Below are 57,671 nucleotides of genomic sequence, written 5' to 3'. Positions count from 1 at the left end.
CGGAGTGGTGCAAAGATAGGGAGTTTACTAACAAACTTCCAAGACTTTTGTTCTTATTTATTTCATTTTGCCCTTAACTGCCTGTAACGGTGCGAGATTCTTTTTGTAGAAAGGCTCGCCGGGGATTTCAGCACCGACTGCAGAGGCAAACATAAGCAACCAGGAATGGGTGCCACGCCAAGCAGATGAACGGTGACAGGCGGTTATCGATAAGGCCGGAATACCTTCTTCTGTAGCTATACTTTTGTACCGTTTTACTTAGGTTTAGTTTAGGTTTTAGTTAGGTTTTGTTTAGGTATAGTATAGGTTATAGCTAAATAAAACCTAACTTATTGCTAAGCTAAATATAAACAAAAGCTAACCTAAGGAATAAGAAGCCTTCAACTTTTCTTTATTTACTGGGGAAGCACGGCTCATTTAGGGCAAACTTGAGTTCCGCCCCGTGGACAGGGCTCCGGCTGCTACGCAGGGCTTGCGGGAACCTTCGGCTCCCCTCCCCACCTGCTTCGTACCATGCTCGGGGTAGGTTTGCCCTGCAACCGTGTCCTGTCCGTGTTGAGTCCGTGTTGAGTCCGACTCTGGCACGGATTCAGGTTACTTTTAAGGTAGCCGCACCCTGCCCGCAGGGCGAAACTAAGCCCTAGCTAAACCCTCGCTAGGCTCATTCAGGATGGATTCTGGACTGGTTCAAGATCGAAAACGAAACGAACCGCAGCGCGACATCTTACCTAGAAATACCGAAAAATAGCCAAAAAAACACCAAACACTCGGACTCGCATAGGTTACATGGGCCGAAAAGCCCTTGGTTAGCTTCGTGTATGTTGAACTTCTTTTTTATTTTGAAGAGGGATTGGAAAAAGGAAATCCTGCCAATCAAATCCATTGGCGAAGTCCCAGCCGACCATAGATAATGGCTAATTATGAAGATAAAAACGCATTTATACATTTTTTTATGTAGATTTATCTTCTTAAAATAACCACCAGAGCGATGAGCAGAACTACCCTGAAAGATATAGCGTTGGCACTCAATATTTCTGTTTCGACGGTTTCCAAAGCATTATCAGACAGCTACGAAATAAGTGAAGCGACTAAAAAGATGGTTCAGGAATATGCCAAAAAGCATAATTTCCACCCAAATAAGTTGGCACGGAGCTTAAAAATAGGAAAATCCAATACAATAGGGGTTATTGTATCCAACATTAGCAATACATTCGTTTCACAAATCCTCGATGGAATTCAAATAGCCTCTCAACAGACGGTCTATGACGTTATTTTCATGCAAAGCCGGGAAGACGAACGGATCGAAAAAAATTGTATTGACGTCTTACGCATGCGCGGTATTGATGGCTTAATGATATCTCCAGTCTCTTCTGATTCAAATATTGAAGAACTAAAAGCACTGATAAAATCGCAGATACCTGTGGTTATTTTTGATCGCATCAATCACCAGCTTGATACATTCAAGGTCGGGGTCAATAATTTCCAAGGTGCATATAACGCCACAAAACACCTCATCGAACAGGGCAAAAAAAATATTTTGCATATCACGGGAAAGAACTTAGGGGTGGCAGCCGAACGATTAAATGGCTTTAAATCTGCTTTATCAGATGCGGGTATTCCTTTTGATACTAGACATTATATCGAATGTAGTTTTAATAATACCACCGATATAGACGAAACAATTCGGGAGATTTTGCGCAAAGAATATCTTGAACATAAAAGTATAGATGCAATTTTCGGTGCTACGGATGTTATTACAACTCGAACACTAGGTATTTTGGCTGAGCTTCAGATTCAAGTCCCTTCCGAGGTCGCGGTTATTGGTTTTTCAAACACACAGATAGCAGCTTCGTTAAATCCAGCGCTATCCACCGTTGTACAGCCTGCAACAGAAATTGGAGAATTAGCAACAAATAAATTAATGGCGACCATTAACCAAACAAGACCAGTGCATGAATTTGAAACGATTGAGCTTCCGACACAGCTCATCATTCGTAAATCTTCTTTATAATTTCAGTCGCTATAAGCTTCGAAGAGGCATTTAAAAGTAAAACAGCCGAGAAACAGGAAGAACATCGCTTCTAATTTCCCGGCTATTTTTTTTATTAACGGTCCAGACCAAAAGTTATTGATCACAAATTAAATTTGCCCCTTGGTATTATTCACCGATAATACCATATTCCAAGCCCCGTAATTCTGCAAGCCCTCTCAATCTTCCAATAGCAGAATACCCTGGATTTGTTACTTTATTCAGATCATCCAGCATCTGATGGCCGTGATCTGGTCTGAATGGGATCGCTGTAGATCTCAATTGATTTTCAGCAACCAGGATTTTCATGATTTTATACATATTGACATCCCCATCCAAATGGTCTGCCTCATAAAAGCTTCCGATCGCATCTTTCCTCACATTCCGTAAGTGAACAAAGTTTACCCGCCCTTTAATATTTTCTAAGATAGCCGGCAGATCGTTTTTCTGACTGGCCCCCAAGGATCCTGTACAAAAGCAGACACCATTAAATCGTTGTGGAACCGCATTTAAAAAATAATCGAAATCCGCACCATTACTGGCGATGCGGGGCAAACCTAAAATAGGATACGGTGGATCATCGGGATGAATAGTCATACATATACCGTTATCCTCACAAGTTGCCGCAATTCCCTGAAGGAAATAAACCAAATTACCGCGTAAACCATCTTTCCCAATATGTTTATAGGTATCAATGCTCGCTTTTAACGCTTCCAATTCCACATTCTTCTCTCCGGGGATCCCCATTAAGACAACATTTGCCAATTCTTCTTTTTGCTGTTCGGAAATTTCATCAAATCGTAAAGTCGCCCGTTTAACAACATCCTCTGGATACGCTGTCTGTGCTTCATCACGTTTCAATATAAAAATGTCAAAAAGTGCCAGATCAATCCAGTCAAAATACAATGCTTTTGAACCATCCGCCATCGTTAAATCCAATTGTGTACGTGTCCAGTCCAGCACCGGCATAAAATTATAACAAATTGTTTTGATGCCGCATTGTGCGAGATTGGTTAAAGTCTCATTATATTTCTGGAGGTATTCATCGACCCTAGCACCTTTTGTCTTAATCTCCTCGTGTACTGTCACACTTTCCACAACAGACCAGGTAAGACCAGCATCTTCTATAATGCGTTTTCTTTCTTGAATATCGGCAAGTGGCCATACCTCACCGTGTGGAATATGATGTAATGCCGTAACAATACCAGTCGCTCCAGCCTGTTTGATATCTTGTAAAGATACCGGGTCATTGGGACCATACCAACGCCAGGTTTGTTCTAATTTTCTCATCTTAAAGTTTAATTAAACGCCACACCATGCATTAAAACCACCATCGACAAAAACCGTCTCCCCTGTCACAAAGGCCGATGCATCACTCAATAGATAGATTAAAGTTCCTTTTAACTCACGAGGGTCGCCCAAACGGTTATAGGGAGTTCCGTTAAGAATACGTTTGGTACGGTCGCTATACGTACCATCTGGATTGATCAATAAGTTTTTGTTCTGCTTGGTTAAGAATACGCCGGGAGCGATTGCATTGACACGAACTTGATCGCCATAACGCTGAGCGAGCTCGGTGGCCATCCATTTTGTATACCCATCGATACCGTGTTTTGCAACAGTATAGCCCAAAACACGTGTAAAAGGACGACTGGCTGTAAGAGAAGATATATTGATGATGACGCCTTTTCCGCTTTCAGCAATCACGCGACCAATAATATGCGTAGGAATCATTGTACCATACAAATTAAGCTCTATCGCTTTAATGGTATCCTGAATATTGCTCGCAAATAAATCTTGATCGGTACCAATTGTTGCACCTGGAATGTTGCCTCCAACGGCGTTTACTAAAGCGTCTATCCTACCCCACTTTTGCAAAACTTCATCTTTCGCCCGAGTGACATCCTGTTCGTTCATGATGTCAACTTCAACAAATATAGCTTCGCCACCAACAGACTCTACCTGCTGAACAAGCTCCGCTCCGATTTGTCCATTACGTCCAAGTACTGCGACTTTGGCTTCTGCCTCGGCCAAAGCCTCAACAAATGCTTCGCCTAAAATCCCTGTACCTCCCGTAATTACAACTACCTTATCTTTTAATGAAAATGGATTATTATGCATGTATTTTTATTTCAAATTGGTATTTACCCCCAATTTTATTGATAATAACCTTAATTACAAAAAAAAGTAATTGATTTAATTACGATAACGTTTTAGTTACGTCACCTTCTTTATCTTCCTCTTCTGTCGTTTCATCATCAAACAGAATCCGTATAGAAGGTGTATAGGTATCATTATGCTGACCGGTTTTATTTGCCCAGAAAAAAGCACATAGAAAAACCAAAGCCAACAAAACACTACAACCGATCAAAATATACATTATTTCCATAACAACTAGAGTTTACGACGTTTGGCATACCACCTCGTCATGAGACTTGTAAAAGAGATGATCGTTACCGTACTTATTGGCATTAGAATCGCGGCAAATAACGGCGACATAATACCTTGCACGGCAAAGCTCAATCCAATTACATTATATAAAAGAGAGATACCAAAGCTCATGTGTATTACTTTCACCGCATCTTTGCTAAAAGCAAAGAAATCCGGCATTTTTGAAAATGACTCCCCATCCAGTATCGCATCGCAGCCGGGAGAGAAGTTATTGATATCATCACTCACGGCGATGCCCAGATCTGCTTTACGCAATGCCCCCGCATCATTAAGACCATCACCAATCATGCAGACATGCTTTCCTGCTACCTGAAAATTTTGAATGGTTTCCAGTTTTTCCATTGGTGATTGATTAAAAAGCAAACTTGCATTCGAGGGAAAAATTAACTGGAGTGCATCCAGACGTCTATCGTTATCCCCTGAGATTAAATGAAGGTCGTATTCGACTTTAAAATCTTCAATCAAAGCCGAAAGGCCATCCCGCCAGGATTGCTCCATGGTAAAATATCCTTTTAACTCCTCACCTATACGAATAAAAACCACAGAACCATCTGTTTTAATATTACCGATATTCAAAAAGTTAGCACTACCGATTTTAATTTCCTTGCCACTTACATTAGCCTGCATCCCCTTTCCCGGAAATTCCTTAAAATCCTGTATCGAAATAGCAGAAGAGACATTCAGCCACTTGACGATTTCACGGCTCAACGGATGGCTAGAGTTTCTACATACCGCATTCAGTAGTTTCTTGTCAACTGCCGAAAGGCTACCTTCAAAATAAATTGAGGTTGCTTTAGGCGACGATATTGTGCCAGTTTTATCGAACACCAGGGTATCAATCCTCGCCATCTGCTCAATAGCAGCCGTATTTTTCACATAGAACTTATTTCGATCAAAAATACTTAGCGCTGCAGAAAGGGTAAATGGAGAGCTTAACGCCAACGCACATGGACATGCAATAATTAATACCGCCGTAAAAGCTCCCCAAGCCCGGCTTGCACTTCCATCAACGGCCCAAAATAAGGCAGCCAATAGTGCAATAGCCAATAAAACAACAGTAAAATATTTACTTATAAAGTTGACAAAAGTCTGAAAATGTTTGTCATAATCTTTATAATTCTCATTATTCCATAATTTGGTCAAATAGGACTGTGAAATCGGTTTGACCACTTCAAGTTCTATCGCTTCCCCCGTCTGGCGTCCGCCGGCATAGATAATTTCGCCTAAGGTCTTACTGACCGGACTTGATTCACCCGTTACAAAGCTAAAATCTATCGCAGCATCACCTTTTAAAAGCATAGCATCGGCCGGTATAATTTCATTGTTCCGAACCAAGATACGGTCGCCTATATGAACGTCAGCTAATTGTACAGGTTTATCCCCCGATTCGGTCAATACTGTTACAGCCACCGGAAAATAACTCCGGTAATCCCGTTCAAATGAGATATGATAATAGGTACGTTGTTGTACCCATTTTCCGATCAATATAAAAAATACAAGACTACAGAGTGTATCCGTAAAACCAGCTCCTGTCTGTGTGATCACCTCAAACGCGGAACGCAAAAATAACACGAGGATTCCCAGGGCTAATGGAACATCCAGATTCAACCGCTTTTGTTTCAGACTCCGATAGGCCGATTTAAAATAATCCGACGCACAATACAATAAAACAGGGAGACCAAAGGCAAGGTTTATATAACCAAAGAAATTGGCATATTCCTTTTCAAAACTCCCCATTCCAAAATAATCAGGAAAACTGAATAACATAGAATTTCCAAAACAGAAACCGGCAACAGCAATTTTTGCAACCAAAGGATTCAGATTATTTCTATTCCCTTCCTTTACAACATCCTGCAAAGTGATTTTAGGGTCATAACCGATATTGACCAAAAGATAAACCAGGTCTTTCAATGGCAGCTCATTGTGATTGAATGTAATGCTCGCCTGTTTCTTCATAAAGTCCACGCGCGACTGCAGTACATTGGGATTGAGTTTATATAAATTTTCCAGCAACCAGATACAAGAGCTACAGTGAATAGCCGGAATATAAAAGGTGATGATGGTCATCTTATCATCTTTATAATCCACTAATTTACCGGCAATCTGTGGTTCATCCAGATAAGAAAAATCTTCTTGCTTGGATTTATTCGATTTACCCGGGTGCTGATTATAGCGATAATATTGCTGCATACCACTATCGTTCAGTACTTGGAAAACGGTCTGACAGCCCAGACAGCAAAAATCGTGATGATCGAGCTGATAACCCGTTTCCTCAATTTTATCGCCGCAATGGAAACATTTTTCTGCGAGTTGTATTTCATCCCTTAGCTCTGCCATACCTTCGTTCTAAATTGCCTGACTAAATAATTGATTTTGTGCTTTTGAACGCAATAATCGCTGATCAAAGGCCATACAGATATTTCTTAAAAAAGAGCGTCCAATAGCAGTACATTGAATTAGATCGCCGGATATGGAGACTAAACCATCTGCAACAAGTTCAGACAATTCGTCGATAATCTGCTCATTCAACGGCGCACCTGTCGGCAACTGCACTTTGCCTTTACACATCATATCGAGGATATAACGCCTTACAAGAAGATCCTCCTCGTTGAGTATATGTCCTTTTACAACGGGCAATACCCCTGCATCAATAAGTTTATGGTATTCTTCTACGGTCTTCACATTTTGAGCAAAAGCCCCCCAGGCATCACTGATCGAAGAGACTCCGATACCGATTAACAAGGGACTAAATCGATCGGCATACCCCATAAAATTGCGATGTAATCTTTCTTGTTGAAAAGCCACAAATAACTCGTCCTCTCTTTTCGCAAAATGATCCATACCGACATCTTCATAGCCGTGGGCCAAAATCATTTTTTTCCCAAGGTTATATAAGGCGAGTTTGGCTGCGCCATGAGGTAGATCTGCTTCAGTATAATGCCGTTGACCGGGTTTTATCCAAGGCACGTGGGCATAGCTATAGAAAGAGATCCGGTCTGGACCGAGCAGCATCGCTTTTTGGATCGTATCTTCCACCGTAGCCAATGTTTGCTTAGGCAATCCATAGATCAAATCGAAGTTGATCGACTCAAATCCAATTTTCCGCGCATTCAGCATAACCTCCTCCACTTCCTCCAAAGTTTGATGCCTATTGATCACGAACTGCACAAGTGGATCAAAATCCTGTATTCCCAGGCTCAAGCGCCGAAATCCCAAGTCAAATAAGGTTTCTAAATGTGTGACGGTTGTATTAGCAGGATGAGCTTCGAAAGAGAATGAACGATCAGGAGCCAGGTCTGCGTGTTTAAGGATCCCCTCAATCAGTACCTTCAAATTATCCGGATGGAAAAAGGTCGGAGTACCACCACCCAAATGTATTTCTGCCAATAACGGTCTTTCTCCCTTAAATAAAGCGACATACATTTCCCATTCTTTCAAAAGAGAGGCAATATAAGGTTCTTCAACGCGATGGTTTTTTGTAATGCGCGTATTGCATCCACAATACGTACATAGGCTTTCACAAAAAGGAAGGTGAATATATAAGCTGATACCTTTTTCTTTCGACTGCTGGAAAGTTTGGTAGACTTGATTAGTCCAAGCTGCCCGGGAAAATGCTTCATTATCCCAAAAGGGAACAGTAGGATAGCTTGTATAGCGCGGTGCGGCAACATTATATTTTTGCACCAATTCTTCCATTGTAACCTGCGATGTAATCATTTTATTTTATTTTTTTAGCACAGTCGTTTAGACAACAACAGGCTTTACCAACACATTTTTCTAATCCCCATAAGTTGAGATTCCGGACGGTCTGCTCTGCCAGTCCTTTTGGACTCTGATCTTCAAATGGTGCATTGGCAATCTGAATATTCAGATCTCCAGCCTTTACCAGATCGATATGAGCAGTATCCTTACTGCGGGTCATAATCTTATTGATCCCTAACCCTTTTAAATTAAGTAGCATGCTCTCGTCCAACATATCGCTCACGGAAATAACTACCGCATCTTTTCCACGCGCGTAATTCTGTGTCTCCGCATTTAATCCATTTGAAATCAAAGTCAAATCATGTTGTTTGGCATTTGCCAATGCCCAAAACTCTTTTTCAAATGACCTTACATTATATACTACTACTTTCATTCTGATTCTACAATCACCAATTAAGGTTTATCCTAAGAACAAAAGTAAATCATGCATATGGGCAAAAAGATGATATAGCACCACACCTTAAAATGATATTTATCACAATTCACAAAAACTTGCATGATTTCGCTAACATCAACAGCTGTAAAAGTCAACCGAAAGCTATTATATGGCCAATAATCGCGTACTATACGTTCATTGAAACCAATGAAACCAAACTAGTTCAATAAAACGGCATAGCGAACTCGCATTGATACTTTAATGAAAAGACACAAATCAGTAAACATAGGCTATCAGAAAAAAAGCGTGTTCAGAAAAACTGAACACGCCTTTTTTAGTAAATTGATTTTTAAATCTTAGCTGCTGATCGCTACTGCTTCACATCCCGCAGGTTCTTGATGGAATTGATGTATATCTTCCCTTTTTCTTTCGAAATCAGTTTTTCTTCTTTAAAGTCGGAGAGCATACGGGAAACAGTTTCATTGGCTGTCCCTGCAATTGAAGCTAGGCCGTCTCGTGTCACATCAATTGAGCATGCATCAGCCTCATTGATATTAACTCCACTTTTTTCAGCAACGCTAATCAAGGCATTGGCGACACGCTTACGGACAGAATGATAGGCAAAACCCAGCAATTGCTCTTCTTTTTCACGTAAGTCGACAGAAAGGAGCTTAATAAATTTACTGGCTATTGCAGGTTTTTTCCATAACAGCTCCAAAAAACTGTCCTTTGGAATCAACACAATTTCACTTTGTTCAACAGCTTCGGCGTAGTCTTCATAATTATCATTCAACAAAATCGAAGCATAACCAAAGTAATTGCCTTCAATAAAAATACCTGTAGACAGCTCACGTCCATCTTTATAGGACTTAAAGCTGCGCACCTGACCAGATTTCACAAAATAGACGTACGTTGGCGAATCATCTTTTTCATAAATAGACTGTTTTTTCTTCACTGTTTTCACCCGTGAATTGGCAATTAGCTCTTTTAGCAACAATACCTGCTCTTCGGCGCTCAAACTCAAATCTTCTTCCTGAGGAATATCTGCTGCAAGCTGCTCATGTCTTTTGAGGCGAACATCTATTGCATTCATCAATTCAACATCATCAAAAGGTTTCGTCAAATAATCATCCGCCCCCATTTCCATCGCTTTGCGCATATCTGCGCGTTCCGCTTTGGCAGTCAGAAAAATGAACGGAATTTTAGCAGTACTCTCAATTTTGCTTAACATAAATAAGACTCCGTAACCATCCAATTCAGGCATCATGATATCACAGAGAATCAGATCAGGTATATGTCTTGTCGCCAGGTCGACGCCAACACGTCCATTTTCGGCAGTAATGACATCATACCTTCCTGTCAACTCCAATATTTCGGTAGTCCCCTCTCGGATATCAATATTATCTTCAATAATTAGAATTGTCTTTTTATTTCTCATCTGCAATTATTTATTCAGTTATGCGAATCTGCAAGTTCACCTTTATTTAAAGCTTACTCTGAATGAAGTTCCTTTGTGTACTTCCGATTCAAATTCCATCTGCCCCGCCATCAATTCGATGTATCGTTTTACAATATTCAAACCTAATCCTGTACCAGGGATATTACCTGTATTATGTGCTCTAAAAAAAGGCTCAAACAAATGTACCTGATCTTCCTCGGGTATACCAATACCATTGTCTTTCACGGATATTAAGCAGCCTTCGTCGTCGATACAGGTTGTGAATTCGATCAAGGTATCTTCTCCGGAATATTTGATCGCGTTGGAGATTAAGTTGACCAAAGCATTTTTCAACAAATTTGGATCTAGGGTGAAATGCCCAATTTCTCCGGTATGTTGGTATACAATATGCTGATTTTTCTTACAGATCAATTGCATTTCTTCGGTGATCTCTTCTGCCAGCTCAACGAGATTGATGTATTGCTTATTCATCACAACAATACCCGCTTCCAATTTTTCAAGTGACAGAAAGTCGTTCAGGATACTTGTGAGCAATTGAACTGCACTTTTAATTTTATTGGTGTGTTTAATGATATTAGCCTTATCATCCGGTCGTTCGGAATACTTTTCAATCAGAGAAGCCGAAAGCTGAACCGAGCTTAAAGGTGTCCGGAACTCATGCGAGGCCATGGACACAAACCGTGATTTCAGCTGGTTAAGTTCAATTTCTTTTTCCAAAGACTTTGAGACTTCTGCTTTAGCTTTTTCAAGTTCAGATACCAGAGAGATCAGGTCGCGTGTACGCTCACTGACTTTATGTTCAAGTTCGGTTGCATGTTGCTTGAGCATATCCTCGGCAGCTTTCTCACGCGATAAATCGTGAATAAAGCCGGTAAAGATATTCTTATCTTTTAACCAAACCTCACTGACTGCCAAGCGGAATGGAAATGTTTCTCCATTTTTCTTTAAGCCCATCACTTCACGACCGATTCCGATAATTTTCTTGTGGCCTGTGGTTTGGTAATTATGCAGATAACCATCGTGATTACCACGATCAGGTTCAGGCATTAACATGGAGATATTGTGTCCGATCACTTCTTCAGCCTGATAACCGAACAATTCCAAGGCAGCAGGGTTAATGCTTTCCACATTCCCCCTGTTGTCTATGGTAATTATTCCATCAATAGCGTGATCTATTATAGCAGATAAAAGCCTTCCACCGTCCATGATCGTTGCTTATTTTACCAGTTTCTTGTATTTAATACGGTGCGGTGTCACGTCACCAACACGTTTTTTACGGTTTTCTTCATATTCAGTGTAGTTACCTTCAAAGAAATAAACCTGTGAATCCCCTTCAAAAGCAAGGATATGTGTACAGATACGATCCAGGAACCATCTATCGTGGGAGATCACAACGGCACAACCGCCGAAATTCTCCAAGCCTTCTTCCAGTGCCCGTAAGGTATTTACATCAATATCATTGGTCGGCTCATCGAGTAAGAGCACATTTGAGCCTTCTTTGAGTGTAATAGCCAAGTGAACACGGTTACGTTCTCCACCGGAAAGTACACCTACTTTCTTTTGTTGATCAGCACCGTTAAAATTAAATTTGGAAACGTAAGCTCTTGAGTTTACCGAGCGGTTACCCAGCATCATATTGTCGCTGCCACCCGTAATATTTTCCCAAACCGATTTTTCAGGATCGAGGTCGTGGTGCATTTGGTCTACGTAACCCAATTTTACTGTTTCTCCGACCTTGAAAGAACCCGTGTCAGGTGTTTCCTGACCTGTAATCAGACGGAATAAGGTTGTTTTACCTGCACCGTTGGGTCCAATAATCCCTACGATACCCGCAGGCGGCAACATGAAACTCAAATTTTCAAACAAGATACGATCGCCATACGCTTTGGAAATATTCGTTGCCTCAATGACCGAATTACCTAAACGTGGTCCCGGAGGAATAAACAATTCCAATTTTTCTTCGCGTTCTTTCGTTTCCTCAGAAGCTAATTTTTCATAGTTATGCAAACGAGCTTTCGATTTGGCGTGGCGTGCTTTCGGTGCCATACGCACCCATTCCAGCTCACGTTCCAAGGTTTTTTGACGTTTGGTTTCCTGTTTTTCTTCCTGTGCCAAGCGTTTTGCTTTTTGATCTAACCAAGAAGAATAATTTCCTTTCCAAGGAATACCCTCACCACGATCCAATTCAAGAATCCATCCGGCTACATTATCCAAGAAATAACGGTCGTGGGTAACGGCAATGACCGTTCCTTTATATTGTTTTAAATGTTGTTCTAACCAATCAATCGACTCGGCGTCCAAGTGGTTGGTCGGCTCATCCAGGAGTAATACATCAGGTTCCTGCAACAATAAGCGACATAATGCTACACGTCTGCGCTCACCACCTGACAAATTGACAATCTTCGCGTCTGGTTCGGGGCAACGTAAAGCATCCATTGCTCTTTCCAATTTCGAATCGATTTCCCAAGCGTTAGTGGCATCAATGATATCCTGAAGTTCCCCTTGTCTAGCCAACAATTTGTCCATCTCATCGGCATTTTCATAGACCTCTGGCAAGCCAAATTTTTCGTTGATTTCTTCGTATTCCTGTAAGATGGCTGTAATTTCAGCGACACCTTCCTGAACGACTTCAAGAACAGTCTTTTCAAGATCCAATTGAGGTTCTTGTGCTAAATAACCCACAGAGTAACCTGGGGAGAACACCACCTCGCCTTGGTAGGATTTATCCAATCCAGCGATAATTTTTAATAGGGAAGATTTACCTGATCCGTTTAAACCGATCACACCGATCTTCGCGCCATAGAAAAAAGATAAATAGATATTTTTTAACACTTGTTTTTGAGGCGGATAGATTTTGTTGACACCCGCCATCGAAAAAATGATCTTCTCGTCTGACATAAAATTTAAAAAAATTCGAAAACTCTTATTATATTAACATACAAATGTAATCTTTTATACTGACATTTTGGACGTATAACGGTCATGGCTTAATTGTTGATGACATTATTTAAAATAATTTTAAGGTTTGAAATGCAGAATTTACTACATTTATATATCCTTAATATAAAACAGAAAGGTATTCAATGGAAGCAAAATTTTCACCGCGCGTAAAGGATGTCATATCGTACAGTAGAGAGGAAGCTTTGAGATTGCGTCACGATTATATAGGAACGGAGCATTTATTGCTCGGATTAATTCGTGAAGGCGATGGTATGGCGATAAAGATCCTTAAAAACATAGGCATTGACACGACAGCACTACGTCAATCTGTGGAGGACGCAGTGAAGGGGGCATCGGTTTCACGCGCTCCTATTGGCAATATGCCATTAACAAAACAGGCTGAAAAAGTTTTGAAGATCACTTATTTGGAAGCTAAAATATTCAAATCGGATATCATCGGAACGGAGCATCTATTATTGGCTATCTTACGGGATGAAGATAATATTGCTTCTCAGATTTTACAACAATACAATGTGACTTACGACATCTTCAAATCTGAAGTTGAGCAAAATAGAACGACGATCAAGGACGAAGCTCCGGGCTCTCCTACCGGCGATGATGATTTTGCAGAGGATGATCAATATATCCAACCTAAAAAAGTTTCGGATATTAAATCCAAAACTCCAGTATTGGACAACTTTGGCCGTGATTTGACCAAAGCTGCCGAAGAGGGTAAATTGGATCCTATTGTAGGTCGCGAAAAAGAGATTGAGCGTGTGTCTCAAATTTTATCCCGACGCAAGAAGAACAATCCGTTGTTAATCGGTGAACCGGGAGTTGGTAAATCAGCTATTGCGGAGGGACTTGCGCTTCGCATTGTCCAACGCAAGGTATCGCGTGTACTCTTCAATAAGCGTGTAGTTACATTGGATCTAGCTTCATTGGTTGCCGGGACGAAATATCGCGGTCAATTTGAAGAACGTATGAAAGCGGTTATGAATGAACTGGAGAAATCACCGGATGTCATCTTATTTATCGATGAGATTCACACCATCGTTGGTGCAGGTGGCGCTTCAGGATCGTTAGATGCTTCCAATATGTTCAAACCAGCCTTGGCAAGAGGAGAAATCCAATGTATTGGTGCAACAACATTGGACGAATATCGTCAATACATTGAAAAAGATGGTGCTTTGGACCGTCGTTTCCAACGTGTAACGATTGAACCGGCTACACATGACGAAACAGTTGAAATATTGAATCGTATCAAAGAGAAATATGAGGATCACCACAACGTGACCTACACTCCAGAAGCGATTGAAGCCTGTGTGTCGTTAACAACACGTTACATTACAGACAGGTTCTTACCAGATAAGGCTATTGATGCTTTGGATGAGGCAGGCTCTCGCGTGCACTTAAACAATATTCATGTACCGCAGTCCATTATTGACATTGAGAATAAAATTGAAGAGGTCAAATTGGAAAAGAACAAAGTCGTTCGTAGTCAAAAATACGAAGAGGCTGCCAAATTGCGTGATACGGAGAAAAAATTGATCGAGGAGCTCGAGAAAGAAAAAATCGCTTGGGAAGAAGAGACGAAGTCTAAACGCTATACTGTTTCAGAAGAAAATGTTGCTGAAGTAGTGGCCATGATGACAGGTATTCCAGTACAACGTGTTAGTCAGACAGACAGTCAAAAGCTGTTGAATATGGCTGAGTTGATGAAGGGAAGAATCATTGGTCAAGATGACGCTGTAGGTAAATTGGTGAAAGCTATTCAACGTACCCGTGCGGGCTTGAAGGATCCTAAAAAACCAATCGGGTCATTTATCTTCTTAGGTCCTACTGGGGTTGGTAAAACAGAGTTAGCTAAAGAATTAGCACGATTTATGTTTGATACAGAAGATGCACTGATCCAAATTGACATGAGCGAATACATGGAGAAATTTGCGGTATCTCGCCTTGTTGGAGCGCCTCCAGGATATGTTGGTTATGAAGAAGGTGGTCAATTGACTGAAAAAGTACGTCGTAAACCTTATGCGGTTGTCTTATTGGATGAGATTGAGAAAGCTCACCCAGATGTGTTTAACCTCATGTTACAGGTGTTGGACGAAGGCCAATTGACAGATAGTTTGGGCCGTAAAGTAGATTTCAGAAATACCATAATCATTATGACTTCAAATATTGGTGCACGCCAATTGAAGGAATTTGGTCAGGGTGTTGGTTTCACCACTGCGGCAAAATCACAACAATCTGATGCGCATTCACGTGGAGTTATCGAAACCGCTTTGAAAAGAGCCTTTGCTCCAGAATTTTTGAACCGTATTGATGATGTGATTGTGTTCAATTCATTGACAAAAGAGAATATCTTCAAAATCATTGATATTGAGTTGAGGTCATTGTTCAAACGTATCGCTGATTTGGGTTATACGATCAATTTGACAGATGAGGCAAAAGATTTCATTGCGGACAAAGGTTATGACAGTAATTTTGGTGCACGTCCATTAAAACGAGCAATCCAGAAATATCTCGAAGATCCTATTGCAGAAGAAATCCTCAAAGGAAATGTGCAAACTGGTTCAGTTTTGACCGTGAGCATTAATCCGGAAACCAAAGATATTGAGGTTTCTAGCTCAGATTCGAAGTCTTCGAAAGACACCGCTGAGAAGTAAGCTTTAGCTGTATCAAAAATAATTTCAATAAAATGCACCTTTATGGTGCATTTTTTGTTGTAAAGAAAGTTGGCGTTAAACTTTCGCACTATTTTATCGTCCTATAATAAAATTGTCACAAATAACACGAACAATATGAAAAGACTTTTATTAGCAGCATTAATTGGAACCGCAGCCTTGGTTTCATTTTCTTCTTGTAAGAAAGAATACGTGTCGAACTATTTACCTGGTCGATCATTTATTTATACAGTAAAACCGAATGAATGGACATCCGACAACAACAAAAGAATAATTCATAAGGTAAATCTACCTGAACTTACTGATTACTATATAAAGCAAGGGGACGTTTCTGTCCACATGAGTTTAAACAATGAAGCTTCATACAAAATTCTACCAGCATCTTTTGCATTTGATGACGGCAAGGAAATTAATCCGGTTAGTTTTCATGTAGACTATAAAGTGGGTGAAGTATCAATCATCGGTGAGGATCCTACCAACGATTTTTCAGTTAATTTTCCTACTCAAAATATAATTGTAAAGATCGTTTTAACAGATACAGATTACGTACAATAAAAAAAGTGAGNNCTCACTTTTTTTATTGTACGTACCAACTGTAATTTCTTTTAGGTCTAATCCCATCAACAAATCTAAATCATTTTCTCAATATATCTGCTCCAAATTATTTAACCAGTATTTTTATCATATTTAAATAATTAACAAACTAATTTCAAAAACAAAATACACAAATGTGTAGTATTTCTTTTAAAGAATAAAATAATAAAAAAAAACAAGTATTTTTAAAATAAAAAAAACAAAGATATTTTATTATTGTATTACGATATAAAAAAAGAAATGAAGAAATTAAACTTAATATTCTCTATCCTTTTCTCACTTTTATTTTGGAGTTGTAAAAAGGATATAAATTCCGCAGAAGTTACATCTAAATTGAATGATAAAGCAGAAATAAATTATTATGATCAATTCGCGATAATTCTTTCAAAAGCAGTAAAAGAAAATCCTGATATAAGGAATTTTATACGGCAAAATGCTCTTTTTGAAATAGATTATGACCATGATGTATTTTATCAATTTATAAAAGATGAAAAAATTACAAATGATTCAACATTCAAAGATATTCTAAAAAAGTATGAGTCTTCACCAAACCAGCTTGATGAAATTGAGCGCGCAGCGCCGCTATTGACAATTTTTGTTCCTACAATAGAACCTAGTAAGTTTTCTCCAGAAACATGGAAGAGTGCTTCGCAGATACCTCTTGTGGCAACTAATATTATGGGAAGTGATAAAAAAATACCTATTTATAGTGACGGGGACAAGGTTCTTTCGTTAAAAAGTAATGAAATACCAGGTTTTCCGGTTTTAGTTATTAAAGGAAACGAAAGAATTAAGGTAAAATCCAATTCGAAAGCTTCAGCTAAAAGTTTGCTTGCTTCTCCGGATTTCGAATTTATATCCCCTATATTTGATAATCTAAAGAATGCTAAAGCTATTTTAGCGACAAACCGAATAAAAGCTTCAACTTCATCAAGAATAACAAGTTCAAATGAAGCTGTATTAACTAATCCATTACCGATAGAACAATCGGTTATAGATGCATATAATATTTTTGGTACAGAGGTAGATAAATGGCAGCGAGACCATGTTTATTATAAATTGACACAAACTGATACCGTTGGCCCATTACAATCTAACATGGTAGAATCTGTGGTAGCATTAGGATTATCGACAGATGCTTTTTATAAAATTAGCGATCAAGCCGAAGACCCCAAACCCAACCCAAATAAAAATCCGATAATAAATCTGCCAGACAATTATACGAGATCCACTATCATTGATCTTATTCAAAAGAATATGTGGACAGATGGAAAATTTGAATTTAGATTTGACTTTTTAATCAATAATAAAGAAGGTATTGGTGCAACTTATCAATATTTCCTACCACTAGCACCTAAAGATCTTTTTAGAGTACAATATAATTATACTACTCGCACGACAAACGGAAAAAATCCTCAACTATTGATAGTATACACATCCGTAGAGAGTGCTCCGGGAGATCGTCGTACGATGGTAAATCTTAATATCCCAATCATAAATTGGAATATCAAATCTAATGCGCCAATTTGGAAAATCTCTTTAGCAGAAGTTGATACTCAGGAGGAAATTTTTGAAAAAGAGACTGTAACTAATGAATTTGCGACTAATTTTGGAACAAATTTTTCCATCTTCAAAATCGGATTTAATTTTGGTCACTCAAATAAAGAAACTTTCTCGAGAGAAATATCTACCAGAAGAACTTTAGGAGAAGATAATTTAGGTAGTATTTTAGTAAATTTTGGTGATCCTATTCTTAAAACGACCAAAGATAGATTCGGAGCTGATACGTATGTATTAAACTCATATAGTAATGCTTATTTTACTATCTCCGTGATGCCGGTCAAGACATTTTAAAATAACGAAGAAATAGGGAATTCCTTTAAAAATTTAGAAATTCCCTATTTCTTCGTTACTAATGATAGATTATACTAATACAAATCCCGAGCTATTTTCAGGGTTTAAGAGATTTTTTCAACAATAACTCTGCGTGTTCAAGTGCCGCATCTGTTGGATTAGCGCCACTAAGCATCTGAGCAATTTCCTTGACTCTCCCCTCTTGATCTAAACGAACAATGTTAGATATGGTTCGGTTGGCTTTGTCTTCCTTATATACCTTATAATGCGCAGCACCTTTAGCTGCAATTTGGGGCAAATGGGAAATAGCAATAACCTGCATATTCTCAGCAAGACTTTCCATCACCTCTCCTACGCGTAGCGCAACCTCTCCAGAGATTCCTGTATCGATCTCATCAAAAATAATAGTAGGTAATGCGGAAGTTTTAGCAACTAAGGATTTAATGGCCAACATAACACGAGAAAGCTCTCCTCCGGATGCAACCTTATGAATGGATTGCAATGCCTGTCCTTTATTGGCCGAAAATAAAAACTGTATTGAATCCATCCCCGATTCCCGCATATCCCCTTCCTTCAATGGTTCTAGATTAATTTGAAGTCGTGCATTCGGCATACCTACATTTGACAAGGTCGCCTGCACATCCTTTGCGATCATCTCCAGTACCTTTCTTCTGGCTGCTGATAGTTCCTTTGCATTTTTTTGGGCAATGGCTAATTTAGCCACAACCTCTTTTTCCAATCGCTCCAATTGCTCATCCGAAGAATTTATAGCAAACAGTTTGGATTCAAGATCATCACGTAATTTGATCAGCTCCTCAACGGAGTCCACATGATGTTTTTTCTGTAAGGAATACAATAAGCTCAAGCGCTCATTGATTTCCAATAAAGTACCTTCGTCGATTTGGGTATCCTCCTCAAGAGAGCTCAGCTCTGCTGCGACATCCTTCAGCTCAATCCATGTGCTCTTCAATCGTGCAGCCAAATCTGCAGCCTCAGGCAGAAATGAGGCAATGCCTTCCACCTGGCTCATCGTCTCTTTTAAACGGCTTAAAACTGCTGTATCTTCGTTTTCCAAAAGATGTGATGCCCCAGTTAGTGCACGCTTGATATCTTCTGCATTTTCCAACTGCCGCTGTTGTACTTCGAGTTGTCCCTGTTCATCTGCTACCAATCGGGCGGCGTCAAGTTCATCAAATTGAAACTGAAAATAATCCTGTTCTATTGCAGCCTTTTTTACAAGATCTTTAAATTCTTCGAGTTCTTTTTTTGCTTTCTTATAAGCGAAGAAGCTCTCTCGATAGCTTTGCTTCAGTCCGAAAGAGCCTGCTACACTATCCACTACCAAAAACTGAAAATCTTCTGTATTAATCTGCAATGTTGCATGTTGAGAATGCACATCAATCAACTGCTCGCCTAAAGCTTTAAGGATAGCAAGGGTGACGGGAGAATCATTAATAAATGCCCGGGATTTACCATCGGGAGATATCTCTCTTCGAATAATCGTGTGGTCCGCGTAATCGAGATCATTTTCCTCAAAAAAACGAAGTAGCTGGTAAGGACCAATTTTAAATTCCCCTTCAATCACACATTTCTTGGTTGGGTCGAAAAAATGCTTGCCCTCTGCTCTATTTCCTAAGATCAACGATAACGCTCCCATGATAATAGATTTACCAGCACCGGTTTCACCGGTAATCATATTTAAACCTTTATCAAATTGGATTTCCAATTCGTTGATGAGCGCATAATTTCTAATATGTAAGGTATCTAGCATATTCTTGAAGGTCTTATTACAGTTTAGAGGAAATACCGTTCCTCAATCGGATCCTATGTTTCATGAACCTTTCTGTAGGTAATTTACCTAAAACTCAGGCGATTTCAATATATTTTATTTAAAAAAACAGCTACTCTGCTTTAATAACATGCCCACTTTTAATATTCTCAGGTACTAAATACTAAAAATAATATCATTTTTCCAAATTAAAAACTACTATTTTTAGTAAACTGCTTTTATTTTTGACAAAAGAATGTTCTCATTTAGCACTATTGACATGAATAAATCCCTATTTTTATGGCATGCAAGATTATAGTGCTACGCTTAAAAAATACATGCCCGAGGAAGCTGCGCCGATTATATCCAACTGGATTAATCATACCCGCTGCTTATTTAAGATCTCTCGTTCAAGGAGTACCAAGCTGGGGGATTACCGTGCCCCATTCAAAGGGAGCCCACACCGTATCTCGGTCAACCACGACTTAAATTCGTATTCGTTTCTGATTACGACGATCCATGAATTTGCCCATTTACAAACCTGGAATAAACATCAGCATCGTGTCAAGCCACATGGTACAGAGTGGAAAAATAATTTCAAGGAACTGATGGAGCCCTTCCTTAAATTGAATATTTTTCCAATCGATATTAGCAGTGCCATTCATCGCTACATGGAAAACCCCGCGGCTTCGAGCTGCACGGACCTTCACCTGTTTCGCACCTTAAAATCATACGATACCGTCAAAACCAGTGCCCTTACGGTGGAATCTTTGGAGGATGGCCATTTCTTTAAATTAAAAAATGGTCGTTCATTTCAACGCATTGAAAAGATAAGAAAACGCTATAAGTGCATGGAATTGACCAGCAAACGCATGTACCTATTCAATCCAATAGCGGAGGTATTTCTGCTAGAACAATGATTTTTGACAAATACATTCATTATATTTTTATCTTTGCTAACTTAGGAAACAATTAAAGAGAGCTTTTATGTTACACTTACACTCGACTATAGCAATTGTATTATTGCTAGCCCTGGTGATATCGATCGTGATCACCCTATCAAACTATTTAGGCAACAAACCGTACAACCGTAAAATTGCTTTATTGGGTTTTATCGCATCGCATATTCAATTATTGGTGGGATTGATTTTATTCTTTTATTTAAAGTACCCATCAATGATCTCTGGCGCCGTAATGAAAGATCCGACATTACGTTTTAAAATCATTGAACACCCTTTGACAATGATCATTGCCATTGTATTGATCACAATTGGTTACTCTAAAGCTAAAAAGATTGAAAATGCAAAAAAAGCAAACCAAACGGTTGTTATTTTCTATATCATCGGTTTGATTTTAATTCTTGCTCGTATTCCTTGGTCTACTTGGTCTCTTTTCGCATAGTCTGCGATAATCATACAAAAAAAGGCTTCACCGTTGTGAGGCCTTTTTTTGTACCTTGTAGATCATGGAAGCATAACGGACGGGATCGTCAACGATGAACTGAGTTCGAAAAAAGGATTAAAATAAAAAAGCCCCAGTAAACTGGGGCTTTCAAATATCTTAGTTGACTTTTAATTAGTCACGGTTTTTTCCAAATCCCAAAATTCCGAAAACGGTTTTGAATGCGATAAGTGCACCTACGATCATAGAGATGTTAGCTATCGCGGAAAACAAAAAAGTTTGTTGACCCATTGCCGCACATACATCCGGTACAAAACGGATAAATGTACCTATTAAACCTAAAGCGATCGCTACTACCAATGTTTTGTAGTAATGAGTTTGGTTCGCATTATTATCAGTTGTCTTTGGACCTCTTGGTTGTACAGTTTCTGCCATTTCAATTTCGATTTTATTCGATACAAATGTACAAAATAATCTATGTTAGAAAAATAAAAATGAAAAAAGCGGAACCACTGTCATTTCATCCCCCAATACTGATAAATTAACCCCGTTTGACGCATTTAAAATATCTTTAAATGGCGCCGTATAGACGCTTGAAAAATCTACTCAGCGTCACCTTTACCTACAAAACTATCCAACTCTTTATTTACCTCATCCAGCAACTGTTGCTCTGTTGGTAAATAAAGCTCATATTGACTGGCGACAATCTGCTTTTGGTCTTCCGGAAGGGTAAATTTGACGACCGCATCGTTTTTACTGGCACAAAGTAAGATGCCAACTGTCGGATGCTCATGGGGAAGTTTTTCTATACGATCATAGTAATTGACATACATCTGCAATTGACCGATGTCCTGATGCGTTAATTTATGGGTTTTAATTTCAATGATCACAAAACTTTGCAGCAGACGGTTGTAAAAGACCAGGTCAACGAAAAATTCATCGCCCTCGATATGGATCCGTTTTTGTCTAGCGACGAATGAGAAGCCATTTCCTAATTCGAGTAAGAACTCTTGAAGATGGGCAATAATGGCCCCCTCAAGATCTTTCTCATAGTAAGCGCTTTCGCGTTTCAAACCCAAAAATTCCAGTACCATTGGATCTTTGATAATCTCCTTCGCATCAGAAGGCATCTTTTCCTTTTTTGCTACAGCCAACACACTTTCCTTATCGTTGCTAAGCAACAGGCGTTCGTATAAATTAGTATTAATCTGCCGCTCAAGCTGTCTGACTGTCCAATTATTCTTTATGGTTTCGGCAATATAAAACTCCCGCTGTTCCTCGCTATTAAGACTTAAAAGCAGCTTATACTGGCTCCAACTCAATTGCGTCCACAGTGTAGACACAATTGGAAATGTGCGATAAAATTGGCGGTACCAATTTAGCTGTCTATACGAAAAACCACTACCAAACTCAGGCTGTAATTCTGCTGAAAGATATTTTATGATGTATTTCCCATAATCCGCTCTATCCTTACCTTCCTGCTCCTGTTCAAAAATACGTTGGCCAATATGCCAGTACATCAATGTGCGCTGATGATCGACAGCACGAATCGCATTATCTTTGGACTGCGCAATAATTGCCTTTATATCGGATACTAAAGTTTGATCGGACAACATAATTGTTTATTTTATTGGTATTACTTCTGTAAGTGAGCAATACAAAGATAGCAAAAAAACAAACAATATACTAAATATTTTAGTAAATAAATTAAAAAATAATTTCCTTTAGCATGTCTGACTTTAAATGTATAATACCTCAATAACAACCATCCTATGGAAGGGCTAATCTATTGACTTAGATACTCCAATGCTTTTTCCATTACCTCATCCCTACCTTCGCGAATCCCCTTGATACTCGGTTTGACAATCTCATCAATTTTAATACCTACACGCTGGGTTTCACGTTGATCGGGATAATATATCCCCAGTCCGGAAAGCATTGTCCGCTGATTGCCCGGTAACTCTATGGAACTGACATTGCCATCAGCACCCGCTGTCGGTGATCCGAAAACCTTGACATTGGAAGCTGCCTGATAAGCCATCACATGATATTCCGCAGAACTCTGGGTATCTTCATTGACCAGAATAGCCACTTTCCCCTGATAGCAATCATTGGTATTCTCCCCAACTTGTAATGGGCTGCTCATTACAAAAGTGCCGGGATATTGAAGGCTCGTACTGCTAAAACGAACGAAATCAGTAGGCTTGGTCAACAACAAGGGTGTAAGCTTGAATACTAAAAAATCACCGGGATAATTGCGGTCATCAATCACAATACCTTTTACCTTGCTCCAGTTTGCCATATTTTCTGTGATCATCTTAGCACGCAGTAAACTGTGATTGATATACAAAATATTATTGTCCAGCATCTTAAAAGGCACGGTATCTCTTGAAGCAGGTTTAATTTGGCTAGAGGGTATCGCAGCAATATCTACTTTAATCGGCCGGCCATCACGCACTAACTCACAGGGCACAATCTCGCTATTGCTTGTCACAAGCTTTCGCGCCAGATCACGGTTGGCTACAGCTTCATTCGGTGTACTCATATAAGCCCAAAGCGAATCTCTGATTTCTTCAATCTTTTTATGTTCCTTACTGATGAGCACATCTCCTATGCTAAGTTTATCTCCGGATTTCTCACTATCAAAAACTTTAGTTACCACAGCTTTTCCTTCTATCATTCGGATCTCCACCGGCATACGGTACTTGCCATAATAATTTATCAGTCCTTTGGGCATGCTCCAGAGTCCGGTATGTGCATCTTTTACCTGGGATACCATCTTGAGAAGTGAAAGGCCATAAGAACGATCATCCCGACTCAGGATCATTTCGGGCACAGCGGTCTTTAAAACAGCATCCCATTTCGGATCCGTCAGATGTTTATAGGGGGAAAAATATTCGATCATATTCCAAAAGCGAAAGAGCGCCAATAAACGAAACCCCGCATCTGCAGAAAATACATTTTCATATTTTTTTTCATTCTTGAAAAGAACATTGCCAGCACCTCCAGCAAAACCAAAATAATGATGTTGATCAAAATTACTGTAGCGAATACGTCTTAATTTATTCTTGATATCATTGTTAAAAGAGAGACCATCAATCCAGCTATAATCTACTTCATGAACCACATTTTCAAGCTGTGGCTTGGCATAGTTGGCCGTGGCACCGAGACTGTCTAAGAGCATCGCATAATGAGCCTCAACAGATTTATTATCCTTTGCTCTAATAATAGCGTCAATGGACTTAAACAACTGCTGATCCCAATCATATTTTCCTTGCGCCACAGCGGGATGTCTATATTTCAGGAAACCCCATATTCTCCCTAAATCCACTAAGCGTTGATCAATCTTGGGCGTAGTATTAAAATCAGAAATCCCCGAACTTGCAGGTTCACTGATCCCTTTCGCAAATGGCACAAACATTCCTACTTCTTTGGTAATATCCTTACCATCTACAGTAATGAGCACATCATCAACCCACATCTTACCTTCCCCAGAAAGAAAAAATGCAATGGATATCCCTTCGGTCTGGTTTGGCACCAATTTAGTTTTCAGCTTAATATTTTCCCAGTTTTTTGTCCCATTCATTTGGCGGTTAGCCATATTGTCGAAAAAGACTTTGGGATCGATCCGTAGCATCATCGACGCATAAGACCCTGCGATGATATTCTCACGCTTGATCATCGCAGACACTTCAGTGGAATCCCCCTTTAAATTTGATGGTAACCACATCATAATCCCTCCGAAAGCGCTGTTCTTCTTTATACTTTCAATCCGAAGTGCTCCTTTTGCACTATAATACGTATCGTGATCTATACCACTCTTAAAAGCCGTCGTATCCCCAACCTTGAACCAGGGATTTATAATCGGTTGATCAAATGAAAAGTTAAAATTTTGTTGACTAAACACAGGAGTAGCTACCGTTGTTAGAAAAACAACAAGGAAAATAAATAGGCGATTAGATTTCATAATTGAAAATTTTCATTAAATTAACCATTTAATGAATTATTAACAAAACATTTTTAACTTTCCACAACAATCTTTTTCTCGCTTTCCTCCGAGATTTTAAAATTTTAGGTTCGTTATAAAAAGCAGACAGAAAAGGAAATACACTACAATTTACTTTTATTCTATCATCAAGTTTGACTAAATTCACAAACAAGAAGAAAAGCAAATGAAAATAGTAGACAATTATTTATCTGGTTTAAAGAAAGCATACTATAGTAATGGTGGTGAAGAAACCTGGGATCATTTTGAACGGATTAAACATGGTGCAAGCAAAATAGATCTAGCGAAACTCCAGGAAGCATTTCCGGCAATCCCTCAGGGACTGGTAGATTTGCTCGAATATGTCGACGGGACTTATTGGCGGACCTGACAATAGACTAGCCTTTTAATGAAAATGAGTCGAATAGCTTAATTATAGAACCTGTTCATATAATCAATCCAGATCAAAAAATAGCAAGATAAAGCTGATTTGCAAAACCTATTGGATGGATGAAGATGTATAAAAAAACTCAATGACTGCCTTTACATTAAGATATCCCATCATATTGATCCACGGCACGGCTGCTGGGGATAACAGTTTATTTTGGGGCAGGATCCCCAAGACTTTCAAAAAAAACAATATCTCATTTTTTTATGGCAAGACCGATGGTTGGGGCAGCGTGGCTAACAATGCACAGATGCTGAAAAGAAATCTGTCAGATCTTGCAGAAAAAACAGGTGCCACTAAATTTAATCTCATCGCGCATTCTAAAGGAGGGATCGACGCCCGCTATTTTATTTCAACGCTAAAGGGACATCAAATGGTAGCCTCCTTAAGCACAATATCCACACCACACTTAGGAACACCAATAGCAGACTATCTAATGGAAAAACATCTATCCAGAGATTCTGTTACAAAAAAACTGATCCAACGTCTTTCTTTCTTATTTGGAGGGCAATCTCCCGCACCAATCGAACTAATTCGAGATCTCAGTGTAAAAGAAATGCGTGTTTTCAACCAGCTCAACCCCAATATGGACAATGTATTTTATCAGAGCTTTGCTTCGACAATGACTAAGCCACAAGATGATTTGTTCTATGCTTTGAGTTTTAAATACCTGAGGCGACTGGTAGGTGAAAATGATGGGATGGTCCCATTAGAAAGTGCAGTTTGGGGAGCAAACTTTAAACATATTCATGCTTCTCAGGGTATCTCACATGCTGGTATTACCGATGTCATCCGTAAAAATATTGGGGATGTGGATATACCGCAAATCTATTTAGACATTATTCGTGGATTAGGAGCTTTAGGATTATAACTATTAACAAATGTATACACTATACACGCTGATTTTTTTGATATGGTTTGGCATCCCAGGCCTATTCATCTATTTCACGTACTGGATCCTAAAAAAGTCTGGCCGTAAAAAGTTGGGAACTATCGTCTCGATTATTTTAATCTTGCCTTTTCTTATATTCACGCTATACTTGCTATTTGATGATCTATTATTCTCTAAATCTGATGCAAGAAAACTACTCAGCGAACACCATATCACGCTAAAAGATGATTTTAAAATTATTTCCAATCAAAGTGGCGGCTTAAGAGATTACACACATCAATTTGAACTATCTATCTCCGAAAAAGACAAACAATCTTTTATTGATCAACGAAGCTGGAGTGACAAAATGGATGAAAGAATAGAAGTTCATACCACTGCAGTAGACAGATATGAAGGTGACACACTACGCGCTAATTATCACGACAAAGATTCCTATATTTATTCCATGTACCATCCGAATGGCAAAGGTATCGTTCCGACATTTATAACTATTCGCGTATCAAAGAGTAAAAACACATTGACATACGAAGAGATCTTAGACTAATTCAATAACTGGCTGGCAGCCGTTGACTGTCGAACAGCGGATCCTCTTTCCTTGCTATCTGCATCTACAGCACCATTCTCAGAATAGCCTTTTTTAGTCTTCTCCGCAATTAGTTTTTCAGCATCCTTTAGACGGGCTTCCTCAGAATCAAAGGTTTTACTTTGCCCAGCCGTTCCGTTTCGTCCGTAGTTGACATCAATTAATTCGCTTACTGTTTAAATATAATGAAAGTAGCGCAAAAAAACGTATATTGACATTAAATCACAGACAGATCATGCGTATATATTTCTTATTCAGTTTTTCACTGCTATTAGTTACTTTAACTTCAGAAGCCAAAATTTCAACAGTGGAAGAGTATACCCGAATATGGTCCGATCCCCCTTCTGACAATATGAAAAAGTACATGATTAAAATGGCCATTTCAGAAGGCTTAGATAAAAAATCCATAAAAATAGAAACCGATAGCTGGGGAGAAGTTATTCTTTCAGATATGTGGAGAAATACCATTAAATTTAGACGAGGTAGCCTGGGTGAATATACAACCGTAAATAAGAGTGGTATTAAACTGACTATAAAAGAAGACTTTTCAGGAAATATTGTCGTAAAAGATGAGGATGGAGGTGAAACTACTGTCAGAAAAAACAGTAGCGGCGATTTCGATCTTCCTAATCTAGACAGAAGTCCGTCCACAGTTTTTAAAAATATACACGGCAATTTAGAAATACGTGATGAAAAAGGAAATGTAAAAACTGTATCAAAAAATATTTTTGGAGGTCTCGACATCCGAGATAATCAAGGCAATAGCTCAACGATATCTAAAGATATTTTCGGCAATATGGAGATTCGAGATAACAAAGGTAATTCAAGCCGGATAACAAAAGATATTCTTGATAATCTCACTATCGAAAATAGCAATGGTCAACGTACCACAGTGAGAACTGATATTCTAGGTGGTAAAACAATTGAAGATAACAGGGGAAATCGTGTTTCCGTTCGAAAAGATATATTTGGAAATTATGAAGCTAGCGACAACAATGGAAATAGTGCATCCATGAAAAAAGACATTTTTGGCAAAATAGTTATTGATGATCCAAAAGGTATTTTAAATGACGCAGTGAAATTGCAATTGATCCAAGAACTTTCAAAGAACTAATTTTTTTCGAAAATTTACCTATTTTACAAGTGAATAATCCAAAATTACGATGGATCAAATATTATCGATTTAATTATAAATGAACTAACAAAACATCCTGAAATATCATACCGCAGGTCAAACACAAATGAGCTAAATATCTTTTGCACTCCTACTCAGGATTTTGACAGCACCTTTTTTTGAGGAATGATGAAAGGCTCAAGAACGTATTTACAAAGGTTTCAACATTCGCATAGTTAAAGATTTTCAAAAGAAAATTAAAATCCCTAAAATTGCAGTCTCATTTCAAGGAAATCGGATTTGATGTATTGATGCTATCAATCCTCCAAATGATATTAGCGCTATGCAAATAGACCCTAAAAAGGGAAAACGCGAATTGAATAAAAATAAAACGATGAAAAAGATTATATTTTTTCTGTTACTGATACCTTTTTGGGCAGCTGCTCAAGAACAAAATATCCAAAACTTTATCGTAAAAGAAAACCTTTCCAAAAATGGAAAACTGGCTGTAGTTGCATTGGATTCATTGGGAAACACCAATGAGACCATTAATGGCAATTACCTATTTACCATCAATGGTTTCTCGCAACCACTACAATTTCATGAGGGTGTTGCTGTCCCTAATCAGAAAATTGAGTCATCAACCTTTGTTTTCTTTAGCCATAAGAATCAACAAACTTCCAAGGGACGTTTATTCTATATCTATAAGAGCGATAGCGGACTCTCTCCTTTTGCCATTAGCGGATTGATGTTTTTGATTATCCCGGCCATTGTGTTAGGAATAGCTTACATGTTTAAAAAAGTGATTATGACGGCCATCGCGCTGGCTATAGTTTTCTTTTTATTCAACCATTCCCAAGGTTTGGATTTGAGTAAAATTTTTGAATCAATATTTTCAAGTCTCAAAAATCTCATCGGTTAACAAAGCGGTTTGTCTGAATGTCCCATCAACTGGTGGGATCAACGTAAATCATAACGAAACAGTTAGACATTAGAACGGCATACCGATTCCAAAATTGTATTGAATAAAATTGTACCTGTCGGGCCTATGGGTTTCATAATATTGGGCCTTAAATTCTTTGGAATCAAAGAAATGCTTGATAACCCATTGATCAGCACCTGAGAATTGCGGATCTTTTAGTTTAAGCCCGGCATCTAAGCGAATGACAAAATAGTCCGAATCGAAACGAAGTCCGAAGCCGGTACCAATGGCGACCTGCCCAAGAAATTTATTGAATTTAAACTCCCCCCCCGGATTTAGTTCTTCATCCTTCTTCAGTCGCCAAACATTTCCCATATCCAAAAATGTTGCTCCATTCATCTTTGCGCCCAGGAAGTTATTGAGTAACCTGAATCGATATTCGGCATTTGCTTCCAGTTTAATCTCCCCCAGTTGATCCAAATTACGCAGGTTTAAACGCAAATCCTCACTAAGACTCTGCCGGTTATAGGCACCTGGCCCCAAGGTACGTGCCTGCCATGCGCGTATGCCATTCATCCCGCCGCTATAAAAGCTCTTTTCAAAAATCAACAGTTTAGAGTTATTACCATAAGGAATCGCTATCCCCGGATTAAAACGGAAGACAAACTGCCTATTTCCACCGAGATTTCGGTATAAACGATAATCGAATTCTGTCTTGGCGTATTGAAGAAAGGGCACACCGAATATTTTTTTCTCACCATCGGCATTCTTAGGCAATTTTGCCAAGGAGCTAATAAGATCCAATACGTTTCCACTCACGTCCAATGTTCCTCTGAAATATTGAAAGTCCTCCTTGCTATTCAATTTTTTACCATTCAGGATAAAGGTATATTGTGTCCCTAAACCAAAATACTGACGGTCGTTGCTACGTACATACAGCTGATAACCTTCCTGTACAAGCTTGTTCCGAAAATTGGAATCCAAGCGTCCATCCCGATACTCCAACACAATAGGCGTAAAACTATGGTACTTATTTTCTGTTTCATACCATGAGTAATTCAGCGACGTGATGAAATAGCGGTTTGAATAGGTTTTATCTTGATCGAACAACTGCAATGTCATCGAGTAGGTCGTTTTGGGCAAACCAAACTTTCCACCTGGATTAATATGAAAGGGAACCATCAGACGAGGAATAACCAAATTTACGCCCGCTTGAAAATCGTTATTGAATATTTTGCTGGAAAGCCCACCTGCGAGGCGCGGATCAAACAATACACCATAACGTAATTTCACTTCCAATTGCTCCGAACCACCAAAGATATTACGTTGAGAGAATGTATTTCCAATATTAAATCCGCTCATACCCGAACTAAAGGTATACTCGCCCTCTATCTGGTTTCCCATCCGCGGTCTTGGAACGAAATCATAGTGCACATCGAGTTTATTGGAATCTTTTTTGACAAACTGCATCTTGACAGAACGAAAACCATTCATCTCATACAATCGGTCATATGACTTATTTTCCTCCCGCAAGGAATAGTACTGACCTGAGCGTAGATACATATAGCGTTCCAAAGGTTTCCACCTGAAACTATTTGTTTCATCAACAAATAAAAGACGTTTTGCAGAATCTACTATACGACGAGGCTCCTTCTTCGACATTGTTCCATAATTCCTTATCGTCATATAAACACTATCTATTTGATACTTTTTATGTATCGTTGAGTCAGACGGATTTTCGACATTAATTTTCAAGTCGATCAAAGGTCCATCGATCGTTGAATCTACCCCAGCACGCATATATTGCCTTACATAATCGTAATACCCATTGTTACGCATCGAAATATAAAGTTTCTCCCGCTCATCGAGCAACTTTGCGGCATCGTACTGGGTATTGGATTTTACAGCAGTTTTGGGGAGTACCTCCCGTTCAAATATTGCCTTAATATCTTCATCCTCAAATTTTCGATCTATATTTCTAACTTGATATGGGACACCTTCATCCACTTTAAAATCGATATGTGCTCGCTTTTTGGAAACTGAAATTGTTGGTTCGACCTTAGCTTTAAAATAACCTTTTGAAAATAGAAAGCGTCGGATTTGATTGGCGGATAAATCGACCATTGCCGAATCCAACAAATGAGGTGGTTCGCCAACATTCCGAATTTTCTTGGTTTTATAACGCCCGTTTTTAGTATTGAACGTATTGTAAATAAATAAATTTACCCTTGAATTAGGTCTTATTTGATTGGAAATATACGTTTCGGATGATTCTTTCAATGCAGGGGTGACACCAGAAATCTGTACTTTTGTAACCAGAGCTTGGTCATCGTCAAGATATTTTGAAGAACGGCATGATGCAAAAAATAACACTAAAAGCGTTATACTTGCAAATCCGATAAAACGAGGATACTTAATCATCAATAAAAATGTTGTCAAAAGCGCAAATCAGTCTAATAACGTCTCTACAAAATAAAAAGTATAGAAAACAACACGGCCTGTTTATCGTTGAGGGTATAAAATCCGTGATGGAATTTATTTCATCAAGCTATGAGGTTGAGTCTATTTTCTACACGGGCGACGCAAACACAAAAGTGGGTAAAATCTCGCATAATATAAAATCCTATGAACTAACGGATACTGAATTCCAAAAGATTAGTACACTGAAATCGCCACAAGGTGTACTCGCTTTGGTCAAACTTCCTTTACAGCAGAAAATTGTACCAAGTAATTTAAAAAACAAGTTTAGCCTTGTACTCGATGATGTGCAGGATCCAGGCAATCTGGGTACAATTATCCGCACGGCGGAGTGGTTTGGAATCGAACATATTATCTGTTCCATTGGAACTGTAGACGCCTACAACCCTAAAGTAGTGCAAGCAACCATGGGCTCACTGGCTAGACTGCAAATCCACTATACTGATTTAACGGATTTTATTCCGGCTACTGGATTAAAAGTGTATGGCGCCCTACTTAATGGTCAATCCATTTATCAGACTGTGTGGGCTAATGAGGGGCTAATTGTTATGGGGAACGAGGGAAATGGCATCAGTGATGAAATAATAGCGTTGATCGATCAAGCTATCACTATTCCGCGCATAGGCCAAGCCGAATCACTCAACGTAGCCGTTGCAACGACCATCTTCTGCAGCGAAATAGTCCGGCAACAGTTGATCTAGTAAGCTATATGATCTGAATTGCCGCTTATAACTTTTGATGTAGCCCGATCCTATTTCCTTCAGAATCTTCAATCTCCGCAACAGCAAATCCCAGATCGGCATGAAAAGTGGCGGGATATAGCTCTTTTCCACCCAAGCTCATGGCCCTTTCCAACGTAGTAGATATGTTTTCTACATGTAAATAAAGGAGTACTCCCTCGCGTGTAGGTTTATAAATTTCGCCTTTCGCCAGGGCGCCAGTAATCCCAGATAAGGTTTCTTGAAATGGAAAGTAAGCCATGTGGTTATCGTCAAAATCTTCCTGTTCAAAGGTAAAATTGAATAACTGGCTATAAAACGCGATTGCGCGATTCAAATCCGATACCGGAATTTCAAAATAAACACCAGGATTTCTAAGTTCTTGCATGTTCTAAATAAAGGGTCTTCCCAAAAATAATCTTTTTTTAGGCACTAACGTCCTCGCCTTCGTATTTTCTATCTTATATAAAGAATTCTATTATTTTTCCACCAAAAGAAACCGCTTAATCGTTCCAAAAACTGTACATTTGCTCCATTCCCTAGAAGGATGGATAATCGCCACAATCCATTATTCTTTTTTGAATACTCACACACGATAAAAATAGCGCCATGCCAGCTGAACAGAAATCCATCTATACGCTTCAATTTATTTTACTTTGCTTAAGCTCACTCCTATTTTCTTCTAGCTTCAATATGATCATCCCCGAACTACCCAATTATCTGAGCAGTTTGGGCGGAGCAGAATACAAAGGGTTGATCATAGCGCTGTTTACATTGACTGCCGGAATTTCGCGGCCTTTTAGTGGTAAATTGACCGATCGCTGGGGACGTGTACCAGTCATGGCCATTGGATCCATTGTCTGTTTCATCTGTGGTTTTCTTTATCCCATTTTAACATCAGTCGCGGGCTTTCTATTCTTACGATTGATACATGGTTTTTCCACTGGTTTTAAACCTACCTCAACTTCTGCTTATGTCGCCGATCTGGTTCCACAAAAAAGATGGGGTGAGGCGCTTGGGATGCATGGATTGGCCTTTAGCGTCGGTACAGCTGTCGGCCCAGCAATTGGCAGCGCTATTTTCGAGGCCTTTGGTATCAATGTGATGTTTTATTGCTCTTCTTTCATGGCACTTCTCTCCATCCTTATCGTCATTAACATGAAGGAAACACTGGCGAAAAAAGAGAAATTCAATCTCTCCATGCTCAAAATAAACCGAAAAGATATCATTGAATGGCGTGCACTACCTGCGGGAATCGTCACGTTTTTATCTTACACCGCTTATGGAGTCATTTTAACCCTAATTCCCGACTGGAGTGAATACCTTGGACTCAAAAATAAAGGGCTATTTTTCCTAGCCTTCACCATTGCGTCAGTATTGATACGTTTTGTTTCCGGCAAAGTTTCGGACCGTTATGGAAGACCTAAGGTTATTGTTGTCGGAATAGTTATTATCGCGATTGCACTCGTTGCTATTGGCATTGGAAATAGTTTCATTGGCATGATGATCGGCGCAAGCATCTATGGTGTAGGCACGGGTATACTCTCCCCTGCTGTGAATGCCTGGACGATTGACCTTAGTTTACCCGAACATCGCGGCAAGGCGGTTGCAACCATGTATATCTCCCTTGAAGCCGGAATAGGACTTGGCGCACTGCTTGCTGGATTGTACTATAGTGATGTTATCCTACGAATTCCAGTCATTATGTATGCCAATGCAGTAGTTTTGCTACTTGCTCTGACCTATATGCTGAGCTGGCAGAAAAGACACAGGGCCGTAAAATAAAGAAATTCAAGCGTCAAAACGACCAACAATCGATCGTTGCAAGGCCGAAATAAAAATAAGGGAACAGTCCCTTGTTTTTAACTTCGATTTTTTACTTTTGATCGTATCATGGTTAGCAATTATTTAAAGCTTCAATATACTTTACTGTATCGGCATATTCGCGCTACAGGACTGCCGGTTTGGCTCGCCTTTCTCCTGTTGTTTGGATTATGTTATTTTGCTTATTATGCATTGGTTCAATATCCGCTTTTTGGTTGTTATGCCCTACTGCTTGGCAATTTCCAAGCACTGTTTCTGCTCACAGAAAAAAACAGAAATGACTTTCTCAAAAATACATACAGTAAATACGATTTCCACAAAATCAGAATATTGGAAAATGGCTTGTTAACGCTGCCGTCCTTCATCATTCTTTTCCTCCACAACCAATGGGGCTATGCAGTGTTATTAGCTATTTTGGCTATTATCTTTGCATTTTTGACATTTAAGGCTTTCGGAAAATCTATTCCGACACCTTTCGCAAAAAAACCTTTTGAATTTATCATCGGATTCCGACGGAGCTACCTGCTCTTGCTTGTAATGTATCTCTTGGCCGGAATCGGCTTTTATGTGGCCAATTCCAATCTTGTTTTATTTTGTGTGGTTTGCATTGCGCTCGCCTGTGTTTTCTATTATCAATTACCGGAACCTATTTTTTACCTTTGGAATAACCAATATACACCAACAGTCTTTCTGATGCGAAAGTTTAAAAGAGGAATTTTACAATGTCTACTCTTGGTACTACCCCTTCTTTTTCTGTATGTTATAATCTTTCCATCGGATTTATTTAATGTCTGTATTGTATTGGGCGGAATATTACTTTTGCTTCCTTTTGCAATCACCTTAAAATACGTCGCTTATCCACGGGAGATCAATTTCCCCGAAGGTTTTGCATTGGCACTTTGTTTTAGCTTTTACCCCTTGATCCTCGCGCTCTTGCCCTTCTATTATATCAAAGCAATCAACAATCTAAAAAACCACTTATGATCGAGCTTACGAATATCAGCAAGTCCTTTGGACGGCATCAAGTGCTCCACGAGATTACTTACACTTTTGAAAGCGGAAAAGTATACGGTATCGTCGGTGAAAATGGCGCCGGAAAGACAACGCTGTTTCGTTGTATTGCTGGACTGGAAACCGCCTCGGGAAGTATAAAATCTGATTTGGCGCCGCTCAAAAACAATTTAGGTTACCTGACCTCCGATCCGTATTTTCTTTCTAAGCTCACCGGGGAAGAGTATATTTATCTGCTGACAGATGCACGTGGTAAACAAATCAAGAATCTAAGTGAAAGAAATATTTTTGAGTTGCCCTTAAAAGAGTATGCGAGCGCCTATTCCACGGGAATGAAAAAAAAACTAGCCCTGACAGTTACTTTACTTCAGGACAATAATTACTATATCCTTGACGAACCTTTTAATGGCATTGATCTACAAAGCAGCATTATGCTTACGGAGATTATATTACGCTTAAAAGCAATGGGTAAAACGATCCTAATTTCGTCGCATATCTTTTCCACACTAAAAGATACCTGCGATGAAATCTTGGTACTCGAAAATGGCAGAATTAGTAAATCTGTAAAAAAAGAGCAGTTCGGCGACTTTGAGGAGGAAATGAAAGAAAAAATACTACAAAAAGATATCGATAAATTGTGGCTTTAGCATGCCTAACACTTGAGATAAACAATATGGAAAAACACTTACCTATACTGGAAACTGAACGTTTAATTATCCGTCCAATAGAGATGGATGATGCAGCTTATTTTTTCGCAATGGATTCACAGCCGGAGGTTCATACCTTTCTGAATAACGAACCTGTTCAATCTATTCAAGAAATGAAAAAAGCCATCGCGCATATTCAACAACAATATGAAAAATACGGTATAGGCCGTCTAGGGGTCATTGAGAAATCAAGCAATCAATGGATTGGCTGGACGGGATTTAAGTATATTGACGAATTGGAGAACGGACGTATTGGATTTTTAGACCTTGGTTATCGTTTCAGAACGGAATCTTGGGGAAAAGGCTATGCGACAGAAGCCGCACTAGCCTGCATGCAATATTACAGCGAACAGCTGACCCATTTTGAAGTACATGCCATCACGCATACAGCAAACCTGGGATCAAGGCATGTCTTGGAAAAAGTAGGATTTCAGGTAACTGAAGAATTTCATTTCGATCTATGGAATATTCCCTGTTATTGGTATGATCTAACCATTGACCAATCAACAAACTAATTATATTAGTTTTAAAAACTAATTTTTTTAACTTTTCATAGTTTCACTGGGATAAAACAAAATGGTTTTGTATTTTTACACGTTCGAATAAAATATTATTTCGAACATTTCTGTATTGTACAATTTAATCTATTGCTGAGTAAATGAGTGACGAAACGAACTTCCCAACGGAAGATAATCAAGAAGAGCTGGGATCAGGAAAAACAGAAAACGGAAGTCAGACGATACCTTTATCAGGACTATACGAAAACTGGTTTTTGGACTATGCATCCTATGTTATCTTGGACAGAGCCGTTCCACATATCAATGACGGTTTGAAACCCGTACAACGTCGCATCCTCCATTCCTTGAAGGAAATGGATGATGGACGATATAATAAAGCTGCCAACGTCATTGGTAACACGATGAAATATCACCCACATGGTGATGCTTCTATCGGTGATGCCATGGTACAATTGGGCCAAAAGGATCTCCTGATTGACTGTCAAGGTAACTGGGGCTTCCCAATTACGGGCGACTCTGCTGCTGCTCCACGGTACATCGAGGGAAGATTATCCAAATTTGCAAATGACGTTGTCTTCAATCCCGAAACAACTGAGTGGCAATTGAGTTATGATGGACGGAATCGCGAACCTGTCACACTTCCGGTAAAATTCCCATTATTATTGGCTCAAGGTGCCGAAGGGATTGCTGTTGGTTTAGCAACCAAGATTATGCCCCACAATTTCATTGAGCTAATTGACGGATCAATTCAGGTATTACACGGTGAACGTCCGAATATCTTCCCAGACTTCCCTACGGGTGGTATGGCCGACGTTTCAAATTATAATGAGGGGCAACGTGGTGGTAAAATCCGTGTACGTGCAAAAATTGAAGAACGCGACAAAAAGACGCTCGCAATTACAGAAATTCCATTTGGAACGACAACCGGCGGTCTGATTGAAAGCGTGGTTACCGCAAACGATAAGGGAAAAATTAAGATCAAAAAAATCGAGGACAATACAGCGGGAAATGTAGAGATCATTGTACATTTGGCTCCTGGAATTTCTCCCGATGTAACGATCGATGCATTATATGCCTTTACCGCCTGTGAAGTCTCTATCTCTCCTAACACCTGTGTTATCAAGGATGAGAAACCTCACTTTATGAGTGTCAACGACATTCTGACTGAAAACACAATAAACACCAAAAATTTATTGAAACGAGAATTGGAGATTCGTTTAAACGATCTTCAAGAAAAAATCTTCTTCAGTAGTTTATTAAAAATATTTATTCAAGAGGGGATGTACAAGCATCCGGATTATGAAAATGCAGGTGACTTTGAGGTTGTTGTGCAAGTTCTGAATCGCTTGTTTGAACCTTTCTTCGATCAATTTTACCGCGAGATACGTCCAGAAGATTACAAAAAATTGATCGATAAACCAATGAGTAGCATTACACGTTTCGACGTTAAAAAAGCGGACGAAATGATGAAAACACTCGAAAATGAGATCAAAGAAGTCAAGCGTCATCTACGTCAATTGACGGAATATGCCATTGCATGGTTTGAGAAATTGCGTGATAAATATAGTAAAGACCGCGAGCGTAAAACTGAACTGCGGGTATTCGACAAAGTAGAAGCGACCCAAGTTGCGCTAGCAAATACCAAACTATATGTCAATCGCGAAGAAGGATTTATTGGTTCGGGAATGAAGAAAGATGAGTTTGTATGCGACTGTTCGGATATCGACGATATTATTGTATTCCGCGAAGATGGCAAATATGTTGTCAGTAAAATTCAGGATAAAGTATTTGTTGGAAAAGGAATTATCCACGTTGCTGTTTTCAAAAAAGGTGATGAACGGACAATCTATAACGCCATCTATAAAGAAGGTGAAACTGGAACCAGTTTTATCAAACGTTTCTCGGTAGTAGGAGTTACGCGAGATAAGGAATATGATGTGTCCAAGGGATCCAAGGGCTCAAAAATCCTGTATTTCACAGCCAATCCCAATGGTGAAGCGGAAGTCGTTAATATACAGCTTAAACCGCACACAAAATTGCGTAAGTTGAATTTTGACATGGACTTTGCCGAGATTGCAATCAAGGGCCGTGCTTCACAAGGAAACATTGTATCAAAATATCCTGTCAAAAAAATCAGCTTTAAAAGCTCTGGAGTCTCCACACTAGCAGGACGAAAAATATGGTACGATACCATCATGAAACGTCTAAACGCAGATGAGCGTGGACAATACCTTGGCGAGTTTGACGGCGACGACAAGATATTAGTAGTCCTTTCGGATGGTAGCTACGAATTAGCAAACTTTGATCTAAGCAACCACTTCGACGAGAAAATGATCCGGATCGAAAAATATTATCCAGACCATATCTATACAGTCGTGCATAAGGACGGCAAGAGCGGAACGTACTTTGTCAAACGTTTTAAATTTGACGATCAGCCTATTGGAAAACGCATTTCCTTTATCAATGAAGATGCAGGATCCAAACTGATCCTGATGAGTAATGCAGCTGAACCGATGGTCAAATTGGAGATTTTAAAAGGCAAATCCCAAACGGAAGAAACCCTTGATCAACCTTTGACTGAAATTATTGACGTAAAAGGAATAAAAGCGCAAGGAAACCGCCTATCTTTCCATACCGTAAAATCGGTTACACTATTGACAGCGGATGAAGATTTAAGTCAAAAAAGTAAAGAAAAGGCAGCCGAATCAAGTACTGATACCACAGAACCAACAGTTGATAGTACAACGACAGAAGTTGACAGTTCCGTGAACGAAAAAGAGGTCGAGTCAACCGAAAAAAATGACGACATCAAATTGGAGATCACCAATCCAAATGATATTCAAATCGATGATAAAGGACAGATGGAAATGTTCTAACTCGTATTCAATACACAAAAAAAGCTCGAATAAATATTCGAGCTTTTTTTTGGGATACAACACCTTAAATATTGTCTTTTTAAAAATATTGTCTTTTTAAGCTTTAAATTCTTTTAGGAATTTTTGAAGTTTTGGAGCAATGACTACTGAACAAAATGGATTTTCAGGATGATCATTGAAATAATTATGATGATAATCCTCTGCCAACCAGAATGTCGCGGCTGGTTCTACTGCTGTGACAATAGGGTCCTCGTAAACATCCTCATTTTCCAATTCATCGATAAAATTCTGTGCTAAGATCTCTTGTTCTTCATTATGATAAAAAACAACTGATCGATACTGCGTACCCACATCGTTACCTTGACGGTTTAATGTTGTCGGGTTATGGGTCTTAAAGAAGATTTTCAAGAGATCTTCGTAATTCACCAGCTCTTCGTCATATTCTAACTCGACAACCTCAACATGATCAGTTGTCCCCGTACAGACCTGCTCATAAGTCGGCTTATCTACATGTCCCCCCATATAACCAGGTAATACCGATGTTACCCCTTCAGTGTTTTGGAAAATAACTTCTGTACACCAAAAACATCCTCCTCCAAATGTTGCTTTCATACTTTTATAACCTTGCGTATTTTACTCTTACTTTTATAAACCTATAGCCGATGCATCAGCTGCGGCTATAAGTTTAGACAAATATAATGATTAATCGGCAATGATATACCTTGCTATCATCGCTCCTCGAACCCGTAAGCCCCTATTTTTACTATTTATAGTAGTGCTTTCCTTTAATCAATAAATCTTGTTGTTTACTGTCACAAACCGCATAGGAAAAACCTTGTTGTAGCGCATAGGCACCATATTCCCCTTTTTTATTAATTGCTAAGAATCCAACTTGGATTGCCTTTGCAATTGCAGGCTTCTTCTTAACGATACGCATAACAGCTTCCTTACAGGCATCTTCGGGAGAATAACCCTGACGCATCAATTCGACTACCAAAAAACTACCTACATTTCGGATAACTTCTTCACCAACTCCGGTCGAAGTAGCACCCCCAACTTCATTATCGACATAAAGTCCGGCTCCAATAATAGGGCTATCTCCTACCCGACCATGCATCTTGAAAGCCATACCACTCGTGGTGCAGGCTCCAGAAATATTTCCATTGGCATCCAACGCCAACATACCGATCGTATCGTGGTTGTATTGATTTCCCGGCAAACGTTCTGCGGCAAAAGATTGGTTTTCAATATTGGCTACAGGTTTGTATTTTTTCTCTTTCAACCATTCCTTCCAGGCCTTTTCACCTTCCGGGGTCAGTAGATTTTCTTCCTTAAAACCATTTTCTAACGCAAATTGCAATGCGCCTTCGCCTACTAGCATGACATGGGGTGTTTTTTCCATAACCAGCCGTGCTACAGATATTGGATGTCCAATTTTTTCCATTCCGGCAACAGCACCGCAGTTACCATCCGCATCCATGATACAAGCATCAAGTGTGACGTGACCGTCGCGATCGGGATAACCACCTTTACCCACTGTCATATTCTTGAGATCAGCCTCGGGTACACGCACACCTTGTTCTACCGCATCCAATGCCTTGCCTCCTTTGGACAATATTTCCCAAGCGGCTTTATTTGCTGCGATCCCAAAGTCCCAAGTTGAAATTACAATAGGGTATTTTTTAACACTGCCTTTTGCTGCAATCGTCAATCCTATCGCATCAAATGCGGTTAATGTCCCCATTGTCGTCGCAGCAATCAAACCTTGCCGAATAAAATCACGTCTTGAACTCATTTCCTTATTACTATTTTATAAAACTATCGCTATTTATTAATCCGGCAAAAAACAATCATTAAAATTGCCTTCAGCCTACCGAATACAAAAAATTTTCATCATTGACAGCACAAAGGCATCGCTCTCTTTCTAGTGTATTGCACGACCTTACATCACATCTGCCCCCAATCTACTTCATCGATATACGCCGGAAAATGCTATTCTACATTTTTACAGCTTCGTGTTAAACTGAAGAAGGATATTGACTTTACAATCAATAAGCAATATTACAAAATGGTTTTAGCAATTAGATGATTTAATTAAAATTAAACCTAAACATTCGTTTTTTAGCAACATAACATCAAAATCACTTAAAAATCGACAATAAAAATTGACTTATATTATGAATTAATCCTATCTTTAGAAACAAACTAATTCGCATGAAAAACACTCTTAAATTCGCTATTTTAGCTTATGCAAGCCTTATAGGGGTTGAAAGCAGTCAGGCGCAGCAGCTAGATTCCACGACTTATTTCACGATCAAAGAGTTGCAAGAAAACGTAAAACGTGAATTCGCTCCCGATAAAAGAACCAAGATCGTAGCCATCCAAAAAGCGGATATCGCACAGAACCAATATGTACTTGAAACAACTGAAAAAGATGCTAAGTTCGTTTTAGAGCAAAAGGCAAAAGATATATCAGCCAATATTCAAGTACAGCTCTTGCCTGATGCAAGTGTAGGTGAAAAAACTACTGGAGTCATCAGGCTCTCCGTTGCAAATATGCGCACATTTCCAGATAATGCTGCGGAGCTAACCAGCCAGGTTTTATTGGGAACGCAAGTGGATCTTCTGCAAAAAAAGAGCGGCGACTATCGCGTGCGCACCCCCGATGGTTATATAGCATGGGTACCTACTTCGTCCATTGAAGCGATGGACAAAACCATGCTGGCCAATTGGCGACAAGCAGAAAAAGTTATCTATACAGCGGAGTTTGGAAAATCCTATTCTGAACCCAATGAAAAAAGCCAACGAGTGTCTGATCTCGTATATGGCGACATCCTTCAGTTAAAAGGACAGAAAGGCAATTTTTATGAAATAGCATATCCGGATGGACGTTTAGGTTATATTAAAAAATCAGAAAGTCTAACCTTAAAAAATTGGTTTGAAACGCGCCAGCCTACAGCGGAAAATATTATCGCCAGTGCAAAAACAATGTTAGGCCTGCCCTATTTATGGGGGGGGACATCGGTGAAAGGTGTAGACTGCAGCGGTTTTACCAAAACAAGTTTTTTCATGAACGGCTTCGTAATTCCGAGAGATGCATCGCAACAAGTACTCGCAGGTGAAAAAATCGACATTTTAGATCAAGAAGGACATTTCGACCCTGAGAAAGCACTCAAGAATCTAAAACCGGCAGACTTACTGTTCTTTGCGGCAGGCAAAAACAGCAATCCTAATGCGCGTGTAACACATGTTGCACTCTATATCGGCAATGGAACTTTTATTCACGCTGCCGGATTGGTCCGGATCAACAGTATGCTTAAGGACGCTGCAAACTACGATGATTTCCAAACGCGGACTGTAGTTGCTGCCCGTCGTTACCTTGGCGCACGGGATAGCGCAATACAGAAGGTCGTTGAAAGCAATTATTACAACAATAAATAAACATAGTGATGAGCAATCAATCTGAATGGATTAGTAAAGATTTTGGAACCTTTAAATTGAGGTTTAGACCTTACACGCTAACTTTGCGCCATGTCTTCACTGTAGCTTCATTTAGTCGAAGCACAACACCGGTTGTATTGACCGAGCTAGAGTATGACGGCATTGTGGGTTATGGTGAAGCGAGTATGCCACCCTATCTAGGCGAATCGCAGGAAAGTGTCTTATCATTCCTTAATCAGATCGATCTGACAGGCTTCAACTCTCCTTTTCAAACTGAGGAGATTCTCCATTATATCGATCAGCTTGCATTGAAAAATACCGCAGCAAAAGCCGCTATTGATATTGCATTACATGATATATTAGGGAAGATAATGAATCAACCTTATTATAAAATATGGGGATTAAATCCGGATCTTATCCCTCCGACATCCTATACTATTGGGATTGATACGGAAGAAATGATCCGTAAAAAGGTAGCGGAAGCGGATCAATTTAAAATTTTGAAAGTAAAGCTGGGTCTCGATACGGATAAAATGATCATCGATACTATCCGTCAGGTTACCGATCGACCATTGTGTGCCGATGTCAATCAAGGTTGGAAAACACGTGAAGAGGCTCTCGAAATGGCACATTGGCTTGCAGAAAGAAATGTTTCTTTCTTGGAACAGCCAATGCCTAAGGAGCAGATAGACGACAATGCATGGCTTACTGAGCATAGCCCTATCCCAACTATTGCCGACGAAGGATGTCAACGTCTTGTGGATGTCCCCGCATTAAAGGGTGTGTATTCGGGTATCAACATTAAATTGATGAAATGTACTGGCATGCGGGAAGCCAAACGCATGGCTGAGCTTGCGCGTTCTCTGGAAATGAAAGTTATGATCGGTTGCATGACCGAAACATCCTGTGCAATCAGTGCAGCAGCACAACTCGCTCCCCTAACAGACTGGGCTGATTTAGATGGTGCTTTATTGATCGGAAATGACATTTATGACGGTATGACCGTTGTCAATGGCAATTGCCTTCTTCCCGACCGTCCTGGAATTGGAATTTTAAGGAAATAACCCTATATTCAGTGCAATGTTTTTTTCTTAAAAAAAACATTGCACTGAATTGCTTTCGCAAGTTTGACCAACATCCGACAGCACCAAAATATTAACAAACTAAATTAATCAATTCACACTTTTATGAAACAACATGTGCTCACAACGTTGTGTCTCATAGCCTGTAGTTCGATGCAGTCTTTATATGCGCAACAGATCCAAATTGCTGGTAAAATAACAGACAGCAACGGAAAACCAATTAGCGGAGTTACAATTAATGTAAAAGGCGCTAACCAAGGAACCTCAACAAACGAAAATGGCCTGTTTACGCTAAACGCAAACACCAACGCGATATTAAGTATCTCTGCAGTAGGTTATAGTCCACAAGAAATTCAGGTCAATGGCCGAAAAACCATTAGTATTTCACTCAGCAGTGATGAACAGGCATTGGACGAAGTCATTGTCATTGCCTACGGAACGACTAAAAAGAGTACCTATACAGGTTCGGCAGCACAAGTAAAATCAGATGCCATTGATAAACAACCTGTCACTTCTTTTGAAAAAGCTCTTACTGGCCGTGTTGCAGGTCTGCAAATGTCAAATGGATCTGGTCAGGCAGGTGCAACTTCAGCTATACGCATTCGAGGCATAGGCTCTATGAACGCGTCGAACGAGCCACTCTATGTCATTGACGGTGTTCCAGTCATTTCGGGTAGTGTCGGACAGATGGGCGACTATATTGTCAATACGAACAACGTCATGAGCACATTAAATCCCAGCGATATCGAATCTATTTCTGTGCTTAAGGATGCTGCCGCTTCTTCCCTTTATGGTTCCCGCGCGGCAAACGGTGTCATCATCATCACCACAAAAAAGGGGAAAAACGGAGATCCAAAGATCAATGTCAAGTCCTCTATCGGCATTAGTCCTTCCTGGGCAACCAAAAATAATGAACCTGCTTCGGTACAGGATCAAATCAATATGCTCTATAGTGTTTTATACGACTCTAGAATAGCAGCTGGTCAAACGGCTGAACAGGCGAATAAAAACACCTTATTTCGCTTAAATTCTTTGGACTGGAATCCAAATTCGGCAAATTACGGTAAACCAACTTCTTCTTATGGTTTTGGTATTCATGGCTATCAATTCAGCACAGATGGAACCTCACAATGGGAAAATGTACATATCTCAGGAAAAACAGATGGTGTAGAGAATCGAGATGGTCAATATTATGACTGGAACAAAGCATTGTTTAGAACCGGGATATTCAACAGCAACGATATCTCGGTAAGCGGAGCAACAGAAAAAACCAATTACTATGCGTCTTTAGGATACACGCAAGACAAAAGCAGGATTATTGAGAATAACTTCGACAGAATCAATGGTCGGATTAATTTAACGCAAAAGATTGGGAAATATCTCGAATTTGGTTCAAACGTCAACTACGCTAAAAACAAGCTTATTGGGATGAATGACACCAGGAATACAGGAACAAATTACCTGTATCAAGCGAGTAATTTATTATGGCAGATGTATTGGCCAACTGATTATAAAACAGGTAACGAATATACAGCACGCTATGGTAGTCTCGCTTATAATCCGTTGTATTACAACAAGGAATGGGAAAACTCTTCGAAAACAAGTAAATTATCAGCTATAGAATCTTTATCATTAAAGCTGTTACCTGAACTTACATTGAAGACCATTTTCTCCTATGACAGAACCGAGGTCAAAGATCACATCTATTATAGCGCTAAACATTATAACGGTATGGCAGACAATGGCCGGGTCACAGAGGTGTCTACGTCCATTGAAAAATTGGTATCATCCACAACCGCCAATTACAACAAAAGCCTTGGCTTGCATAATATTGGGTTATTAGCTGGTTTCGAAGCTGAAAAAAACACGACTGATTTTATCCGTGCTACAGGTAAAGATTTACCATCCTCATCACTTCATACAGTCGCCACTGCAGGTATATTGGATGCGTCCGCCTATTCTTGGGGCAATAATATGATGTCTGTACTATCGCGGGCGGAATATAACTACGATGAACGCTATTTTGCCTCGGCATCATTTAGAAGGGACGGTTCATCCCGCTTGGCACCAGATCCTCGTTGGGGCAACTTTTGGTCTTTAGCTGCTTCCTGGAATTTGGCCAAGGAATCTTTTATTAAACAGATTGAGGAAATCAATAACCTAAGAATTAGAGGTTCCTATGGGGTAAATGGAACATTACCTACGGATCTTTTTGCCTGGCGCAATTTAACAAGTTATTCCAACAAATATATGACACAGCCAGGTGGTGGGCTAAATAATTTAGGCAATCCGGACGTAGCTTGGGAGAAAAATTACTCCACAAACGTCGCATTAGAATTTGGCCTATTCCACAATAAACTATTTGGTACAATTGAATATTTTAACAGAGACTCGAAGGATCTCTTACAGAATGTTCCGATCTCCACAATTACTGGTTTCGGCTCCATATTGCGAAATGTTGGCGAAATGAACAATAAAGGTATAGAGATTGAATTATGTTCAGATATCATTAAAAATGAAAATTGGAAATGGACATTAAGTGCAAATGCCGCAATCATCAGATCCAAGATTACAAAATTATATGGTGGACGAGATATCGTCTGGTATGATCCCACTGGTGGAGACGATAGAGCTCGATTTATTTATCGCGAAGGAGAATCGTCCTTATCATTCTTTGGTCTAGAATGGGCAGGTACAGATCAAACCAATGGCAAAAACGTCTGGTATACAAACGATGGCACTGATGGCGATTTTATCTTTAACGGAAAAGCGGCAAGTTATGATTACAAAAAAGCTAAACAAACCATCATCGGAAATGCTAATCCTAAACTATATGGCGGTATAAATTCTGACATCGATTATAAAAACTTTTCATTGGGATTGAACTTTGCTTATAAAATTGGCGGCAAACTTTATGATGCTACATCCAAAGATGTTGCCGATGACGGCTATTATTGGGAACGAATTCATGCCGCTTATTTTACAGAAAATAGCTGGTCACCTTCAAATACGGATGGAACTTACCCAATGGTTACCGGAAGAGATCTGGAAGATGTGAACCAGATCAGCAGTAGACAACTGTTTGACGCGTCATATCTTAGATTAAAAAACATTTCGTTGAGCTATAGATTACCAAATGATTTTTTAAAACGAGCTGGTATCTCCAATGCAAGGGTATTTTTCAATGGAAGCAATTTGTTGACCGTTTCGAAATACAAGTATATGGATCCGGAAGTTAACCAATTTGGTACGCGGGGCTGGGAAACACCATTGGCAAAAACGTACACTTTCGGTGTTGAATTTAGTTTTTAACGAAAAAAAACAGTATTATGAAAAAGCTTTTTATTGCCTCGTGCATAACAATATCATTAGCAATCAGCTCATGTAGCAATTTTTTGGATGTCACACCGACCAATATGGGGGACTCCAATACCTCCATCCAAACTGCTGCTGACGCAAAGGTTATTATGAATGGATTAATGAGTAAAATGGCAAATGTCGCCTACTATGGACGAAATTTCCCGCTCTATGCTGATGCCAAAGGGGGTGACTTTACGATTGCATCCCAGGGCCGCGGTTATGACTATCTTTATGTATTTAATCATTCGGCCTCTTCTAATCCCTATTCAAGCATCTGGACACAAGGGTTTCATACACTCGTGCAGATCAATAATCTTTTGACAAATATCGATAAACTAATCGCTGCCGGCTCGACAGAAAATTTTAATACGTATAAAGGACAAGCATTGACCGCAAGAGCCCTCATCAATTTTGATCTTGTCAGGTTGTACGGAAAACCCTACAACATGGAAAAATCTGCCCTTGGTATCCCTAATGTAACGAAAGTACTCGAATATAGCGCGCAGGAAAAACGTATCTCCGTGGAGGAAAACTACAAACAAATAGTACAGGATCTAAAGGATGCAGAGAGCTTATTGCCAAAATCCAAATCGGATGGATATTTCAATTTTTTCGCCAATAAAGCACTGCAAGCTCGTGTGTATCTCTATATGAATGATTATGATAATTCGTTAAAATCAGCGCAGGAGGTCATAGACTCCAAAGTCTACACATTGTATAGCAATGAAAACTGGGTAAAATCCTGGACAGGTATGTTTGGAACTGAATCTATTCTAGAATTGGGTGTCTATCCGAATGAAGCTGACGCAGGGACTAGTTCACTGGGTGCGATGTTCCGCAGAAAAGGACATGGCAGTACAGCCATATTGGGAAACTTTATAGCCGCAGATCCATTCTTGGCCAAACTTAAGAAAGACGAGACAGATGTCAGATGGGGTGTTATGGCGTACGATGAAGTCGGCACCACCCATTTAGGAGCGGTCTATAAATATAGCGGTAGCACAACGCTTGCTGGCGATAAAAATTCAACAGCAAATAGTACCGCTGTCAATATTAAGGTCATCCGTTTGTCCGAAGTATATCTTATCGCTGCTGAAGCTGCTCTACTAAAATCATCTCCTGACAAGGCCCTTGCAGCAAATTACCTGAATGCAATACGCCAACGCTCTCCCAAATTAGATGTTGCGACCTCAGGCACGATTACTTTAGATATGATTGCCGATGAGAGAAGCAAAGAGCTCCTTGGAGAAGGTCACCGCTTCTTTGATATGATGCGCTGGAACAAATCGATAACTTTTGATGATGATTTAGGAAATATAAGCACAACAAATAGACAAAAAACGATCGATAGAACCTTCTTTAAAACCATTCTTCCTATTTCACTGGATGAGATGAATGCAAACCCAGCTATAGCAAATCAACAGAATACCGGCTACTAGTAGTTTTAAAAAGAAAAAGGTCACAGCACAGGCTGTGACCTTTTTCTTTTTTGAGCTATATTAAGCATTCCTAACTTATCTGATTTTTATACTGCTGTTGCATTGTTTTTTTCAAATCGATCGCATAACCATTAACTACGGCGTAAATGTTCTTGCCTTCTTTACGAAGAAAAAAATCCGCTTGAGCTCCGAGAGCTAATTGTTGTGAAAATTCTATAGCTTTTTTAGTTAATACACGAATTGGAAGGTTATGCAAAAATTCTCCCGGGATCACATTTTCAATCATAACAGCGGCATAGCCTTTTTCAAGTAATCCCATCACGATGGTATCATCTAAATCGGTCAGGGAAGCAAATGGCTCCATATACATCTTGGCTGGAGCAAACTCCGTTCCTGCAACATCAATATCTACATAACCATAAAAATCCTGCAAATCGCCAATATCTTCAACAATACCCTCTACGTAGTAGTCAGAGCCTATCGTCTTTTCATTCTGCCGAATGGCAACATCGACAAGCAATGGTTTACCACTCCGCTCGATGGTCAAATTTCTCAGCAACACATCATGGAGCTTTTCATCATTGAAGGGAATTGTATCATAATCGGTAACCGAATGCTGTTTAAAGGATTGATCAGCAATTTCCTCAAATGCTTTTAACAAAGCCACGAAATTACATTTTCGGACCATCATTTTTTCGGTATCACCAACATAAGCTCCTGATTCAATTAAAATCGTCCTGGCGCCCCATTTTTGAAAATTATCACCGAAACCGCGCGGTGTATGCTCATCGTCATACCTTGCAACCGCCTTTGGAACAAATTCCTGAAGGACTTTATTTATTCCGACAATCACCCGCATCGCATCTCCCCGAGTTTCATTGATACTCCGCGCATAGTCATAGGCAGGTGCCAATAGGGAAATTGTCACTGGCATATTTGTTCCAGGAATGTTGTAGTAATTGTTTTGGTTATGCAGGTTAAAGGCAAAATCAGGTTTTAGCAACATGGCTTGCGCCTTCAATAAGGCCCCTTCCACTGTTGCTGTTGCCCTTGCATCTCTGTTCATATCCACATCCATGGCTGTCCTACGCTGAAACCGTTCGGTTCCATCAGGATTTAGCATCGGAATAAAATACAAGGTCACTTTTGATGCTATGTGATCTCTAAAGGCATCTAAACCATCATCTTTTCCGTTGAAAAAATTAAATAGATCAAACAAGGCCATTGTCGCCGTAGGTTCATCACCATGCATTTGTGACCATAAAAGTATCTTGATTGGCCCTTGTCCGTATTGTAGTCGAAAGATCGAACGATCTTCAGTGGACTTCCCAATTTCCGATACAGCAAAACGTCCAGTGCTCCTGATATTTTCTAATAATGGTAAAATATCAGCATGTTTAAATCTTCTATGCATCAAAGCCTTTTCTTCATATAAAGAAAAGGCTTTGATGAAATCAACTTTTACTAATTTCATATTAATCTTTTAATGCAGGCTCCATTAAAGCAATCGTTCCTTGCGAAGCATCTACACGGACTTTTGCTCCTACGGGCAAAATAAACTGTTCGGCAATATGCCCAACGACAGCCCCTGTATAAGCGGGTATTTTTAACGGTTTGATATAATCATTGAACAATTGGTCAAGTGTTACGGATCCATAGCCACCAGATGGTTTACAATTGGTGCACTTGCCAAAAATAAAACCCTTAATCGCACCCAGTACACCAGTATTTTTCAATTGACAGAACATACGGTCAACACGCTCCATATCTTCGTCGACCTCTTCGAGAAAAAGAATTTTATCTTTAAAATCTGGCAGATAAGGTGAACCACATAAGCCGGTCAACACGGTCATATTTCCACCAAGCAATACCCCATCTACTATACCCGGATGAATTGTGGCAATTCGGTCTTTGGTCTGTACAATGCTATCACCTTTAGACTTGGGGTTTTCAAATATTGCTGGCTGATTGGCTACAAACTGAGCATTGAAAGCCTCTGCAAGTTTCTTAGTCCAGGTACTGATACCCACTGCACCATGAAACGTTATAAGTCCTGTCTTGGCATATAATGCCAAAATTAATGCTGTTATATCTGAATATCCCAATAAAATTTTGGGGTTATTGGCGATCAGTTTGTAATCTAATCGATCTAAAAGACGTGATGTACCCGAACCTCCTCTGATGCAAACAATCGCTTTGACGGTCTTGTCTGCAAACATATCATGAATGTCTGCTATACGCTCCTGATCTGTACCGGCCAAATTACCGTAGCGGCTGCGTATATGTTTACCTTCTTTTACTTTAAAACCCAGTGTCTCAAATATCTCACGTGCAATGCTAATCGACTCTTCATCATCCAATACACCAGCAGGCGTTATTAAACCTATGGTATCCCCCAATTTTAACCTCGTTGCAAGCAAAGCAGCCTGACCGTACAATTCGTCTCTATCTCTGGTTGGCTGCCCCATTCCAAGTACAGGAATAGACAACAAGCTTAAAGCAATCGATTTTAGAAAGGCTCTTTTTTCCATTGCAAAATACTATCGGTTAAACAACAGACGTTCACCAGCACCTTTTTCAATAAGTTGTCCATTGGAGAAAGCAAGTTTACCTGATACGAGAGTATGTTCAATCGTTGAACTAAACGTGTGTCCCTCAAATGGCGACCAGCCGCATTTCGACAAGATATTCGTTTTCGATACCGTATAAGGTTTATTCAGATCGACCAACACAAGATCCGCCCAATATCCCTCACGAATGTATCCTCTATCTTCGATTTGAAACAATGTAGCCGTATTGTGCGCAGATTTTTGCACTAATTGTTCTAGGGTCATTTTTCCTGCTTTGACCATATCTAACAAGGCTTGCAACGCATGCTGTACAAGTGGTCCTCCGCTTGGCGCTGAAGCATAGGGCTGCGATTTTTCCTCCATTGTATGCGGAGCATGATCTGTCGCTATCACATCGATATGCCCATCTAATAAAGCTTTTAGAATTTGGTCGCGATCATTGGCTGTTTTTACCGCTGGATTCCATTTGATAAAATTACCTTTTGAAGCATAATCCTGATCAGAAAACCAAAGGTGATGGATACAAGCTTCAGCCGTTATTTTTTTATCCTTTAATGGAATATCATGACTAAATAATGCAATTTCTTTGGCTGTTGATATATGAAGGATATGCAAGCGTGTATTATGCTTTTTTGCCAATTCGACAGCTTTCGACGAGGATAAATAGCAGGCTTCCTCAGAACGAATCAATGGATGCATCTCAATTTTCAATCCATCCTCACCATATTTTTCCTTAAATAGGGCCAGATTTGCTTTTATCGTCGCCTCGTCTTCACAATGCGTAGCCACCAAGGTCGGAGCATTCGCAAAGATCCCTTCCAACGCTTTTTCATTATCCACCAACATATTCCCTGTAGATGACCCCATAAAAACTTTGATACCACAGACATCTCTTGGATTAGTTTTAAGCACCTCCTCAAGATTATCATTAGCCGCCCCCATAAAGAATGAGTAATTGGCCAATGCATTTTTTGCTGCAATATCATATTTATCTTGAAGCAACTGCTGAGTCAACGTATTCGGGACAGTATTAGGCATTTCCATGAAGGAGGTTGTCCCACCAGCAACTGCGGCGCGGCTCTCATGCCATATATCCGCTTTATAAGTTAACCCGGGTTCTCTAAAATGAACCTGGTCATCGATAAGTCCCGGTAGCAAGTGTAGCCCCTCAGCATTTATCTCCTGATCAGCAGGATGATTAATTTCCTGAGCAATCATTTCGATTCGACCATTGCTGATATATACGTCAGCAACCTCAACTTTACCTTCATTGACTAGTTGTGCAGATTTTATAAGAATAGATGACATGTTGAAATTTTTACTTTGCTTTAGGTCAAAAGTAAAGATTTGTTGCGGTGATATCAAGTCATCTCGAGAAAGAGTTCCCTATAACGATGGCAATTCCTTCACTAAATCCGCTCCTTTCTCTTATGTTAAATTGGAAACATCTGCCCCAGATTTGTCCAGATTTGGCGCAAGGCGAATCGTATAGAATCTATACTGCGGAAAGTTAATCAATAAAAAAAGAGGCCAAAGCCTCTTTTTTTTTATTCTTTATCAAATTTGTATCCCACTCCTTTTACAGTGGTTACATAATCGTCTCCTATCTTTTCACGCAGCTTGCGGATGTGAACGTCAATTGTACGGTTAGTCACAACAACAGAATCTTCCCAGATGCTCTTTAAGATCTGTTCACGCGTAAACACCTTATTCGGTTTTGAAGCCAATAAATACAATAGCTCAAACTCTTTCTTTGCAAGAACGATCTTTTGTTCCCCTTTGTAGACTAAGAAAGAATCTCGATCAATAACCAGATCGGCAATTTCAATTTTATCCTGAACGGCAGCATCCGACTCTTCGGAAGCATTTCTTCTTAAGATAGCATTGATGCGACTCATTAGCGCACGCGGTTTGATCGGCTTTGCAATATAGTCGTCTGCACCGACATGAAATCCTGCGATCTCCGAATACTCTTCGCTTCTAGCAGTCAAAAACACCATAAATGTACTTTTGAATTCAGGCATTGCGCGCATGATGCGACAAGCTTCAATTCCGTCCATCTTTGGCATCATCACATCCAAAATGATGAGGTCCGGATTTACTTGTTTGGCAACGTTGATTGCCTCTTCCCCATTTTGCGCTGTAGAGACCTGATAACCTTCACGATTTAAGTTGAATGCAATTAAATCCAAGATATCTTTTTCGTCATCAACAATTAAAATCTTTTGTTTCGAAGAACTCATTTGTCTTATTTTTTTGCTAAATTATAAACAAAATGATAACAATCAGTTAATCTAGTGTTACCAAATTATTAAGTAATATAATATTTAACAATAACACATTGATTACTTAATTGTTTTCTTCAAAAATGCCTCCAGCTCCTCTCCACGCAAGTTCTTTGCTATAATAATGCCGTTCGGATCGAGAACATATGAGGTAGGCAACGCTTTCACACGGAAATCAATGACAACCGGTGAGCTCCAAGCCTTCAAATCTGACACATGTGTCCAAGTTAACTTGTCATCTTCGATAGCACGCATCCAGGAACCAGGATTATCATCAAATGAAACAGAGAGTATGTCAAAGCCTTTACCATGATAGGTATTGTACAACCTAACGAGATTAGGGTTTTCCTGGCGACAGGGCATACACCATGAAGCCCAAAAATCCACCAAAGTATATTTCCCTTTAAAACTCGATAATTTAACTTCTTTGTTTGATGGTGTAAACGAAGTCAGTTCGGGAGCAGGTTGCCCAATTGCCATTTTTTTCAGTTTTTGGGTCTCCTCTTTAAACTGTGTCACGTACCTGTTCTCCGTAAATTCATTTTTTATTTTATCTGCATAGGTAATGATTTCATTTTCGGCTACTTCAGGATCTAAGGTCGAGATTGCATAAAAACCTGCAAGATCATTGTGCTTATTCGAGAAATCGACTGCTTTTTTTGTATATGTACGCAATTCTTCTGCAAACTTTGATTTATATTCAGCACGAATCTTTTCGATCTCAGCTGCTGTTGAATTGGCTGTCAGCTTAGAAAACACCGTCTGTAAGGAGTCCTGTAGATAATCGCGATAATTTCGCTCTTTGGCAAAAGGCTGTATCGTCTTTGACAATTCAGACCCATCCACTTGATAATCATTTACATCTTTATGAAGATCTGTCTTAAATGTGATCGTCTCCCCCGGAGAAGCAATTAAATCGTACCGATTTTTACCGACACGCAAGGACAACAATCTGGATTGGCTAGCAGGTCGTACGAACTGAAATTTGTTATTATCGCCAAAAAACATAGAATCCAGCTTGGTATCACCTTCATACAATGAAATAACTTTGATATTGCCAGGATTTTCGACATTTCCAGCGATGGTAAACTGTTCTTTATTTTGGCAACCCATCATCAAACCAACGATCCCTACTGCTAAAAAAACTGCCTTTTTCATCCGTTTATTTTTATTTGTTAAGTACCTATTCCCAATTACGCAAATGGCTTTGCTCTCTTTGATTCACGCTACATGTCACAGCTTAAAGAATCGTAAAAACGATCAGATTTATTCGGATCCTCCAAGGAAGAAGTCGAATAAATCCGATGGCTTGGTATTGTATAAAATTTATTTCAAGAAATCTATTGCTCGCTCAATTGCAACCTTTAATCCGGCAGGGTTCTTACCTCCAGCTGTTGCGAAAAATGGTTGACCACCTCCGCCGCCTTGGATATCCTTAGCCAAATCACGAACAATATGACTTGCGTTCAACCCTTTTTCTTTGGCCAATTCATCTGATATGACAACGGTCAAACTTGGTTTACCATCAAATTCAGCGCCGATAACCAGAAACAAGTTATTAACAGCCCCCTTTACCGCATAAGCCAAGGTTTTCACCGCCTCTGCACTCGGTAGATCGACGATTGTGGACAAGAAATTAATCTCGCCAACCTGCTGGATCTTTGCTTCCAGATCCGACTTTAATGCTAAGGATTTTTCCGTAATACTTTTCTCTACTTCTTTTTTCAAAGCGCCATTCTCATCGATGATTTTACCCAGTGCAGAAACAAAATCCTTCGGATTATTCATGAGCTCTTTCAGGTGGTGAACCAATTCGAAATGCTCACGGATAACAGCTGCAGAGCGAGTTCCAGTAATTGCTTCTATACGACGTACACCAGCCGCTACAGCAGATTCAGAAACAATTTTGAAAAAACCTATTTGCCCCGTTGCTGTAACATGTGTACCACCGCACAATTCTTTAGAATATTGATCTTCGAAGGTGATTACACGAACAAAATCGCCATACTTCTCACCAAATAGTGCTGTTACGCCCGAATCTAATGCCTGTTGATAAGGGACATTTCGTTCCTCCTTCAGTGGAATATTTTCACGAATTTTGGCATTGACAATATCTTCCACCTGTTTGATCTCCTCTTCTGTCATTTTTGCAAAATGAGAGATATCAAAGCGCAAAATATCAGCGTTGACCAACGATCCCTTTTGATTCACGTGACTTCCCAACACCTGCTTAAGGGCAGCATGCAACAAATGGGTTGCGGAGTGATTGTTTTCAGTATCGATTCTTTTGGTTTTATCGACCTGTGCAACAAATGTTCCTTTTAATTCCAGCGGCAATTTGTTTGTAAAATGTACAAATAGACCGTTTTCCTTTTTCGTATCTGTGATATAAATCTTTTCTCCAGTTTCTTCGGAAACCAATTCTCCCGAGTCGCCTACCTGACCACCACCTTCGGCATAAAAAGGACTAACAGAAAGCACCAATTGAAATTGCTCTTTATTTTTCGCAACAACTTTACGGTATTTAATAACCTCAGTAACGGCAGTTAACGTATCATAGCCTACAAATTCAAATCCTTCTTCATCATTTACCACAACCCAATCACCCGTATCTATAGCAGTGGCAGCACGAGAACGGTCTTTCTGAATTTGAAGTGCTTGGTTGAAACCTTCCATATCAACCGTTAAACCTTTTTCGCGCGCTAGCAATTCCGTCAAATCGATCGGGAATCCATAAGTATCATATAATTCAAAAGCAAAATCCCCGTTAATTACGCTGTGGTCCTCCACATAATTTTCAAAACGTTGGACGCCCGTAGATAAAGTTCTTAAGAATGAAACTTCTTCTTCCAAGATTACTTTCTGCACAAAATCCTGCTGCTGGATCAATTCGTCAAATACTCCGGCGAACTGAGCTGCCAATACAGGTACAAGTTCATTGATAAAAGGAGCCTTAAAGCCTAAAAATGTATACGCATAGCGTACTGCACGACGTAAAATACGACGGATCACGTAGCCAGCTTTATTGTTGGATGGCAGTTGACCATCGGAAATTGCAAAACTAACCGCACGAATATGATCAGACACTACCCGCATGGCAATATCAGACTTTTCATCTATACCATATTTTATACCTGATTTCTCAGCAATAAAATCAATGGTAGGCGTAAATACATCTGTATCATAATTGGAGGTCTTACCCTGTATACATCGCACCAAACGCTCAAAGCCCATTCCCGTATCCACATGTTTAGCTGGTAGCGACTGAAGTGAACCATCTTTCAATCGATTAAATTGCATGAAGACAAGGTTCCAGATCTCAATTACTTGAGGGTGGTCGGCGTTGACCAAACTCTGCCCTGAAGTCTGTATGCGCTCTTCCGTACTACGCATATCGAAATGGATTTCGGAACAAGGTCCACAAGGTCCTGTCTCGCCCATTTCCCAGAAATTATCTTTTTTGTTACCCAGGAGAATTCTATCTTCACCAATCCATTCTTTCCAGAAATCGAAAGCTTCCATATCACGTTCTAAGCCTTCCTTTGCATCCCCCTCAAAAATAGTGACGTATAAACGATCTTTGTCTAATTTATAGACTTCTGTCAACAGCTCCCAAGCCCAAGCAATAGCTTCTTTCTTAAAGTAATCACCAAAGCTCCAATTTCCCAACATCTCAAACAACGTATGGTGGTAGGTATCGATCCCTACTTCTTCCAAATCATTGTGCTTTCCGGAAACACGCAAACAACGTTGCGTATCGGCAACACGCGGAAATTTGATGGGTGCTTCACCAAGAAACAAATCTTTGAATTGATTCATCCCCGCATTGGTAAACATTAATGTCGGGTCATTTTTTACAACTACTGGTGCTGAAGGTACTATCTGATGCCCTTTACTTTTAAAAAAGTCCAGAAAGGCTTGACGAATTTCTCTACTTGTCATTTAATTATCTAAAAATATGTGCAAACTTACTCAAAATTGGTAGGTTATGCAATGTAGAATTCCATATATTGACCTTGAAACGACTGTTTTCTCTAAACGAGTAAAAATCAATATTGACTTTTCAAACAAAAAAATCAGGAGATAACATACAGAC

General features: G+C 39.5%; 45 protein-coding genes. 21 read left to right on the top strand and 24 right to left on the bottom strand.

What is annotated here, in order from left to right:
• The first annotated feature begins 988 nt into the window (after positions 1 to 988).
• Positions 989 to 2,011 carry a LacI family DNA-binding transcriptional regulator gene (locus tag B2O97_RS08830; RefSeq protein WP_286767277.1) on the top strand — a complete coding sequence of 341 codons (1,023 nt, stop codon included), beginning with the start codon at positions 989 to 991 and terminating at the stop codon, positions 2,009 to 2,011.
• A gap of 147 nt (positions 2,012 to 2,158) precedes the next feature.
• Here B2O97_RS08830 and uxuA read toward each other — a convergent pair whose 3' ends face one another.
• The 9 genes from uxuA to ettA all read right to left on the bottom strand — a co-directional run bounded on the left by uxuA (position 2,159) and on the right by ettA (position 12,975).
• Positions 2,159 to 3,319: a mannonate dehydratase gene (gene uxuA / locus B2O97_RS08825; protein ID WP_286767276.1), complete on the bottom strand. Its 1,161-nt coding sequence runs from the start codon at positions 3,317 to 3,319 to the stop codon at positions 2,159 to 2,161.
• A 12-nt stretch (positions 3,320 to 3,331) separates the two neighbouring features.
• Positions 3,332 to 4,150, bottom strand: coding sequence for an SDR family oxidoreductase (locus B2O97_RS08820; RefSeq protein ID WP_286767275.1), 819 nt, complete (start codon positions 4,148 to 4,150; stop codon positions 3,332 to 3,334).
• Between the two features lie 79 nt (positions 4,151 to 4,229).
• Positions 4,230 to 4,418 (bottom strand): cbb3-type cytochrome oxidase assembly protein CcoS, encoded by a 189-nt coding sequence (gene ccoS / locus B2O97_RS08815; protein ID WP_088160736.1) that lies wholly within the window; start codon positions 4,416 to 4,418, stop codon positions 4,230 to 4,232.
• A 5-nt stretch (positions 4,419 to 4,423) separates the two neighbouring features.
• Positions 4,424 to 6,817, bottom strand: a complete 2,394-nt coding sequence (locus B2O97_RS08810) for a heavy metal translocating P-type ATPase (protein ID WP_115047664.1) — start codon at positions 6,815 to 6,817, stop codon at positions 4,424 to 4,426.
• 9 nt (positions 6,818 to 6,826) lie between these two features.
• Positions 6,827 to 8,197 carry an oxygen-independent coproporphyrinogen III oxidase gene (gene hemN / locus B2O97_RS08805; protein ID WP_201303496.1) on the bottom strand — a complete coding sequence of 457 codons (1,371 nt, stop codon included), beginning with the start codon at positions 8,195 to 8,197 and terminating at the stop codon, positions 6,827 to 6,829.
• A 1-nt stretch (position 8,198) separates the two neighbouring features.
• Positions 8,199 to 8,615: a lactate dehydrogenase gene (locus B2O97_RS08800; RefSeq protein ID WP_070567181.1), complete on the bottom strand. Its 417-nt coding sequence runs from the start codon at positions 8,613 to 8,615 to the stop codon at positions 8,199 to 8,201.
• A gap of 373 nt (positions 8,616 to 8,988) precedes the next feature.
• Positions 8,989 to 10,056: a response regulator gene (locus B2O97_RS08795; protein WP_070567183.1), complete on the bottom strand. Its 1,068-nt coding sequence runs from the start codon at positions 10,054 to 10,056 to the stop codon at positions 8,989 to 8,991.
• A 42-nt stretch (positions 10,057 to 10,098) separates the two neighbouring features.
• Entirely contained in the window at positions 10,099 to 11,283 is a 1,185-nt protein-coding gene (locus tag B2O97_RS08790) for a PAS domain-containing sensor histidine kinase (RefSeq protein WP_201639496.1), read from the bottom strand.
• Positions 11,284 to 11,292: 9 nt separating this feature from the next.
• A complete protein-coding gene (gene ettA, locus B2O97_RS08785; RefSeq protein ID WP_046672222.1) occupies positions 11,293 to 12,975 on the bottom strand; it encodes an energy-dependent translational throttle protein EttA in 1,683 nt (560 codons plus the stop codon).
• A 185-nt stretch (positions 12,976 to 13,160) separates the two neighbouring features.
• On the opposite strand from ettA, the gene B2O97_RS08780 reads away from it, so the two are divergent.
• The 3 genes from B2O97_RS08780 (at position 13,161) to B2O97_RS08770 (ending at position 18,152) form a co-directional block, all read left to right on the top strand.
• Positions 13,161 to 15,686, top strand: a complete 2,526-nt coding sequence (locus B2O97_RS08780) for an ATP-dependent Clp protease ATP-binding subunit (protein ID WP_075991716.1) — start codon at positions 13,161 to 13,163, stop codon at positions 15,684 to 15,686.
• Positions 15,687 to 15,821: 135 nt separating this feature from the next.
• Complete coding sequence (locus B2O97_RS08775) at positions 15,822 to 16,259, top strand: hypothetical protein (RefSeq protein ID WP_115047662.1); 438 nt, start codon at positions 15,822 to 15,824, stop codon at positions 16,257 to 16,259.
• A 279-nt stretch (positions 16,260 to 16,538) separates the two neighbouring features.
• Entirely contained in the window at positions 16,539 to 18,152 is a 1,614-nt protein-coding gene (locus B2O97_RS08770) for a hypothetical protein (protein WP_115047660.1), read from the top strand.
• A 97-nt stretch (positions 18,153 to 18,249) separates the two neighbouring features.
• Here the strand turns inward: B2O97_RS08770 and recN are convergent, their stop codons facing one another.
• Positions 18,250 to 19,923 (bottom strand): DNA repair protein RecN, encoded by a 1,674-nt coding sequence (gene recN, locus B2O97_RS08765; RefSeq protein WP_112374212.1) that lies wholly within the window; start codon positions 19,921 to 19,923, stop codon positions 18,250 to 18,252.
• Positions 19,924 to 20,225: 302 nt separating this feature from the next.
• On the opposite strand from recN, the gene B2O97_RS08760 reads away from it, so the two are divergent.
• Together B2O97_RS08760 and B2O97_RS08755 are read left to right on the top strand one after the other, a co-directional pair.
• Entirely contained in the window at positions 20,226 to 20,840 is a 615-nt protein-coding gene (locus tag B2O97_RS08760) for a sprT domain-containing protein (RefSeq protein WP_201639498.1), read from the top strand.
• 67 nt (positions 20,841 to 20,907) lie between these two features.
• Positions 20,908 to 21,321, top strand: coding sequence for a hypothetical protein (locus tag B2O97_RS08755; RefSeq protein WP_112374214.1), 414 nt, complete (start codon positions 20,908 to 20,910; stop codon positions 21,319 to 21,321).
• 174 nt (positions 21,322 to 21,495) lie between these two features.
• On the opposite strand, the gene B2O97_RS08750 is transcribed toward B2O97_RS08755, so the two are convergent.
• From B2O97_RS08750 to B2O97_RS08740, 3 genes are all read right to left on the bottom strand, one after another.
• A complete protein-coding gene (locus tag B2O97_RS08750; protein ID WP_075991712.1) occupies positions 21,496 to 21,756 on the bottom strand; it encodes a hypothetical protein in 261 nt (86 codons plus the stop codon).
• 167 nt (positions 21,757 to 21,923) lie between these two features.
• Positions 21,924 to 22,937, bottom strand: coding sequence for a PDDEXK nuclease domain-containing protein (locus B2O97_RS08745; protein ID WP_201639499.1), 1,014 nt, complete (start codon positions 22,935 to 22,937; stop codon positions 21,924 to 21,926).
• A 170-nt stretch (positions 22,938 to 23,107) separates the two neighbouring features.
• Positions 23,108 to 25,288, bottom strand: coding sequence for a S41 family peptidase (locus B2O97_RS08740; protein ID WP_286767274.1), 2,181 nt, complete (start codon positions 25,286 to 25,288; stop codon positions 23,108 to 23,110).
• A gap of 205 nt (positions 25,289 to 25,493) precedes the next feature.
• Between B2O97_RS08740 and B2O97_RS08735 the strand changes: the two genes are divergently transcribed.
• From B2O97_RS08735 to B2O97_RS08725, 3 genes are all read left to right on the top strand, one after another.
• Positions 25,494 to 25,697 carry a hypothetical protein gene (locus B2O97_RS08735; RefSeq protein ID WP_070567203.1) on the top strand — a complete coding sequence of 68 codons (204 nt, stop codon included), beginning with the start codon at positions 25,494 to 25,496 and terminating at the stop codon, positions 25,695 to 25,697.
• Between the two features lie 142 nt (positions 25,698 to 25,839).
• Positions 25,840 to 26,625, top strand: coding sequence for an esterase/lipase family protein (locus B2O97_RS08730; protein WP_201639501.1), 786 nt, complete (start codon positions 25,840 to 25,842; stop codon positions 26,623 to 26,625).
• A gap of 10 nt (positions 26,626 to 26,635) precedes the next feature.
• Complete coding sequence (locus tag B2O97_RS08725; RefSeq protein ID WP_201639502.1) at positions 26,636 to 27,190, top strand: hypothetical protein; 555 nt, start codon at positions 26,636 to 26,638, stop codon at positions 27,188 to 27,190.
• Here B2O97_RS08725 and B2O97_RS25250 read toward each other — a convergent pair.
• Positions 27,187 to 27,390 (bottom strand): WGR domain-containing protein, encoded by a 204-nt coding sequence (locus tag B2O97_RS25250; RefSeq protein ID WP_083296024.1) that lies wholly within the window; start codon positions 27,388 to 27,390, stop codon positions 27,187 to 27,189. The genes B2O97_RS08725 and B2O97_RS25250 overlap by 4 nt on opposite strands.
• Before the next feature lie 74 nt (positions 27,391 to 27,464).
• On the opposite strand from B2O97_RS25250, the gene B2O97_RS08720 reads away from it, so the two are divergent.
• Both B2O97_RS08720 and B2O97_RS08715 read left to right on the top strand, forming a co-directional pair.
• Positions 27,465 to 28,343 carry a hypothetical protein gene (locus B2O97_RS08720; RefSeq protein ID WP_201639503.1) on the top strand — a complete coding sequence of 293 codons (879 nt, stop codon included), beginning with the start codon at positions 27,465 to 27,467 and terminating at the stop codon, positions 28,341 to 28,343.
• 394 nt (positions 28,344 to 28,737) lie between these two features.
• Positions 28,738 to 29,265 carry a hypothetical protein gene (locus tag B2O97_RS08715; protein WP_070567618.1) on the top strand — a complete coding sequence of 176 codons (528 nt, stop codon included), beginning with the start codon at positions 28,738 to 28,740 and terminating at the stop codon, positions 29,263 to 29,265.
• Between the two features lie 69 nt (positions 29,266 to 29,334).
• Here B2O97_RS08715 and B2O97_RS08710 read toward each other — a convergent pair whose 3' ends face one another.
• Entirely contained in the window at positions 29,335 to 31,686 is a 2,352-nt protein-coding gene (locus B2O97_RS08710; protein WP_145327573.1) for a BamA/TamA family outer membrane protein, read from the bottom strand.
• Between the two features lie 8 nt (positions 31,687 to 31,694).
• On the opposite strand from B2O97_RS08710, the gene B2O97_RS08705 reads away from it, so the two are divergent.
• Positions 31,695 to 32,444 carry a TrmH family RNA methyltransferase gene (locus B2O97_RS08705; protein WP_286767273.1) on the top strand — a complete coding sequence of 250 codons (750 nt, stop codon included), beginning with the start codon at positions 31,695 to 31,697 and terminating at the stop codon, positions 32,442 to 32,444.
• A gap of 25 nt (positions 32,445 to 32,469) precedes the next feature.
• On the opposite strand, the gene B2O97_RS08700 is transcribed toward B2O97_RS08705, so the two are convergent.
• Entirely contained in the window at positions 32,470 to 32,850 is a 381-nt protein-coding gene (locus tag B2O97_RS08700; RefSeq protein WP_112374217.1) for a VOC family protein, read from the bottom strand.
• A 221-nt stretch (positions 32,851 to 33,071) separates the two neighbouring features.
• Between B2O97_RS08700 and B2O97_RS08695 the strand changes: the two genes are divergently transcribed.
• From B2O97_RS08695 to B2O97_RS08675, 5 genes are all read left to right on the top strand, one after another.
• A complete protein-coding gene (locus tag B2O97_RS08695; protein ID WP_070567216.1) occupies positions 33,072 to 34,247 on the top strand; it encodes an MFS transporter in 1,176 nt (391 codons plus the stop codon).
• Between the two features lie 108 nt (positions 34,248 to 34,355).
• Complete coding sequence (locus B2O97_RS08690; protein ID WP_286767272.1) at positions 34,356 to 35,270, top strand: hypothetical protein; 915 nt, start codon at positions 34,356 to 34,358, stop codon at positions 35,268 to 35,270.
• The gene (locus B2O97_RS08685) at positions 35,267 to 35,944 is read left to right on the top strand and encodes an ATP-binding cassette domain-containing protein (protein ID WP_286767271.1); all 678 of its coding nucleotides are present in this window, start codon (positions 35,267 to 35,269) and stop codon (positions 35,942 to 35,944) included. The genes B2O97_RS08690 and B2O97_RS08685 overlap by 4 nt, the downstream gene beginning before the upstream one ends.
• A 26-nt stretch (positions 35,945 to 35,970) precedes the next feature.
• Entirely contained in the window at positions 35,971 to 36,519 is a 549-nt protein-coding gene (locus B2O97_RS08680; RefSeq protein ID WP_286767270.1) for a GNAT family N-acetyltransferase, read from the top strand.
• Positions 36,520 to 36,662: 143 nt separating this feature from the next.
• On the top strand, positions 36,663 to 39,398 hold the full coding sequence (locus tag B2O97_RS08675) for a DNA gyrase/topoisomerase IV subunit A (protein ID WP_286767269.1): 2,736 nt from the start codon (positions 36,663 to 36,665) through the stop codon (positions 39,396 to 39,398).
• Positions 39,399 to 39,494: 96 nt separating this feature from the next.
• Here B2O97_RS08675 and msrA read toward each other — a convergent pair whose 3' ends face one another.
• Together msrA and B2O97_RS08665 are read right to left on the bottom strand one after the other, a co-directional pair.
• Positions 39,495 to 40,010, bottom strand: a complete 516-nt coding sequence (gene msrA, locus B2O97_RS08670) for a peptide-methionine (S)-S-oxide reductase MsrA (RefSeq protein WP_286752872.1) — start codon at positions 40,008 to 40,010, stop codon at positions 39,495 to 39,497.
• Positions 40,011 to 40,161: 151 nt separating this feature from the next.
• Complete coding sequence (locus B2O97_RS08665) at positions 40,162 to 41,193, bottom strand: N(4)-(beta-N-acetylglucosaminyl)-L-asparaginase (RefSeq protein WP_201639508.1); 1,032 nt, start codon at positions 41,191 to 41,193, stop codon at positions 40,162 to 40,164.
• A 419-nt stretch (positions 41,194 to 41,612) separates the two neighbouring features.
• Between B2O97_RS08665 and B2O97_RS08660 the strand changes: the two genes are divergently transcribed.
• The 4 genes from B2O97_RS08660 to B2O97_RS08645 all read left to right on the top strand — a co-directional run bounded on the left by B2O97_RS08660 (position 41,613) and on the right by B2O97_RS08645 (position 48,720).
• Positions 41,613 to 42,839 (top strand): NlpC/P60 family protein, encoded by a 1,227-nt coding sequence (locus B2O97_RS08660; protein ID WP_201639509.1) that lies wholly within the window; start codon positions 41,613 to 41,615, stop codon positions 42,837 to 42,839.
• A gap of 8 nt (positions 42,840 to 42,847) precedes the next feature.
• A complete protein-coding gene (locus tag B2O97_RS08655; protein WP_201639510.1) occupies positions 42,848 to 43,903 on the top strand; it encodes a dipeptide epimerase in 1,056 nt (351 codons plus the stop codon).
• A 123-nt stretch (positions 43,904 to 44,026) separates the two neighbouring features.
• The gene (locus tag B2O97_RS08650; RefSeq protein WP_286767268.1) at positions 44,027 to 47,233 is read left to right on the top strand and encodes a SusC/RagA family TonB-linked outer membrane protein; all 3,207 of its coding nucleotides are present in this window, start codon (positions 44,027 to 44,029) and stop codon (positions 47,231 to 47,233) included.
• Positions 47,234 to 47,250: 17 nt separating this feature from the next.
• Complete coding sequence (locus B2O97_RS08645) at positions 47,251 to 48,720, top strand: RagB/SusD family nutrient uptake outer membrane protein (RefSeq protein ID WP_209579105.1); 1,470 nt, start codon at positions 47,251 to 47,253, stop codon at positions 48,718 to 48,720.
• A 70-nt stretch (positions 48,721 to 48,790) separates the two neighbouring features.
• Here B2O97_RS08645 and B2O97_RS08640 read toward each other — a convergent pair whose 3' ends face one another.
• From B2O97_RS08640 to alaS, 6 genes are all read right to left on the bottom strand, one after another.
• The gene (locus B2O97_RS08640; RefSeq protein ID WP_286767267.1) at positions 48,791 to 50,194 is read right to left on the bottom strand and encodes a M14 family zinc carboxypeptidase; all 1,404 of its coding nucleotides are present in this window, start codon (positions 50,192 to 50,194) and stop codon (positions 48,791 to 48,793) included.
• Position 50,195: 1 nt separating this feature from the next.
• Positions 50,196 to 51,251 carry a S66 peptidase family protein gene (locus B2O97_RS08635; protein WP_286767266.1) on the bottom strand — a complete coding sequence of 352 codons (1,056 nt, stop codon included), beginning with the start codon at positions 51,249 to 51,251 and terminating at the stop codon, positions 50,196 to 50,198.
• A gap of 9 nt (positions 51,252 to 51,260) precedes the next feature.
• The gene (locus tag B2O97_RS08630) at positions 51,261 to 52,598 is read right to left on the bottom strand and encodes a dihydroorotase (protein ID WP_286767265.1); all 1,338 of its coding nucleotides are present in this window, start codon (positions 52,596 to 52,598) and stop codon (positions 51,261 to 51,263) included.
• 239 nt (positions 52,599 to 52,837) lie between these two features.
• On the bottom strand, positions 52,838 to 53,533 hold the full coding sequence (locus B2O97_RS08625) for a response regulator transcription factor (RefSeq protein WP_046672195.1): 696 nt from the start codon (positions 53,531 to 53,533) through the stop codon (positions 52,838 to 52,840).
• Between the two features lie 102 nt (positions 53,534 to 53,635).
• Positions 53,636 to 54,733 (bottom strand): TlpA family protein disulfide reductase, encoded by a 1,098-nt coding sequence (locus B2O97_RS08620; RefSeq protein WP_286767264.1) that lies wholly within the window; start codon positions 54,731 to 54,733, stop codon positions 53,636 to 53,638.
• Positions 54,734 to 54,901: 168 nt separating this feature from the next.
• Positions 54,902 to 57,517, bottom strand: a complete 2,616-nt coding sequence (gene alaS / locus B2O97_RS08615) for an alanine--tRNA ligase (protein ID WP_286767263.1) — start codon at positions 57,515 to 57,517, stop codon at positions 54,902 to 54,904.
• Positions 57,518 to 57,671 lie beyond the last annotated feature (154 nt).

This window comes from Sphingobacterium sp. UBA865 (assembly GCF_002295765.1).
Classification (GTDB): Bacteria; Bacteroidota; Bacteroidia; order Sphingobacteriales; family Sphingobacteriaceae; genus Sphingobacterium; species Sphingobacterium multivorum.
This window is presented reverse-complemented; position numbering and strand designations above follow the sequence as displayed.

Excerpts from the sequence above, each read along its gene's own strand:
- B2O97_RS08830 (WP_286767277.1), top strand. The coding sequence starts at position 989 with ATGAGCAGAACTACCCTGAAAGATATAGCGTTGGCACTCAATATTTCT.
- uxuA (WP_286767276.1), bottom strand. The coding sequence starts at position 3,319 with ATGAGAAAATTAGAACAAACCTGGCGTTGGTATGGTCCCAATGACCCG.
- B2O97_RS08820 (WP_286767275.1), bottom strand. The coding sequence starts at position 4,150 with ATGCATAATAATCCATTTTCATTAAAAGATAAGGTAGTTGTAATTACG.
- ccoS (WP_088160736.1), bottom strand. The coding sequence starts at position 4,418 with ATGGAAATAATGTATATTTTGATCGGTTGTAGTGTTTTGTTGGCTTTG.
- B2O97_RS08810 (WP_115047664.1), bottom strand. The coding sequence starts at position 6,817 with ATGGCAGAGCTAAGGGATGAAATACAACTCGCAGAAAAATGTTTCCAT.
- hemN (WP_201303496.1), bottom strand. The coding sequence starts at position 8,197 with ATGATTACATCGCAGGTTACAATGGAAGAATTGGTGCAAAAATATAAT.
- B2O97_RS08800 (WP_070567181.1), bottom strand. The coding sequence starts at position 8,615 with ATGAAAGTAGTAGTATATAATGTAAGGTCATTTGAAAAAGAGTTTTGG.
- B2O97_RS08795 (WP_070567183.1), bottom strand. The coding sequence starts at position 10,056 with ATGAGAAATAAAAAGACAATTCTAATTATTGAAGATAATATTGATATC.
- B2O97_RS08790 (WP_201639496.1), bottom strand. The coding sequence starts at position 11,283 with ATGGACGGTGGAAGGCTTTTATCTGCTATAATAGATCACGCTATTGAT.
- ettA (WP_046672222.1), bottom strand. The coding sequence starts at position 12,975 with ATGTCAGACGAGAAGATCATTTTTTCGATGGCGGGTGTCAACAAAATC.
- B2O97_RS08780 (WP_075991716.1), top strand. The coding sequence starts at position 13,161 with ATGGAAGCAAAATTTTCACCGCGCGTAAAGGATGTCATATCGTACAGT.
- B2O97_RS08775 (WP_115047662.1), top strand. The coding sequence starts at position 15,822 with ATGAAAAGACTTTTATTAGCAGCATTAATTGGAACCGCAGCCTTGGTT.
- B2O97_RS08770 (WP_115047660.1), top strand. The coding sequence starts at position 16,539 with ATGAAGAAATTAAACTTAATATTCTCTATCCTTTTCTCACTTTTATTT.
- recN (WP_112374212.1), bottom strand. The coding sequence starts at position 19,923 with ATGCTAGATACCTTACATATTAGAAATTATGCGCTCATCAACGAATTG.
- B2O97_RS08760 (WP_201639498.1), top strand. The coding sequence starts at position 20,226 with ATGCAAGATTATAGTGCTACGCTTAAAAAATACATGCCCGAGGAAGCT.
- B2O97_RS08755 (WP_112374214.1), top strand. The coding sequence starts at position 20,908 with ATGTTACACTTACACTCGACTATAGCAATTGTATTATTGCTAGCCCTG.
- B2O97_RS08750 (WP_075991712.1), bottom strand. The coding sequence starts at position 21,756 with ATGGCAGAAACTGTACAACCAAGAGGTCCAAAGACAACTGATAATAAT.
- B2O97_RS08745 (WP_201639499.1), bottom strand. The coding sequence starts at position 22,937 with ATGTTGTCCGATCAAACTTTAGTATCCGATATAAAGGCAATTATTGCG.
- B2O97_RS08740 (WP_286767274.1), bottom strand. The coding sequence starts at position 25,288 with ATGAAATCTAATCGCCTATTTATTTTCCTTGTTGTTTTTCTAACAACG.
- B2O97_RS08735 (WP_070567203.1), top strand. The coding sequence starts at position 25,494 with ATGAAAATAGTAGACAATTATTTATCTGGTTTAAAGAAAGCATACTAT.
- B2O97_RS08730 (WP_201639501.1), top strand. The coding sequence starts at position 25,840 with ATGACTGCCTTTACATTAAGATATCCCATCATATTGATCCACGGCACG.
- B2O97_RS08725 (WP_201639502.1), top strand. The coding sequence starts at position 26,636 with ATGTATACACTATACACGCTGATTTTTTTGATATGGTTTGGCATCCCA.
- B2O97_RS08720 (WP_201639503.1), top strand. The coding sequence starts at position 27,465 with ATGCGTATATATTTCTTATTCAGTTTTTCACTGCTATTAGTTACTTTA.
- B2O97_RS08715 (WP_070567618.1), top strand. The coding sequence starts at position 28,738 with ATGAAAAAGATTATATTTTTTCTGTTACTGATACCTTTTTGGGCAGCT.
- B2O97_RS08710 (WP_145327573.1), bottom strand. The coding sequence starts at position 31,686 with ATGATTAAGTATCCTCGTTTTATCGGATTTGCAAGTATAACGCTTTTA.
- B2O97_RS08705 (WP_286767273.1), top strand. The coding sequence starts at position 31,695 with ATGTTGTCAAAAGCGCAAATCAGTCTAATAACGTCTCTACAAAATAAA.
- B2O97_RS08700 (WP_112374217.1), bottom strand. The coding sequence starts at position 32,850 with ATGCAAGAACTTAGAAATCCTGGTGTTTATTTTGAAATTCCGGTATCG.
- B2O97_RS08695 (WP_070567216.1), top strand. The coding sequence starts at position 33,072 with ATGCCAGCTGAACAGAAATCCATCTATACGCTTCAATTTATTTTACTT.
- B2O97_RS08690 (WP_286767272.1), top strand. The coding sequence starts at position 34,356 with ATGGTTAGCAATTATTTAAAGCTTCAATATACTTTACTGTATCGGCAT.
- B2O97_RS08685 (WP_286767271.1), top strand. The coding sequence starts at position 35,267 with ATGATCGAGCTTACGAATATCAGCAAGTCCTTTGGACGGCATCAAGTG.
- B2O97_RS08680 (WP_286767270.1), top strand. The coding sequence starts at position 35,971 with ATGGAAAAACACTTACCTATACTGGAAACTGAACGTTTAATTATCCGT.
- B2O97_RS08675 (WP_286767269.1), top strand. The coding sequence starts at position 36,663 with ATGAGTGACGAAACGAACTTCCCAACGGAAGATAATCAAGAAGAGCTG.
- msrA (WP_286752872.1), bottom strand. The coding sequence starts at position 40,010 with ATGAAAGCAACATTTGGAGGAGGATGTTTTTGGTGTACAGAAGTTATT.
- B2O97_RS08665 (WP_201639508.1), bottom strand. The coding sequence starts at position 41,193 with ATGAGTTCAAGACGTGATTTTATTCGGCAAGGTTTGATTGCTGCGACG.
- B2O97_RS08660 (WP_201639509.1), top strand. The coding sequence starts at position 41,613 with ATGAAAAACACTCTTAAATTCGCTATTTTAGCTTATGCAAGCCTTATA.
- B2O97_RS08655 (WP_201639510.1), top strand. The coding sequence starts at position 42,848 with ATGAGCAATCAATCTGAATGGATTAGTAAAGATTTTGGAACCTTTAAA.
- B2O97_RS08650 (WP_286767268.1), top strand. The coding sequence starts at position 44,027 with ATGAAACAACATGTGCTCACAACGTTGTGTCTCATAGCCTGTAGTTCG.
- B2O97_RS08645 (WP_209579105.1), top strand. The coding sequence starts at position 47,251 with ATGAAAAAGCTTTTTATTGCCTCGTGCATAACAATATCATTAGCAATC.
- B2O97_RS08640 (WP_286767267.1), bottom strand. The coding sequence starts at position 50,194 with ATGAAATTAGTAAAAGTTGATTTCATCAAAGCCTTTTCTTTATATGAA.
- B2O97_RS08635 (WP_286767266.1), bottom strand. The coding sequence starts at position 51,251 with ATGGAAAAAAGAGCCTTTCTAAAATCGATTGCTTTAAGCTTGTTGTCT.
- B2O97_RS08630 (WP_286767265.1), bottom strand. The coding sequence starts at position 52,598 with ATGTCATCTATTCTTATAAAATCTGCACAACTAGTCAATGAAGGTAAA.
- B2O97_RS08625 (WP_046672195.1), bottom strand. The coding sequence starts at position 53,533 with ATGAGTTCTTCGAAACAAAAGATTTTAATTGTTGATGACGAAAAAGAT.
- B2O97_RS08620 (WP_286767264.1), bottom strand. The coding sequence starts at position 54,733 with ATGAAAAAGGCAGTTTTTTTAGCAGTAGGGATCGTTGGTTTGATGATG.
- alaS (WP_286767263.1), bottom strand. The coding sequence starts at position 57,517 with ATGACAAGTAGAGAAATTCGTCAAGCCTTTCTGGACTTTTTTAAAAGT.